The organism is Flavobacterium artemisiae (assembly GCF_042678225.1).
GTDB classification, from domain to species: Bacteria; Bacteroidota; Bacteroidia; order Flavobacteriales; family Flavobacteriaceae; genus Flavobacterium; species Flavobacterium artemisiae.
Window position 1 is genome coordinate 1 of record NZ_JBHUDZ010000005.1, and the last position, 57,671, is coordinate 57,671.

Genomic DNA, 57,671 nt, shown 5'->3' on the forward strand with positions numbered 1-57,671 from the left:
ACGACCTTAAGGTGGTTATTGCGGCGGGGCTCACCTCTTCCCATTCCGAACAGAGAAGTTAAGCCCGCCTGCGCAGATGGTACTGCAGTTTTGTGGGAGAGTATGTCGTCGCCTTTCTTTTGAAAACCCTGTTTCTAACGAAACGGGGTTTTTTGTTTTGTACCTTTTTGGGAATATATTTTTTTTTGAAAATGAAAACCTCATGAGTAAAGGAAATTAACAGACATTTTAATGCATGTTACATAACCAATATACTTTTTATTAAATTTTCTATAACATAAAAATTGTCGCTACAAAGTGATAAGTTGTTCATAATGAAATCTTTTGGCTAATCGCCATAATTAGGATTCTATTTTTTTCTATTCATCGAATTACATCCCTTTTTTTAATGTTTCGAAATACATCTTACAGATGTTAATGTAATTGATTTCAATGTTAGTTATTTATGGTCTGTAAAATTATTTTTAAAGTAGTAATCATTTCATCTTTTTTATTAAATAAATAATTAGAAGTTTTATTTTATGCTATAGTAAAATCATTATTTATAGTGATGTGTAAGTTTTTCATCGAACATATTTTTGCCATTTATTACGAGCTTAAATATATATTTAATGAAAGATTTTATAAAAGCATTTGAAAGAGCAACTAAAGTTATTTTTATTTTTTTTCTTTTTACCAGAGTATTTATCTCTCATGGTCAAAACAAGACCATTGTAGTTTCTAAAACTAATTTGCAGGAATCAAGAGAAAAAGGAATAATTACTACAGAAAAAGAAAAATCTATATCTAAATTCCTAGTTAATTTCAATGAAAAAACCTCGAAAACGCTTAAAAAGCTTGTTGATGTTGTACCTCCTTCTTTAACTTGCCCTTCTAATAAACAACTGCCTTGCGGAAGTTTAGTACCTAATTATTTAGACGAATTAATTGTTACTGATGATTCTGGTGGGGATATATTTCTAACACAATCAACTGGTGGTACTAAGTTTTATGACGGTATGACTATCGTATTTACGGCTAAAGATGAAACTGGAAATGAAAGTACTTGTTCAATAGTTATTACGGCATTGTCTCCCGACATTACGCCGCCAACATTTAACTGCCCAACAAATCTTACTTTAAATTGTGGGGATGTATTACCAAACTATGCCACTAATCCCATGATGAATTTACAAGACGACTGTAGTAATTCTGTTTCTTGGGAAATGACGCCTGCTCCAGGAACCCCTTTCTATAATGGTATTCCAGTTCAGATTAAATATACAGATCCATCTGGAAATTTTTCTTTTTGTAATTTTAATGTAACACAAGCAATCCCTGATAATATTCCACCCACTTTAACTTGTCCAGGTAATCAAATTCAAAACTGCGGGTCTCTTTTAGCAGATTATAGAACTTTAGTTACGGGATATGATAACTGTTTGGGCAATTTAACCGTTTCTCAAAGCCCTGTTCCTGGGACTGTTTTTATTGCTGGTATGACGGTAGTTTTGACGGTGAAAGATGTTTCTAATAATACTTCAACTTGTACATTTATAGTAAATGCTTCAGCAGATACAACTAAACCTTTTTTAAATTGCCTTGGTAACCAGATACTTTCCTGTGGTGCTGTTTTGCCGAATTATGCTGCAATGGCTACCACAACTGATAATTGCGACAGCTCTCCTGTAATTACGCAGAGTCCGTCTGCAGGCTCAGCTTTTACCTCTGGAATGACCGTAACGCTTACCGCAAAAGATGCTTCTAACAATACATCAACTTGTAGCTTTATTGTAAACGTTTCGTCTGATACGACAAAACCTATAATAACTAACTGTCCGGGTAGTCAGGCTTTAGCAATTGGGGGTGCTATTCCTGATTATTCGGGCTTAATAACGGTAACAGATAATTGTGATACAAGTCCAACTGTAACTCAAACTCCTACGGCGGGAACTCCTTTTACAGCTGGAGTTAATGTAGTATTGACGGCAAAAGATATTTCGGGAAACACAGCATCTTGCAGCTTTTTCCTCAATGCTTTGGGAGGGGATCTTCCTCCCGCATTAACTTGTCCATCCAATATGGAATTATATGCAAATTCAACATTGCCTAATTATGTTTCTTACTTAACTGCTTTGAGTGATGATATTACAGATGGTTTTGATCTAATTTTTACACAAACACCACCGCAAGGAACACTTTTTACAGCAGATACTAATGTTACTATTACTGCTAAGGATGCTTCTGGAAATTCAAATTCCTGTACATTTTTAGTAAAGTTAAAAACGTATACGGAAGATATAGACTGTAAAACAACTTCTATTAATATTAATAATTTATATGGAGCTAACGGATTTTCTATTTATGGAGAAGTCTTAAGTAGAGAAGCAGGTTTTAGTGTTAATACTGCAGGAGATATCAATGGAGATGGTATCAACGATTTAATTATAGGTGCCCCAGGTGCTTATGACTCTTGGTATGGGAAAGCTAAAGTTTACAAAGCAATTTCTGGAGCGGCTTATGTAGTTTTTGGAAAAAAATCGGGTTTCTCTCCCAATATCGACTTGGGACTGCTGAATGGTACTAATGGTTTTGTGATTAGAAATGATATCCCTTCATCAAATTTTCCGGTGACAGGTTACGATGTAAGCGGTGCGGGCGACATTAATGGAGATGGAATTGGAGATTTTATGTTGAGTGATCCCTACAGACATTCTTCTTATGGAACAGAAGTCGGACATACTTATATTATTTTTGGTAAAAATGGAGGTTATCCAGCGGAATTAAAAATATCAGATCTTAACGGTTCTAGTGGTTTTACTTTTATAGGAAATGAAAATTTTGGCAATCCGGGAATTAGCATAGATGGCATTGGAGATGTTAATTCTGATGGTTTTCAAGATATTGCCATTATTAGCGGAGGATCTGGTGCTGTAGATGGTAAATGTTATGTAATATATGGAAAAGCAAATGGATTTCCGGCTATTCTACGACCTTTTGAGCTAAATGGTGCAAATGGTTTTACAATACAAGGAAACGCTGCAATTGGAAAAATAGGAACTACTGTAGCGGGATTGGGTGATGTGAATGGTGACGGAATTTCCGATATTGGCATGGGCAGTTATAATAATTCAGGTCAGGTGAGAAAATTTATAGTTTTTGGTCGATCGAGTAATTTTCCAACTAACTTTAATATTTCGAACCTAAATGGAACTAACGGTTTTATAATAGAAAACACAGCGGATCCTTTAATCCCATTTGATGGTGTTGCAAAGGCAGGCGATTTGAATAATGATGGAATAAATGATATCGCAATAACAGGAAACCATATTATATTTGGAGCAGCTTCATTCCCAGCAGTTTTCGATTTGAAAAACCTAAATGGAACAAATGGTTTTAAAATTAACAATATTGGCAGTCAGTCTTATTTTGGATATGCTGGAGATTTTAACGGAGATCATATAGATGATTATTTTGTACAAACAATCGGTGCAACTTATTTATTTTTTGGAAAGAAAAGCTGGACAGCTACAATTAATGGAACTACAGCACATAATTTTAGGATTAACTCTGAAATGTTTTATCACTATAGTGCTAGTTACGCTGGAGATATAAATAATGACGGCATCGGCGATCTGATTATCGGAAATCCATATGATGCCAGTCATAGCAACTTTAAAGTAAATTATAATCCAGGAAAAGCATATGTTGTTTTTGGTAAAAAGACTGCAGATACAGAAAAACCAGTTATAAACAATTGTCCTACAGATCAGAAATTAAATATTGGGGATTTAATTCCTAACTATACCTCTATGATTACGGTCACAGATAATTGTGATACTAAACCTGTAATTTCCCAGTCACCAGTAGCGGGTTCTGTATTTGACGGCACTACGCAAGAAATAATTTTAAAAGCAGTTGATGCCAGCGGGAATACTTCGGAATGTAAATTCAAAATAGAATTGATGATTACTGCAAATCCCGTAATTATTTGCCCTATAGATCAAGAATTATATGCCAATTCATTTTTACCCAATTATGTGCCTTTTTTAGAAGATGTCGACGATGATGTCACACCAAGTTATCAATTGACCTTTACACAGACACCGCCTGCAGGAACATTATTTACAACTGATACAAATGTTACAATTACCGTTAAAGATAAATCTGGAAACGAGAGCTCCTGTACTTTTTTAGTTAAATTAAAAACTAAAACTTTTGATTTAGATTGTAATACAACTGAAATTGATGCAGCAGAATTAAATGGAAGCAACGGTGTAATCCTTTACGGAGAAAAGGGAGGCAAAAGAGCTGGTTTTGCTACAAGTAACGCAGGAGATATTAATGGAGATGGAATTCTAGACTTTCTCGTAGGTGCAAAAGATGAAGGATGTTATGTTGTTTTTGGAACCACAGCAGGATTTCCGCCTAATATTAACTTAGGAAAACTAAATGGAAACGACGGCTTCAAAATTTTTGATGATGCAGTTACAGCGCCTTCAGAATTTGCTTACGATGTCAGCGCTACAGGAGATATAAACGGAGATGGTATTGACGATTTAATGTTGAGTGACCGTCAGAAACAAAATGCTGGCAAATATTATGCAGGATCAATCTATATCATTTACGGGAAAAAAAGCGCTTTTTCTCGCAATTTCCAATTTCGGCTTTAGATGGAAATAACGGATTTAAAATTCTCGGAGACACTAAAGATGAAGCTATTGGAACAGCTTTAATTAATATTGGCGATTTCAATAATGATTCACACAGCGATATTGCAATTTTATCGGCTAATGAGGGAGCAGGAGGAATCAAAAAAGGTTATGTGATTTTTGGACGTAGTTCTAATTTTCCGGCTTCCATTACAATTGACCAGCTTATCACTTCTTCTTCATTTATAATTGAAGGTGATGTTGGACAAACAATAGATGCACCTGGCGATATCAACGGTGACGGAATAGCAGATTTAATTTTTTCAGGCGATTTTACGAAATACCGTTATGTGGTTTTTGGATCGTCAGGATTTCCATTAAAATTGAATACAACCGATTTAAACGGATCCAATGGTTTTAGAATTGAAAACTCTGTAACGACGCTCAATACAAGCCAATACTATCAGGTTAAGGCAATAGGAGATATAAACGGAGACTCTTTTAAAGATTTGGCTGTTGATGGTTATGTATTATTTGGAAGATCTTCATTTTCAGCCACAATTGATCTAAAAGATTTAAACGGAACAAATGGTTTTAAAATAGACGATTTCACGTTGGATTATTTGCATTCTTACAGTAAATATGGTGATTTTAATGCAGATGGTTTGGATGATATAGCTATGGTACATCTAAATGATATTTATATTATTTATGGTAAAAAACTTGGAATTCTAGTATAAAAATTAAAGACTTAACTAGTGCAGAAGCATTAAAAATTAAAATCCGTTATGCCTCAAAATACAGTATCAGTTATTTAAATGATGTAAATAATGATGGTATTGATGATGTTTTAATTGGAAGTAGTACGACTGTTTATACATCTGATCCCAATGAAGATGCTGGAATCTCGTATTTAATTTTCGGAAGTAAATATACCGATCTAACCCCGCCGGTAATTGCGAATTGTCCTCCAAATCAGGTTTTAAATTTAGGAGATTTAATTCCAGATTACACTACGACTGTTACAGTTACAGATAATTGTGATCTGGCGCCAAAAATTACGCAAACGCTAGTGACTGGCTCAGTTTATGACGGAAAAGATGTTGAAGTTATAATAACAGCAGCAGATGCATCAGGAAATACTTCTGATTGCAAGTTCATTATTAGTGCTTCAAAAGATACAACGCCGCCAGTAATTGCCTGTTTAACAGATCAGATAACATCTTGTAATACAAAAGTAATTCCAGATTTTACAACTCTTTTAACTGTCACGGACACACAAGATGCTAATCCTTCAATAACACAAAATCCAGTTGCAGGAAGTGTATTTGTTGACGGAATGACAATTACAATCACAGCAAAAGATATTTCGAACAACGAATCGTATTGCACATTTAAAGTCAGCGCTACCGCGGATGGAATTGCGCCTGTAATTACGTGTATCGGAGATCAGAGTTTATCATGTGGAGCAACAATTCCTGATTATACGCCCTTGATAACGGTGACCGATAATTGTGATGCTAATCCTTCAATAACACAAAATCCAGTTGCGGGAAGTCCTTTCACAGATGGAATGACTATAACTATAACAGCAAAAGATGTTTCCAATAATAGTTCAATTTGTAGTTTTAAAGTAAACACTTCCGCAGATTTGACTGCGCCTGTAATTACTTGTATCGGAGATCAAATGTTATCATGTGGCAGTATAATACCAGATTATACGCCTTTAGTTACAGCAAATGATAATTGCGACACTTTACCATTAATTACTCAAAGTCCATCTGCTGGGAGTGCTTTTACAAACGGAATGATGATTACCATTACAGCAAAAGATGCATCAAATAATGAATCGTATTGCACATTTAAAGTTAACGCTTCCGCGGATGTTACGCCACCTCAAATCATTTGTATTGGAGATCAAAATATAGCTTTTGGAACAGTTCTGCCAGATTATCGTTCGCTGATTGTCACCACAGACAATTGTGATTCCAATTTAACGATAAATCAAACACCAATCGCAGGAACTAATGTTACTGACGGAATGAGTGTCACGATGAATGTCTCGGACAAAAGCGGAAATCCAGCTTCTTGTTCGTTTAAAATTCACATAGCACAAGACACAGAAGCGCCAGTTTTTGCCTATATTTTAGATCAGATGATTGATTGCAGTACTAGTAAAGTGCCAGATTACACCAAAATGATTTTTGCAACAGACAATACTGATCCAAACCCGGTAATTACACAGATGCCTTCTCCGGGAAGCACATTTTCTGACGGCATGTCAATTACGATAAAAGTTTCAGATAAAAGTAATAACAGTTCAAGCTGTTCTTTCTTACTGGTTACATATCCGGTTTTAGTAGATCTCGGAGACGATTTGCAAATTAACAAAGGCGAATCGACACAGCTGTATGCCTTGGCATTAGAAAACGGAACTTTCTCTTGGTCGCCAGCAACGGGATTGAACAATACCAAAATCGGAAATCCAATTGCAAAACCAACAGAAACAACCACATATAAAGTAATTTTTACCAATGAAGACGGCTGTCAGGCAGAAGATTTTATTACCATAACAGTTATTCCTGCAGAAAAAGACGAAACAAAATATGGTTTTTCTCCAAATGGAGACGGGATCAATGATTTTTGGGAAATTGATGGAATAACCGATTATCCTGAAAATGAAGTATTGATTTACAGCCGTTGGGGAGACTTAGTTTTTCAAACAAAAGGCTATAACAATTCAACAAATGTGTTCAGCGGTATCGCCAATAAAAGCCGAAGTCTAGGTGCGAACCAGCTTCCAGAAGGAACTTATTTCTTTGAAATCCGCACAGAACAACCTAGTCATTTTAAGAAAACCAAGGGATATCTTGTTTTAAAACGTTAATTCATGAAAAGTAAAATCAATATAATCTTAGCTTTATTTATATTAATCATTTTTTTAGAAAGAGCTTACGGACAGCAGACCCCAGTTTTCTCTAGTTATAATTACAATGCCGTTCTTATAAATCCTGCCCACGCCGGATATTATAATGATATTGATATGGTAATGACCACAAATGGTTATTTTAATTCTGTTGACGGAAGTCCGAAAAACTTCGATCTTTCGGTAAATAAATTAACTTGGAGTGAAAAAATAGGTTTAGCTGCAGGAATTTCTCACGATCAGGTAGGTGTGACCAACACGACAACTTTTTTTACATCTTATTCGTATAAAATCTATTACGATTCAGAATATAAAAACGGAAAATGGTGGGCATACGACCCCAATATAATTTCGTTTGGAGTTACAGCAGGAGGAATGCTGTACAACGAAAACCTGACACGGCTTGGAATAGAAAACGATCCTGAATTTCAGGAAAATGTAAACAGTTTTACACCCACTTTTGGAATTGGATTTTTATACAACCGCGATCATATTTATTTCGGATTATCATCGCCAAACTTGTTAAATTCGGCATTTAATTCCAACCACAATACCAATTTAAAAAATGTGTATTACAGCTATTTCGGATATAAATTCTTTACAAATCGTTTTGAAGAAATACTGGTCAATCCGAGTGTTTTGTTCAAATATGTGGAAGGAGCGCCATTTCAGGCCGATTTGAATCTTTTAATCAATTACAAAAATAAAGTTGAATTTGGCGGTGGTTACAGAACTTCAAAAACGCTGAACTTTCTCGCCGGATTTCATCTTTCAGACAATTTTAGAGTCATCTGCACTTACAACAAATCAATTGATAATGTGGTGATTCCGGACACCTTTGGATTAGTGTTAAATTACAGATTGGGAAAAGGTTTTGAGTAATTAATCGACCAAACCATTTTCGACTGCGTATTTTACAAGACCCGCCGTATTTTTAGCATTCAGTTTGGATAATAAATTACGGCGGTGCGTATTTACGGTATTCAGACTAATGAATGTTTTTTCGGCAATTTCAGCCGTATTATATTCGTGAGCAATCAAAACCAAAATCTCCTTTTCGCGCGAACTCAGTTCAGTTAAATTAGAAACCTGTTTTTCAATTCTTGAACTATTGGTTAAATGCTTTTCTTCCAATTCTTCAGCAAAATAACTTTCGCCAGAAGCAATCGTATTTATCGCTTTAAGAAGTTCCTCTTTCTCTGCATTTTTCAACAAATAACCATTAACCCCAATTCTGATCAATCGCGAAACAATCATTACATTGCTATGCGTGCTTACAATCAGGATTTTTACGTTTGGGTGCTGTTTTTTCAGAATCTTACTCAGCTCAATTCCGTCCATTTCCGGCATACTCACATCGAGAATAATAAAATCAACAACGCCTTTTTTTATTATTTCCAATGCTTCATTGCCATTTACAGCCTTACCAACAATCGTAATATTAGGTTCTTGTTCCAACAGCGAAATAATACCCTGAAGAAACATCGTGTGATCGTCGACAATAAGAAGATTAATAGTATTCATTCAACAAATATATTAGTTGCTTTTTAATTCGTCAAGCTGATTTTTCAAATCAATGCCCTTGATTTTTTTCTTTGTTTTTGATGGTTCAGCCGGAATCTCAATATTAGCAATTGTACCCCGTTTTAGTTTAGAATCAATTATAAACGAACCGTTTAGCTTTTTAATACGCGATTCTAAATTAATAAAACCAATTCCTTTAGACTGTTTTTCAGTGTCAAAACCAATTCCGTTATCCTCAAATAAAAGATTGATTATATTCTCAATAAAATTCAGCTGAATTTCAACCTCCGAAGCCTTGGCATGTTTAATCGTATTCGTTAAAAGCTCCTGAATAATTTTGAAAATTTCAATCTGAATATCCTCATTCAATTCATTAATTTCCTTTTTCGGATACGGAATAAAAGCGATTTTAATCTTGCTGGCTTCACTGATATTTTTAAAATACGATTCTAAAACCTCCAAAAATTTATTCTGGCTGAATTTCTTCGGAAGAAGTGTATGCGAAATACTGCGAACCTGCTGATACGTTTCGTCAAGTTGTAAACTGATTTTCTGAATAGTAGAAAAATTAGAAGGATTTAGATGATTTACCTGCAATTTTATAGCAGCCAAATTACCGCCAATGCTGTCATGAAGTTCCTGCGAAATACGCTGTCTTTCCTTATCCTGTCCGCTAATCGAAGCTTTTATCAGTTCTAATTCCTGCTCCTTCAAAATGGTATTAATTTTTTGAGAACTCACTTCCGCCTGTTTAATGTTCAGTAATCGCTGCGCTTTCAAACGTTTATAATATTGAAACAAAAGTCCCATAATCGGAATCAGAAAAACAAGAAAACCTGCAATGATAAAAAATCGCATATTCTTTTGCTGGTCAATTTCTAAAGCTTTTAACTGCTGATCTTTCTTTAAAAGCGAAATCTCATTTCGTTTTTTATTGGATGAATTCTGAAAAGCCAGAATTGTATTTTCATTTTTTTTCTTCGAAATTTCCTCTTCAAGAAGCATGTTTTTCAAAGCCTCTTCCTGATTTGCCAAAGCTAATTTTTTAGCTTCATTCTCAAATTTTAAAACCTCGATTTCTTTTTGTTTCTGCGCTGTTTTGTATTTGACTTCGAGTTCGTTGATCTCTTTTATTTTTTGCAGATTACTGATAGAATCTTTTAGATGTGCTGATTTTTCAAAAAACGAATAAGCACTTTTATAATCATTCTGCTGAATCGCAATTTTTCGCAATTCGTCATAAATATGCATCTGATTTTGGAGCAGTCCAAAATGAACCGATTTTTGAAGCGCTTCAGAAAAAATCAATTTAGCATCCTCATATTTTTTTAACGAAATATAACTATCACCAATACTGCTTCTTGAAATTATCGATAATTGATTCAACTCAAGTTTATCAGAAATCGTAAGTGCCTCTTGAAATATTTTTAAAGCCTCAGTATGTTTTCCCTGCATTTGGTAATTTTCGCCAAGTCCCAGTAAAATAATCGCTTTTCCCTGATCGTTCTTCGTTTTTTCACACAGCGTTTTTCCTTTTTTATAAAAAACAGAAGCATTGTCGTAATCCTTCTTTCGCGAATAAATATCACCAAGATTAATATAACTTCCTAGAATTATTTCATCGTCGTCTTTATATTCCAGACATTGTTTAAACAATTTAATCGCATTAGAATAATCTCCAAGCTCCGTATAAGCCTGCGCTAAACCATGCGTGTGCGTATAAAACAGGTTTTTTTCTTTGTATTTTTGAGAAGCTTCAATGCCTTTAATATGCCATTTTTTGCTTTCATTAAACAAGCCTCTTTTTTTATAATTGATTGCTAGTAAATTATAACCAAGCGAAAAAAGACGATTCTTTAAAGAATCATTGACAACCGTGTTGTATTTTAAAGCTTGATTGGTGTAAAAAATAGAAGAGTCAATTACCGCCCTTTTATTAAAATAATAAGCAAGAAGAAGATTCGTTCTGGCAAGCGCCCTGTTATCCACTTTAGATTTTAAAATCAAATGCGCTTTTTTATAAGCTTTTTTTTCTTCGCCTTTATTGTAGAGATCATAAAGCGCAAGAGTATTTTTATCTTCTTTAACCAGGATGGATTTTTTAGAAACAAGAGCCTGCTTTTTACCTTCAATCTGAGCCTGTAGACCAAACGATAAAAAGACGAAGAACAGTATAAAAAGCCTTCTCAGCCAGATTTCCATATCATTAGTTTTTTACTCAAAAGAGAATAATGAGTAATTTTTAAAGCTTTGTAAATTTGGGATTTATAAGATTAAATCAGTTTTTGAATAAGCGATAAAAGTACTACAAAAGAATTGAAAAAACTTTTCTAAAAATAAAATTTTTGAATGAAGTTGTGATATAATGAACGATTTTGGACGTTTTTTAATATGTTGTAAATTAAATGGTTATGCTGACTAAAAACACTAAAAATTTCTTAAATAGATTTGAATGTATTTTTTCCTGTCGTAAATTAGTGAGACTATACTTAAAAAATTGAATTATGAAAAACAGAATATTTTTAGTCCTTGCATTGTTAACGATAACAATCTCGGCCAGCGCACAGAAGAAAATCGAAGTCACAGAACTGCCAAAACCAGCACAGGAATTTTTAAAAAAGCACTTTGGAGATGTTGCTGTTGAAAGTGCCAAAAAAGATGCAGAGCACGGTGAAAAAGGTTACGAAGTAAAACTAAAAGACGGAACAGAAGTAGAATTCTGGAAAGACGGTTCGTATCGAGAAGTTGATGGCGATGACAAACCAATTCCGACCGCATTTATTCCGAAAGAAGTAAAAGATTATGTGGCGAAAAATTATCCCAACGAAAAAATCACGCATATTGATTACGGTCACAAAGATCTCGATGTAGATTTAACCAACAAAATAGATTTAGAGTTTACCAAAGAGGGAAAAATCTTGAAAGACAAGAAAAACAATATCGGGAAAAAATAGTATAAGAATAAATGTTACTAAATTATTTTTAACACATAGATACATAGTTTTTTGGAGTTTAAAAAAGGTGTTTCACTTTTATTAATTCACATAGCTATGTGTGAGAAATGAGCTTCTTTTAATTACCTTTTTAGTTAAAAAAATCTATGTCTCTATGTGTTAAAATTTATGCACTTTGAATTATGCTCAACATGTTTAAAAATCAACAATGTCTTCAATTATACGTTTGAAGACATTTTGTTTTAGCCAATTTCTAAAAAGAGCATCTTGAAAGAAAATAGTTTATATTTACATCTTCTATTTATTTGATTTATGGAAGAAAATAAACACGTTACGATTTACGACATAGCCGAAAGATTAAATTTGGCCACATCAACTATTTCAAGAGCTTTAAAAGACCATCACACCATAAGTGATAAAACCATAAAAAAAGTCAAGAAAACTGCCGAAGAAATGGGCTTTGTTCCCAATACTTTAGCAGCTGGGTTACGCGGCAATAAAACCAGAACGATTGGAGTTTTAATTCCAACCGTTACACAGCCTTTCCTGTCATCGCTCATCAGCGGGATCGAAATTGCGGCTCAAAAATCAGATTACACCGTAATCATCATGCAGTCGCACGACTCGTATGACGAAGAAGTGAATATGGCGAAATCTTTATACAGCAACCGTGTAAGCGGTGTAATTTGTTCGCTGGCTATGGAAACGCGCGATACAGCACATTTTCATCAATTCTCCAACAATAATATTCCGTTAGTTTTTGTCGATCGTGTGCCTAAAGATTATAATACTTTTAGAGTCGTAATTGACAATTATACAGCAGGTTACAAAGCTACAAAACATCTTATTGAGCAAGGCTGTATTCGAATTGCGCACATAACGGCAGGATCAGAATTGGGAAATTTATATAATGAAAGAAAAAGAGGCTATATAGAAGCCTTAAAAGATCATAATGTCGATATTGACGAAAAGCTGATTATCAATTTAAATTCAGTTACTTACGAAGACGGAGTAAAAGCCAGCAACGCTTTATTCGACTTAGATCCAATTCCTGACGGACTTTTTGCGCCTGGAGATATCTTGGCTGTGAGCGCCGTACAAACTGCGAAAAAACGTGGTATAAAAGTGCCTGAAGAATTTAAAGTAATAGGTTTTAATAATGACCCGATTTCGCAGATTATCGATCCAAATTTATCAACGATTACGCATCCCGCAGAAAAAATGGGAAAAGCTGCAGCAGAAATTATCATCAAAAATCTAAAATCATCTAAAAACGATGATGCCAAAGAAATTACTTTTTTAAACACAGAAGTATTGGCAAGAGAATCTACGCAGAAATAAAATACATGAGTTGTGAAAACAATTACCCTTCCTGATGAACTGAATTTAGAAAAATCGCAGTTAGTACATATTGTTGACTATAGCAGTTTTAAAGACGTTTCTAAACAACAGATTATTCTCAATCAAAACATTATAAGTTTTCTGGTTTCAGGAACAAAAGAAGTGATTTTTGATAATACCGCTTTATCAATAAACGCTTCACAATTTATCGTTATGCGCTCGGGAAACTGCCTGATGACGGAGAAAAAACTCGCAGATGACAGCAAGTATAGAAGCGTGCTTTTCTTTTTTTCAAATGAAATGATTCATACTTTTATTAGAAAAATAGAATCGGCAAAACCAGAATCGACAGAACCAAAATCTGTTCACGCATTTGATTATGACGAATTTTTAAAACGTTTTGTAGAAAGTCTAGTAGATATTTCAAAGCTTACTTCTGCCGTTCAGCAAAAAATGTTAGAAGTTAAATTTGAAGAACTTATGTTGTATCTCATAGCGCAATATGGAACAGAATTTCTTCATTCGCTGACAATAACCACAGATGATACGGCACAGAAATTCATTCGTACCATAGAAAATAGCTATTTAAGCAAACTCACCTTAAAAGAGCTGGCCTTTTTATGCAATATGAGTGTTTCGACTTTTAAAAGAGAATTCGAAAAGCACTATTCAGAATCGCCTATAAAATGGTTCCAAAATAAAAGACTCGAATATGCACATTACTTGCTGAGTCAAGAAAAAAGTCCGTCTGAAGTGTATTTTGAAGCAGGTTATGAAAACCTTTCCAGTTTCAGTCAGGCGTATAAAATTAAATACGGTGTAACGCCGAGACATCACAAAACAATTTTGAACTTTTAGCAACAATTTTTGGTTTTTTAGCTAAAATTATTCTGCAGGTCCAAATCTAACTTTGCTTAAAATTTTAAATCAGATAAAATGAAAAAGCTAAGTTTAATTTTGGCGATGTCAGCAATTTTTTCGACATCTATTTTTGCACAAAAAACATTCACTTTAACCAGTAAAGATTTAGGCGGAGAAACCACTAAAATTCAGGAGTTCAACGGATTTGGCTGTTCGGGGGAAAATCAATCTCCACAGTTGTCTTGGAAAAATGCTCCAGAAGGAACCAAAAGTTTTGCGGTAACAATGTATGATCCAGACGCACCAACAGGAAGCGGATTCTGGCACTGGGTTGTAGTTGATATTCCAGCAAATGTAAACGAATTGATAACCAACGCCGGAACTAAAAATCTTGTTCCAAAAGGCGCTATTCAAAGCGTAACCGATTATGGAATAAAAGGATTTGGCGGACCTTGCCCTCCGGTTGGACACGGATTTCATCAATACATTATTACCGTGTATGCTTTAAAAACCGATAAATTAGGAACAGACGAAAATACAAATCCTGCCGTTGTAGGATTTAATCTTTGGAACCAAACTTTGGCAAAAGCCAGTATTGTAGCGTATTACAAAAGGTAGTTGCGTAGAGAAGATCTAAAATCTAAACTCAAAAAATCTAAAATTTACAGACACTGTAGGCAGGATAGTTTTTATAATTATCCTGCCTTTATTTGTTATATGAAATTATTTTTTGAAAAAAAACAGAGCTAAAATTTTTTTCTTCGAATACAATCTTATATTTTTACGCAACCGATTGCATTTGTTGTTTTATTTCGAATAATGTATTTTTTAAATTAAAATTTTATCAAATATTTTTAAAGGAAAACAAAATGCTGTCTATATAAAAATTAAAACTGAGAAAAAATAAAACCAAAATGACTTCATTACGATTTGTTTTTCTGTTTCTTCTGATTTCCTTTTCGGCTTCGGCACAAAAGGATTATAAATTGTGGCTTCAGTATAATTCGATTACGAATACCTCAATTGCAAAAGAATATATAGACAATTTGCAAGGAATTGTGATTTTGGGAAATTCAGAAACCATAAAAATCGCCGAGAAAGAACTCCAAACGGCATTCGTGCAAATGCTTGGAACTACACCTGAAATTAAATCCGAGATAAAAGGAGAAAATAATCTGATTGCAGGTTCTCAATTCAGTTTAAATGCAGAAATCAAAAGCCAGTTGCAATCTGATTTTGACAAAATAAATAATGAAGGATTTATCATCAAATCCATTTCCTTTCAAAATAAAAAACAAACTATCATAACAGGAAAAAATGATGTAGCTGTTTTATATGGCGTTTTCCATTTTCTAAGAATGCTGCAGACTAATAAATCGGTTAAAAATCTCAATATTGCCGATTCGCCTAAAACAAACATCAGAATCCTAAATCATTGGGATAATCTGGATAGAACGGTCGAAAGAGGTTATGCTGGATTTTCACTTTGGAACTGGCAGAAACTTCCCGATTTTATTGATCAGCGTTATATTGATTATGCCAGAGCGAATGCCTCAATCGGAATCAACGGAACGGTTTTAACCAATGTAAACGCCAATGCTTTGATTCTGACGTCGCAATATTTAGAAAAAGTCGAAGCCTTAGCGAATGTTTTCAGGCCATACGGAATAAAAGTTTATTTGACCGCGAGATTTTCGGCACCTATTGAAATTGGAAAACTAAAAACTGCCGATCCAAAAGATCCAGAAGTTATCAATTGGTGGAAAAACAAATCGCAGGAAATCTACAAACGGATTCCAGATTTTGGAGGTTTTTTAGTAAAAGCCAATTCAGAGGGGCAGCCGGGACCACAAAATTACGGAAGAGATCATGTTGATGGCGCGAATATGCTCGCCGATGCCGTTGCACCTTTTAACGGAATTGTGATGTGGAGAGCTTTCGTATATTCGGAGCATGATGCAAATGACCGCGCCAAACAAGCTTACGCTGAATTTCAACCGTATGACGGAAAATTTAAAGAAAATGTAATTGTTCAGGTAAAAAATGGAGCAATCGATTTTCAGCCCAGAGAACCGTTTCATCCCTTATTTGGTGCGATGCCAAAAACGCCTTTAATGATGGAATTTCAAATCACACAAGAATATTTGGGTTTCAGCACACATCTGGTTTTTCTGCCAAAATTATTTCAGGAAGTTTTAGAATCCGATACCTATCAGAAAGGAAAAGGTTCAACTGTTGCTAAAGTCGTTGATGGAACTTTATTTAAAAATAAAATCACCGGAATTGCAGGCGTTGCGAATATCGGAAACGATTTGAACTGGACGGGACATCCTTTCGCGCAGGCAAACTGGTACGGGTTCGGGAGACTGGCTTGGAATCCCTATTTAGATTCAGAAATAATTGCTGATGAATGGTTGCGAAGTACTTTTTCAAACGATGAAAATTTCATTAAGCCTGTAAAAAATATCATGATCGAATCGCGTGAAGCCGTTGTCAATTATATGACGCCGTTTGGTTTACATCATATTATGGACACAGGTCATCATTACGGACCTGGGCCTTGGGTTTCGAATTTATCAAGACCAGAATGGAATCCGACGTATTATCATAAAGCAGATAAAAATGGAATTGGTTTCGACCGTTCTAAATCAGGAACAAATGCTGTTTCGCAATATGCGCCAGAAGTTGCAAAACTTTTTGACAATCTAGCAACTTGCTCAGAAAAAGATCTTTTATGGTTTCATCACGTTTCATGGGATTATAAACTAAAAAACGGTCAGACGCTTTGGAATGGTTTGGCACTGAAATATCAGGAAGGCGTTAATCAGGTTGAAAACATGCAGAATGTGTGGAAGAAAACTGAAAAATATATTGACGCTGAGCGTTTTCACGAAGTCGAAATGTTATTGGAAATTCAGTACAAAGAAGCAAAATGGTGGCGAGATGCTTGTCTGTTGTATTTTCAGCAGTTTTCTGGAAAAGAGCTTCCAGCGGGAGTAGAAAAACCAACACAGACTTTAGAGTATTTTAAATCATTAAAATTCCCATTTGCACCGGGAAATGGATAATAAAATTAAGCAAATGTAACGCGGATGAAACGGATTCGCTATCGCGAAGCCACGGAAAAGAACGGATTTACTTTAATAGAAAAAACAGAAAAAAATCCGTATAAATCAGCGTTTTCGCGATAGCGAATCAGTAAAATCAGCGTACTAAACAAAATATATTTTTAAAAATTATGAGCAATAAAACGGCAATTGTAACCGGAGGGAATTCGGGATTAGGTTTTGCAACCGCAAAAAAATTGTGTGACAACGGAATTACAACCTACATCATCGGAAGATCAAAAGAAAAAACAGAAGATGCCTGTGCAGCAATTGGAGAAAATGCCATTCCGGTAATTTTCGATTTAAATAATCTGGCAGGAATTCCAGCCATGATCGAAAGCATAACACAAAAAGGGCCAATCGATATTTTGGTCAACAACGCTGGAATCAACATGAAAAAAGAAATTCCAGACGTAACTGATGAAGATTTCCTTTCGATCATTCATACTAATTTATTGAGCGTTTTTGCCGTAAGCCGTGAAGTAATTAAAAATATGAAAGCCAATGGAAGCGGCAGTATCATCAACATCAGTTCAATGGCATCACAATACGGAATCCCAAAAGTTATAGCCTATTCGGCTAGCAAAGGCGCCATCGAATCGATGACACGTGCTATGGCAACAGAACTCGCTCCAGCGGGAATTCGTGTAAATTGTATCGCTCCAGGATTTATTAAAACCAAAATGTCTGCAGCAGCATTAGATAACGATCCCGAAAGAAAAAATAAAGTATTGGGAAGAACGCCAATGGGCTTTTTAGGAGAGCCGTCGGACATTGCAGACGCGGTTTATTATTTCGCTTTAAGCGAATCAAAATATACAACCGGAACCGTTTTGCCAGTTGACGGAGGAAATAGTATTGGGTTTTAATTTTTAAATATTTTAAACACATAGAAACATAGTCTCTCTTTGTCTATAGAGGCGTTTCACTTGCATTAACACACATAGACTATGTGTGAGAAACTAGTTTCTTTTTTTAATCTTTTCAGGTTATATAAAATCTATGTTTCTATGTGTTTAATAAATTTTTACAGAAGGGAAGTATGATAAAAATGCAGCAAACCATGCGTTGGTTTGGACCTCAAGACAACGTAAAACTAATCGATATTAAACAAGCCGGAGCAACGGCAATTGTAACTGCTTTGCATCAAATTCCAGTTGGTGAAATCTGGTCTGTTCAGGATATTCAGGAACGACAACAGATAATTCGAAATGCCGGTTTGGAATGGACAGTTGTGGAAAGTCTTCCCGTTCATGAAGAAATCAAACGTGCTTCTGGAAACTATTTGCAATACATTGAAAATTATAAAATCAGTCTGCAGAATCTGGCCGATTGCGGCATCAAAATCATAACCTACAACTTCATGCCTATTCTAGATTGGGTTCGTACGAATCATAATTTTATAAATGAGGACGGAAGCAAAGCTTTGCTGTACAATCAAGATGCGTTTACGTTTTTTGATGTATTTCTTTTAAAAAGACCCAATTCTGAAAATGATTATTCAGAAGCTGCAAAAGAAAAAGCATTGCAGTTTGGAAATCAATTGACTGAAGATGAAAAAGCATTGTTGTTTAAAAATGTTTTACTTGGATTACCGGGAAGTAAAATCAATTTTACAGCCGAGCAGATTTTGTCACTTTTGGATAATTATTCTCAAATCGACAATCAGAAACTAAGAGAAAATCTAATTTATTTTTTATCTGAAGTAACGCCGACAGCCGAGAAAAACGATCAAAAATTAGCAATTCATCCAGACGATCCGCCGTTTTCGGTTTTGGGATTGCCAAGAATTGTTTCAACAGAAGCCGATTTGAAAGCTATTTTCAGCGCCGTTCCTTCCAAAGCAAATGGATTATGTTATTGTACAGGTTCTTTAAGCGCCGATCCAAAAAATAATCTGGAAAAAATAATTGATGATAATGAAGATAGAATCCATTTTTTGCACCTGCGAAATACCATCCGCGAAAGCGAAACCATTTTTAGGGAATCCGAACATTTAAACGGTGATGTGAAAATGGAAAAGATTGTAGAAAAGCTTTTGCTTGTAATGAATAAAACAAAAGTCAGTTTACCGATGCGTCCCGACCACGGTTTTCTGCACGAAGTTAATAAAACGACAGAAACCTATCCGGGCTATTCTTTAACAGGAAGATTGAAAGGTCTGGCGGAATTGAGAGGTCTGGAAATGGGAATTGGATATAAACTGAATTTGTAATTACGCATCCTATTTCAAAATACTAATACTAACTAAAAACCACAATAAAATGAAATTAGTAAAACCTTATTTATTAGCCGTCACGGCGCTATTAACGTTAAGCTGCACGTCACAGAAAGAATCTCTTACCCTAAAAGAGGCTTATAAAAACGATTTTTTAATTGGAACTGCTTTAAGTGCTGATCAAATTGGGGAAAAAAACAGAAAAGAAGATTCTTTAATCAAGAAAGAATTCAATGCGATTACGGCTGAGAATATTATGAAATCGATGTTTATGCATCCGCAAAAAGACAAATACGATTTTACATTATCGGACAAATTTGTGGCATACGGAAAAAAGAACAATATGTTTGTTCACGGACATACTTTGATATGGCACAGTCAATTAGCGCCTTGGATGGAAAAAATTGCTGATAGCACAGAAATGAAAGCTTTTATGCAGGATCATATCAATACAATCGTTTCTAAATACAAAGGCAAAATTAATTCTTGGGATGTGGTAAACGAAGCTTTGAATGAAGATGGAACGCTGCGAAAATCAGTTTTTCTAAACACATTAGGCGAAAAATATCTTGTAGATGCATTCAAATTAGCGGCAAAAGCAGATCCAAATGTTGATCTGTATTACAACGATTATAATATCGAAGAGCCTGCAAAAAGAGCCGGAGCGATTGCGTTGATCAAAAAAATAAAAGCCCAAGGAGGAAAGGTTGATGGAGTAGGTATTCAAGGACATTGGCGATTAGGAAGTCCGTCTTTAGAAGAAATTGAAAAAAGTATTTTGGAGTATTCGGCTTTAGGAATCAAAGTGGCGTTTACAGAATTGGATATTACCGTTTTACCAAATCCGTGGGATCTAAAAGGTGCCGATGTTAATCAGAAATTTGAAGGAAATCCAAAAATGAATCCGTATCCTGAGAAACTGCCAGATTCGGTGCAGAAAAAGCTTGCAGATCGTTACGCTTCGATTTTTAAATTATTTTTAAAACATAAAGACAAAATCAGCCGTGTTACTTTCTGGGGTGTTCATGACAAACAATCGTGGCTGAACGACTGGCCTATAAAAGGAAGAACCAATTATCCTCTATTGTTTGATACTGAATTGAAACACAAAGAAGCCTACAACAGTGTTTTAGAATTAAAGTCATCAAAAGAATAAAATTTTCGACTTTAAAGTATTCTTAACTGAATAATATTTAGCAATCGATTGTTTTTTGTTTATTTCTTGAAATAAAGTAAAGTAAATTTGCATGATATGTTTTTTTATATAATTTTACACAACCGATTGTTTTAATTTAAATTGCGTTTCTGCAAGGTTTTGGAAACCTTGCAGGAGAAAAACTAACTAACCACAAAACCACAATGAATAACATTTCACAAAAATTATCCATCAAAGAAAAAATAGGATACAGCCTGGGCGACTTGGCTGCTAATCTTGTTTTTCAGACTTTGATGACCTATCTGGCTTATTTCTATACCGATATTTACGGATTATCGCCAACAGATTCTTCTATTATTATGTTGATTGTTGGTTTAATTGCTGCCTTTATTTTTAATCCGATCATTGGGGTTTTGGCAGACAGAACGAGTACCAAATGGGGGAAATTCAGACCGTGGATTTTAGCAACGGCGATTCCGCTTGGAGTTGTGGCTTTACTGGCTTTTTCGACACCTGATTTTTCGTATAAAGGAAAAGTAATTTATGCCGTGGTAACTTATACTTTGTTATTGCTTTTCTATGCTGGAAACAATCTGCCGTATTCTGCTTTAAGCGGTGTAATTACTGGGGATATGGGCGAAAGAAACAGTATGTCGTCGTACCGTTTTGTGGCGGTTATGTTTGCGCAGTTTTTTGTGCAGGTTTTTATGCTTGGGATTATCAAAAGTGCCGGAAACGGTGATAAAGCCGTCGGAATCGAAAAAGTAATGACCGCTTTGGCGATTATCGGAACAATAATGCTTTTGATTACATTTTTGACTACTAAAGAAAGAATCATTCCGAAACCAGAACAAAAGTCAAGTATAAAAGAAGATTTAGGCGATTTAATCAAAAACAGACCTTGGATAATCATGCTCTCGTTGACAACTTTGGTTTTTGTGACTTTGGCGATGAAGGGCGGTTCGTATGTTTATTATTTTGAGAATTATGTAAACAAAGAACAATTAGTCGTTTTTATTCAGCCAATTTTGGATTTTTTAACGAATATTGGATTGAATCATTTTGGCAGCGATCCTGTTTCTGCGGGATTCGGACTCTTTAATGCAGGCGGTATTATCTTTATGATTGTCGGCATTACATTGTCTAAAAATCTGGCAGACAAATACGGAAAAAGAAACGTATTCGGAATCTTTCTGTTCATTTCAACCCTTTTCATTATTGCCTTTTATTTTTTCCCTTCAACATCCATTAGATTGATGTTTTTCTCCCAAATCTTACACGGATTTTTCTACGGAATCACGATTCCGATTCTTTGGGCGATGATTGCCGATGTAGCCGATTATTCAGAATGGCTGAATAACCGTCGTGCAACTGCGATTATTTTTTCTGCAATGATGGTGGGTTTAAAAACCGGATTAAGCATAGGAGGTGCTTTGACAACTTTATTCCTTGGCTATTTTAATTATGTTCCAAACGCGTCTGAGCAATCAGAAACAGCGGTAAATGGAATCAAATTATTGGTTAGTATTTTTCCAGCGATTCCATTTTTGATAGGAGCGGGATTATTGTTTTTCTATAAAATCAATAAAGAAATGGAAGTTCAGATTGAGCAGGATTTAAAAGAAAGAAGAAATTAAAATTAATTAAAAACATACAGAAGAATATGCCTGAAGACAGCATTGAACACATTAATTTTGAGGAAATTAATGATTTGGCGATTTCAAAGCCTTTAGTATCCCATATTTATACAGCCGATCCTTCGGCGCATGTATTCAATGGTAAAATTTATATTTATCCGTCTCATGATATCGATGCGGGAATTCCGTTTAACGATAATGGGGATCATTTTGGAATGGAAGATTATCACGTTTTTTCGATGGAAGATATTTCATCTAAAGCTGTTGATAACGGCATTGCTTTGCATGTAAATGATGTTCCTTGGGCCGAAAAACAAATGTGGGCACCAGACGCGGCATGCAAAAATGGAAAATATTATTTGTATTTCCCTGCCAAAAATACCAATGGAATTTTTCAGTTAGGTGTTGCCATAAGCGATTCGCCAGTCGGGCCTTTTGTTCCAGAAAAAGAAGCCATAAAAGGAAGTTACAGCATTGATCCAGCCGTTTTTGAAGACGAAGACGGCAGGCATTATATTTATTTTGGAGGAATCTGGGGCGGTCAGCTTCAGAAATACCGAAACAATATTTATGATGAAAATAACCAAGAGCCAAAAGCAAATGAAAAAGCTTTAGGACCAATTGTGGCAAGACTTCGGGAAGATATGCTGGAGTTTGACGAAGAGGTGAAAGAGATTAAAATCCTCGATGAAAATGGAAATGAAATTCTTGCGGGTGATAACGACAGAAGGTTTTTTGAAGCTTCTTGGGTTCATAAATACAACGGAAAATATTATTTCTCGTATTCAACAGGCGACACACATTTTATTTGTTACGGAATTGGAGACAATCCGTATGGGCCGTTTACGTATCAAGGAAGAATTCTGAATCCGGTTGTGGGCTGGACATCACATCATTCGATTTGTGAAGTGGAAGGCGAATGGTATTTATTTTATCATGATTCCAGTTTGTCAAAAGGCATTACGCATTTAAGAAGCATGAAAGTAACCAAAATTGATTATCTGGAAGATGGTTCGATTATTACGATTGATCCTTATGGTATTAGAAGATTAATTGATTAAGTGTTTTTTTGCGAAAAAAAAATTTAAAGAAAATTACAATCGGTTGTGTTGTTTGAAGTTTAGTTTCTTTACGTTTCGACCTTGGGCACGGAGCAAATGGAGCACATTGTGTACCTAAGGTTGAAACCTTGGGCTATATTTTTAATATTGTTAAGAATCTTCGTGGAGTTACTTACAGAGATTTCTCCTTACGTTGAAATGACAAAACTGTGGGGAAACTCTTTACGTTCTTAGCGTTCCCGATAGCTATCGGGATTGCGAACTTTGCGGTTAAATTATGTTTCTGAAGAAAATGGTGTTCCATTATTTCTTATGAAACCGTTCGCGTGAGGGATAGCAGTGGAAAGCCCGGAGCCTGACGAAGGAAGTGCGAGGACTTGTAACGGATAGCCCGACCCGGAGGGACACGCCCAAATTATTAGACTTAAAAAACTTAACATAATTAATACAAAAAAGAATTTTTTATAAAAGTTTTTTAGCTACTTTAGCATAACAGAACGGAACAGAACGGTATGCCAAAAGAAGAAGAAAAATTTGAATTTATAATTAATCATGAAAGTGATATTCCGAAGTACCAGCAATTGGTTGACGGAATTACAAATGCCATTGCGGAGAATATTCTACAAAAGGGAGATTTACTGCCTTCAGTTAATGTGATTTGCAAAACGTATCAGCTTTCGAGAGATACCGTTTTTAAGGCGTATTCGATTTTGAAAGATCAGAATGTGATTGATTCTGTACCCAATAAAGGGTATTATGTGGCAGGCGAAACCAGAAAAGTGCTTTTGGTTTTAGACACCTTTAAGGCTTATAAAGAGGTTTTGTATCATTCCTTTGTCAACAATCTGCCAGATAATGTAATTACAGATGTGCAGTTTCATCATTATAATATTGATGTTTTTAAAACAATCATCAATAACGGAATTGGAAAATATTACAAATATGTGGTCATGAATTTTGATCACGCGGCTATTCCGCCGGCTTTGTCTGCAATTTCAAAAGATAAACTGCTTTTGATTGATTGGAATATCAGGGCGGAAAAAGCGAATAATTATATTTTTCAGGATTTTGGAAGCGCCTTTTATGACGCTTTAATAGACGCTGAAGATTTGTTTAAAAAGTATAAAAAAATAGTTTTTCTATATCCAGATTTTACGAATCATCCGTGGGAAACGGTAGAATATTTTAAGAAATTCTGTGCTGATTTTGGTTTTGAAAATGAAATTACTACCAATTCTAAAAAGTTTCAAATAGAAAAAGGAATCGCTTATATCAGTGTAAGTGACAGAATCTTGGGAGAGTTTTTAGAACAATGCAAAGAAAAGGATTTTGAACCCGGAAAAGACGTTGGTTTCTTATCGTACAACGAAACGCCGATGAAGAAATTTATTTATAAAGGAATTTCGGTTGTATCGACTGATTTTAAAGAAATGGGAACCAAAGCTGCAGCATTTATCACACACGACGAAGAAACGAAGTGTTATGTGCCGACGAAATTAATTTTAAGAGAATCATTATAAGTTATGTATTATATAGGATATGACATTGGAAGTTCTTCTGTAAAAACGGCAATCGTTGAGGCAGAAACGGGCAAGAAAGTAATTGTTTTGAATGAGCCTCAAAACGAAATGGAAATTGTTTCCCTGCACTCTGACTGGGCAGAACAAGATCCAGAAATGTGGTGGCAGTACATTTGTACGGCAACCAAAAGAGCGATTCGCGAATCAAATATTGATGCGTCTAAAATTCAGGGCGTTGGTATTTCGTACCAAATGCACGGGTTGGTGATTGTGGACAAAGAAGGTGCTCCGTTACGAAATTCCATTATCTGGTGCGACAGTCGTGCGGTTGAAATTGGTAACAAGGCTTTCGCCGAAATTGGAGAAGAAAAATGCATGTCGCACTTACTGAATTCGCCAGGAAATTTCACGGCTTCAAAACTGAAATGGGTTAAAGAAAATGAACCTCAGCTTTATAGTAAAATTGCTAAATACATGCTTCCGGGAGATTACATCGCTTTGAAATTAACAGGCGAAGTAACGACAACTAAAAATGGTTTGTCTGAAGGAATGCTTTGGGATTATAAAGAAAATAAAGTAGCCGACTGGCTTTTAGAATATTACGGAATTGATACTTCTTTAACTCCGAAAATTGTAGAAAATTTTACAAATCAAGGCGTTATTAACGAAAAAGGAGCACAGGAATCTGGTCTTCCAGCAGGAATTCCGATTGTATACAGAGCGGGAGATCAGCCGAATAATGCTTTGGCTTTGAATGTGCTTCGTCCGGGAGAAGTTGCTGCGACAGGCGGTACGTCAGGCGTTTTCTATGCCGTTACAGAAACAAATTCAGGAAAAAGTACTCGTGTAAACAATTTTGTTCATGTAAATTATACCGAATCAAATCCGAGAGTCGGAAAATTACTGAATATAAACGGAGCGGGAATTCAATACCGATGGATGCGAAACAATATCGGAAATGAGTCGTATGAAGAGATGAATGAAAAAGCATCTCAGATCAATGTAGGTTCGCAAGGATTAGTTGTAATTCCGTTTGGAAATGGCGCCGAAAGAATGTTCAATAATAAAAACATTGGATCTCATATTTTGAACCTGAATTTTAATATTCATACCAACGCGCATTTATTCAGAGCATCTTTGGAAGCCATTGCTTTTTCTTTTGTGTACGGAATGGAATGCTTGAAAGATGATAATGCAACAATTAATGTCATTAGAGCTGGAAATGATAATCTTTTCCGTTCTGAGATTTTCTCGAATACCGTTGCAACATTAATTGGTCACGAAATCGAAATTTACAATACAACCGGAGCAGTAGGAGCGGCGAGAGCAGTTGGCTTGACAGACGGTGATTTTGAAAAGTTTGGTTCAGGAATTACAACAAATGATCATGTAATGACCTTTTTACCTCTAAAAAACAAAGAGGAATATGAAACGGCATATAACAAATGGAAACAAGAATTAGAATTAATATTAACAAACAAATAAAAAAATAAATAAAATGATAGTTTTAGGAGATAAAGAATACTACAAAGGTATTGGCCAAATTAAATTTGAAGGAAAAGAATCTGACAATCCGTTAGCGTTTAAATATTACAATCCAGACCAAGTTGTAGCTGGAAAAACAATGCGTGAGCACTTTAAATTTGCAATCGCTTACTGGCATACATTCTGCGGACAAGGAAGCGATCCATTTGGGCCTGGAACACAACAATTTGCTTGGGATGCATCAACAGATCCTTATCAAGCTGCAAAAGATAAGGCAGATGCTGCTTTCGAATTTATCAGCAAAATGGGATTCGATTATTTCTGTTTCCACGATTACGATTTAATTGCTGAAGGAGCAACTTTCGCAGAATCAGAAAAACGTTTGGCATTCATTACAGATTACTTAAAACAGAAAAAAGCCGATTCTGGAATTAAATTACTTTGGGGAACTTCAAACTGTTTCTCAAATCCAAGATTCATGAACGGAGCGGCTACAAATCCAGATTTTAATGTTGTGGCAAGAGCTGGTGGACAAGTAAAATTGGCTTTGGATGCAACTATCGCTTTAGGTGGAGAAAATTACGTATTCTGGGGAGGTAGAGAAGGTTATATGTCTTTACTAAATACAGATATGGGAAGAGAATTAGACCACATGGCGCAATTCTTGGCAATGTCTAGAGACTATGCAAGAGCACAAGGTTTCAAAGGAACTTTCTTTATCGAGCCAAAACCAATGGAACCATCAAAACACCAATATGATTTTGACTCTGCAACTGCAATCGGATTATTAAAAGAATATGGTTTAGATAAAGATTTCAAAATCAACATCGAGGTAAACCACGCTACATTAGCACAACACACTTTCCAACACGAATTAGAAGTGGCTGCAAAAGCGGGAATGTTAGGAAGCATCGATGCGAACAGAGGAGATTACCAAAACGGATGGGATACAGATCAATTCCCAAATAACATTCAGGAAACTACTGAAGCGATGTTGGTTTTCTTAAAAGCTGGCGGATTACAAGGTGGTGGAGTTAACTTCGACGCTAAAATCAGAAGAAACTCTACAGATTTAGAAGATGTTTTCTTAGCGCATATTGGCGGAGCGGATACTTTTGCAAGAGCGTTATTGACAGCAGATAAAATCATTTCTTCTTCTCCTTACGAGAAATTAAGAACAGAAAGATACAGCTCATTCGATTCTGGAAAAGGTAAAGATTTTGCTGAAGGAAAATTAAGCTTGAAAGATCTTTATTCTATCGCTCATGAAAATGGAGAATTAAATCTTCAAAGCGGTAAACAAGAATTGTTTGAAAATATCATCAACCAATATATTTAATTGGTAAGATTTTTAGATACCAATTAAACCTGATGGGTTTTTAAAACCCGTCAGGTTTTCAACAAAATATTTAGTGAGACATAATTTCTAAAAAAACATTTGAATTTTAATGTGATAGTCTTTGAGCGTTAAAATAATTTTTAGATAAAAATTGAAAAATGTGTATTAAGATTATGGCTTGTTTTTGGAAGTTTTAATTTGACGAAATGGATTGAAGGTTTAGTTACTATTTTAGATAATTTAAAACTAAAAAAAACATAGCCAGTTTGATAAAAATTCATAGTGAGTTAAATTTTTATTGAAGGTTTTTTGAAGAGCAGAATCGATCGAAATGCACATTTTTTCTCGCTAGAATACACAAGGAACTTTGTCAAAGTTTAAAACTTTGACAAAGTTTTTTTTACGCAAAATAGTATTAACCAAAACCAAAAAACATATGAAATTTTTTATTGACACTGCCAATCTTCAAGACATTGAAGAAGCGCAGGCTTTAGGCGTTTTAGACGGTGTAACCACCAATCCGTCATTAATGGCAAAAGAAGGAATTACTGGAAAAGAGAATATTTTAAAACACTATCTGGATATCTGTAATATTGTGGACGGAGATGTTTCGGCTGAGGTAATCGCAACTGATTTTGACGGGATGGTCAGAGAAGGAGAGGAACTTGCCGCTTTGCATCCGCAGATTGTGGTAAAGTTACCTATGATTGGCGACGGTGTAAAAGCCTGTAAATATTTTTCTTCAAAAGGAATTAAAACCAATGTTACTTTAGTATTCTCAGCTGGTCAGGCATTATTAGCTGCAAAGGCTGGAGCAACTTATGTTTCGCCATTTTTAGGAAGATTAGATGATGTTTCGACAGACGGAATGCATTTAATTCAGGAAATAAGAGAAATCTACGACAACTACAATTATCAAACTCAAATACTTTCGGCTTCCGTTAGACATACTATGCATATTGTAAACTGTGCAAAAGTAGGATCTGATGTTATGACAGGTCCGCTTTCGGCAATAAAAGGGTTGCTGAAACATCCTTTAACGGATATTGGTTTAAAGCAATTTGTTGAAGATGCTAAAAAGATGAATTTATAGTTTTTCGACTCCATTTTTTTAAAATTTGAACTCCCTTCAGAAGCTTTTGAAGGGAGTTTTTTTATAAAATAAAAACAACCGATTGTTTCTAAAAATATTTTTTTGTAAGAATTGTATTGTTTCAAAATCTTTGTATTAGCTTTTCTGTAAAATCTCCTGTTTTGCATGGTATGCGAAAAGATACCTTTTGCAGCTTTTTACTTCTTTTTATTATAAGGTTTTAGCAGTCTCCCAAAATTTAGTTTTTTGTATTTTTTTTAATATTTCAAGCAAAACTATTTATTTTCTACAACGATTTCGTTGATGTGAAGTGTTGTTTTGAAGAAAGTTTAATATTTTGTAATTATGAATAAAAAATGTGTTTTTTTATTCTACATTTTTTTTGAATTTGATAAAAAAAATTAACGCAACCGATTGTGTGTTGTTGTTTTTTACATATATTTGTTTTGACTATATGCAGCTGTAGATCTGATTTTTATAGATTAAAAGTGGAAAAATAGTTCGAAAAGTAAAAACTAACTAAACTATACTTATTAACTAATTAAACCAATTATTTATGACTAACTTTTTTATTGCTAAAGGCAGATCAAAATACTTTAAGAATTGGGGCAGCCTTGTCCTGATGCTGGTATTTTCTGTTACGGTAAATGCTCAAAATGCTGTTTCAGGAATAGTTTCCGATAACAGCGGACCTATACCAGGAGTAAACATTGTTGTAAAAGGAACGAACATTACCACAGTTTCTAATTTTGACGGAACCTATACTATAAAATCAGTACCGGCTAACGGCACACTGGTTTTTAGTTTTATTGGTTACAAAGCAAAAGAAGTAGCTGTAGGAGGTAAAACTAAAATTGATGCCATATTAGAAGAAGACATCAGCAGTTTAAAAGAAGTAGTTGTCATCGGTTACGGTACAGCAAAAAGAGGTGATTTGACAGGAGCTGTTTCAACCATTAGCAGTGCTGCCGTAACACAATCTGTTGCTACAACAATCGATCAGGTTTTGCAAGGACGTGCGGCAGGTGTGCAGCTGCAGCAAAATAGTGGTACGCCGGGAGGAAGTTCTTCGGTACGTATTCGCGGTATTAGTTCAATCACAGGTTCAAATGAACCGATTTATGTGGTAGACGGTGTTATTATCGACGGAAATTCGGGTTCGTTAAATGCAAATCCGCTAGCGGGAATAAATCCAGCAGATGTTGCTTCTATTGATGTTTTGAAAGATGCGTCGGCAACAGCCATCTACGGTTCAAGAGCAGCAAACGGGGTAATTATGATTACTACAAAAACAGGAAAAAAAGGTGATTTGACATTAAATTTTGACAGTTATGTAGGCTGGCAGACGATTCCTAAAGAATTGCAAATGCTTAATTTAAGAGAATACGGAACCTTAAAAAATACTCGCGCAGATTTAGGAATCGTACAGCGCGACAACACTTTTATCCGTCCTGATTTATTGGGAGAAGGAACTAACTGGCAGGACGAATTATTTCAAACTGCTATGATGCAAAGTTACAATTTATCAGCTTCTGGCGGTTCAGATAATACGACTTACGCTTTAGGAATGGGATATTTTGACCAGGACGGTATTGCGATTGGCTCTTCTTTTGATCGTTTAAACCTTAGAGGAGTGATTGATTCTCAAGTTAAAAAATTCTTGAAAGTGGGAGTAAATTTAGCTTTAAACAAAACAAATCAAGTTACGACTATTACAGATGATGCTTTAATTTTAACAGCATTAAAACAAACTCCAAACGTAGCGGCGCGTAATGCTGATGGAACTTTTGACGGACCAGATACAGCAGAATTTGTACAGAATAATCCGCTTGGATTGGCTTTAATGAAAGATAATAACAATACAAATTACGGAATTAGAGCAAATGCATACGCAGAAATCAGTTTTACAAAAGATTTAAAACTAAAAACACAATATTCCATCGATTACGGATTTGGAAATAATTATACTTTTAATCCGTCTTATACTTTTGGAGCTATCGTAAATGATGTACGAGAAGGAACAAGAACTAAATCGACCAGTGATAACTGGATTTGGAATAATTTATTGACGTATAACAAAACATTCGGAAAACATTCTGTTAATGCGATGCTGGGTCAGGAATTTCAAGAACAAAATTGGGAAAACCTTTATGGCTATCGTTCGGGATATTTGACAAATGGCGCTACCGATTTAAATGCTGGAGATCCAACAACAGCAAGAAATTCAAATGCGAGTTCTACAAGAGCTTTGAGTTCTTATTTTGGAAGAGTTCAATATTCATTTGATGATCGATATTTATTGACAGGAACATTAAGAAGAGACGGTTCTTCTCAGTTTGCAGAAGGCAATAAATGGGATTGGTTTCCGTCTGCGGCTTTAGGATGGAAAATTTCAAACGAAAGTTTCTTAAAAAATAATCCAACGATTAATAATTTGAAACTGCGTTTAGGATGGGGAATTGTGGGTAATGCTTCTGTTCCTAATAATGCTTTTACTTCTGTTTACGGAACATCAGCGACCAATTGGGGAAGCGGACAAATTGCAACCAATACGGCAAATCCAGATTTAAAATGGGAAAAAACAAACTCTAGCAATATCGGATTAGATCTTGGTCTTTTTGATAACAGAATTGAACTTACAGCTGATGCTTATTACAAAAAAACAGACGATTTACTATTAAGATTATCTCTTCCAGCGTACGTTGGAACAACTGGACAAGGTTCTACATCACCTCCTTATGCTAATATTGGCTCGCTTGAAAACAAAGGGATTGAGTTTAGTTTGAATACCTTAAACATGCAGCGTGATAATTTTTCATGGAAAACCAATATTACTTTTTCTATCAATAGAACCAAAGTATTAAAATTGAATACAGAATCAGGAGTTTACGATCAAACATTACAGCAGGGATCAGATGTAACGGTGGTGACACGTACGGCAGTTGGACAGCCGATCGGACAATTTTATGGATATAAAGTAATTGGACGTTTTGAAAAAGCAACCGATTTTTATTATAAAGATGCAAGCGGAATAGTAAAACCAACTGCACTGCCGGAAGGAATGCAGATTGGTGAAAATGGTGTTTGGATCGGAGATTATATGTTTGAAGACGTTAATAAAGATGGTGTAATTAATGAGAAAGATGCGGGTTATATCGGAAATCCAAATCCAGATTTTACGTTTGGAGTTAACAATTCATTCTCATTTCTTGGTTTTGATGTGAGTGTCTTGGTAACGGGATCTTATGGAAATGATGTTTTAAATTACCAAAGACGCTGGTTAGAAAATCCACGTGAGAATACCAATTTATTTAAATCAGCTTTAGGATATGCGCAATTAGAATTAATTGATCCAAATGGACCAAACGATTATCGAAATGTACAAATCGTTGGCGGTGATCCCTATATGCCAAGAATCGGAGCTTCATCAGCATCTTCAGCTTCCAATTATCGTTTAAGTAACAGATTTGTAGAAGACGGATCTTATGTACGAATCAAAAATATTTCGATTGGTTACAATCTTCCTAAAAACTTGTATTCGAAGTATGGAATTTCAAATATCAAAGTGTATTCAAATATGCAGAATGTTTTGACTTTTACTAAATACAAAGGTTATGATCCAGAAGTAGGATCGATCAATCAAAACCTGCTTCTATCGGGAATTGATAACGGACGTTATCCATCACCGATTACAACTACACTTGGATTAACTGTTAATTTCTAAAAACTGCACCATGAAAACAAAGAAAATATTTTATACGGCTTTAATGATTGCATTGCCATTTGTCTGGACGAGCTGCAGCGACATTTTAGACGTTGAACCAAATGATGTTATTACAAAAGAGAATTTCTATAAAACCGAATCTGATTTTCAAGCCGCAACAGGCCCATTATACAATAAAGTATGGTTCGATTTTAATGATAAATTTTATTACGGATTAGGAGACGGGCGTGCTGCCAACATGTATGCACCATTCTCAGATTACGTTTATCCGTTTACCGATTTAACCGAAACAGGATTAACAGGACCATTGGTTTCAGCTTGGGGATCTTTTTATAATGTTATTCAACAATCAAATAACGTGATTATCGGAATCTCAGGAAGTACAACTGTGGGCGATAATATTAAAAATAAATATATTGCCGAAGCGCGTTTTATGAGAGGAACTGCTTATTGGTATCTGGCTTCTTTATGGGGTGATGCCATTATATCGACAGACCCAAGAGAATTGGTAAAAAATCCAATTGTAAACAAAAATCCATTAAAAGATGTTTACGAATTTGCCATGCGCGATTTAGAATTTGCAGCAAAATATCTTCCAGAAACTGCTGGTCAAGCTGGACGTTTGACAAAATACAGCGCATTCGGAATGCTGTCTCGTGTTTATCTGTCCTACTCAGGAATCAGCGATAATCCAAACAGCGGTTCAAGAAACCAAGAATACTTGGATTTAGCCAAAAAAGCAGCCGAAAAAGTAATTAATTCGGGACCATACAGTTTAATGGCCAATTATGCTGATTTGTTTATGGTCGAAAATAATAACAATTCAGAATCAATGTTTGCCTTACAATGGGTTCCAAACGGAGATTATGGCGTAAATAATACCCAGCAGGCTTATTTTGCGTTAAACTCAGAAATTACGGGCGATGATGCGGCGTGGGGATATTGGACAAGAGCTTCTTATAATGTGCTTCAAGAATACGAATCGAAAGATCTTCGCAGAAAAGCAACTTGGATGGCAGATGATGATCATTATCCAGAGATTAACAAAGCCAACGGCGGTTACACAGTTGATCACAGCAAAGATTTCTTAACAGTAAAAAAAGGAGTTGTCGGTTCTACAAAAGACAATTCTAAAATTACTCGTATGAACTCTGCTTTAAATACTTATATGCTGCGTTTGGGTGAAGTTTATTTAAATTATGCCGAAGCAGCTTTAGGAAACAATGCTTCTACAGCAGATGCAACAGCAATTGCCGGCGTAAACAAACTTCGTGTTCGTGCGGGTTTAGACCCAAAAACGACACTTACTTATGCAGATATTATTCATGAAAGAAGAGTAGAACTTTGTATGGAAGGACAATATTGGTATGATTTGGTAAGAAGAGCGTATTACAAACAACAAGAAGTAATCAATTATGTTACTGGACAAAATCGCGGAACGATAACACCGATTTTATACGATACTGCAACCAATACAGTAAGTGTTGATGCCACAAAAAGTACCAGTTCTCGCGCTGTTGGCGTAATAGATGCGACCATTTTTGTACTGCCTTATCCAGAGTCAGAATTAATTCAGAATCCGTTGCTGCGAGAGAATCCAGTTCCGTATCAGTTTACAGAAGAGAGAATTAAAGATTTATTCTAGCATTACCAAAAAAATAAATTTAAAAGAAAGATTACTATGAAATATATTTTAAATAAAAAGTATTGGGCGCCGATAGCATTGCTTGGAATGCTGTTTTTCGGATTGCTTTTGACTTCTTGCGAAAGCAATGATACAGAAGGCAAAGCAATTACGATCACGAAAGTATTTTTAGAAGACGTCAATTCTACCGTACCAGATAGAGAAGTTTCGTTTGCCCGTTTAGGGCAGGCTTTGCGTATTGAAGGTTCTGGTTTTACAGGATTAAAAAGAGTGTATATTAACGGATACTCAACGTATTTTAATGTTGTTTTTGTTTCTGATAATTCGATGTTAGTAAACGTTTCTGCAGATACACCGATTTTAGATGCCGATCCATCAGTTCGTAATACCATTCGTTTTGCAAATGATACTAACGAATTTACCTTTCCTTTCGAAATCCGTGCAGGGAAACCGGCGATTACCAGTATATCCAATACACTTCCAAATGCAGGAGAAAAGATTACAGTTTACGGAACTGGTTTAACAGAAGTCAGCAAAGTAATTTTTCCAGGAAATGTAGAAACAACGACTGGAATTACTTCCGACCCAGATGGGGAATTTTTTACAGTAACAGTTCCGAGCGGTATTTCAGATAATGGAGGATCCATATTTGCACAAAGTTCAAACGGAGGAGTTTATTCTCCAGCTTATTTTAACTGCAAAAGAGGAATTATTTTGGATTTTGACGGAAGAGGAACTCAAGGATCTTGGGATCGAGCAAGTATGATTTTACCAGCCGATTTAGAAACAGCAGTTTTAGGAACAGGAAATACTTCTCAGGGAAAATATGTTCCTCATCATCCTTCTCGTATGCCGGCTTTTGAAGCTAATAAAGCACGTCAATCAGAAGTTTGGACAGCAGGAACTGGCGTTGATAATTGGAGAACACAATTTACACCTTTTATTCCAGCCTCTACAGCACTTGATAAAGTAGCGCTGCAGTTTGATATTTATGTTCCCGATGCTTGGAAAGATTCTGGATTCTTGAAAATATGTATGGTAAACAATTTTAATGGAGGAGAATGGGCAGGAGCTGTTTACAACTATGTTCCGTGGATTGTTGATGGAAAATCGGTGGCTTTTCAAACCACAGGCTGGACTACAGTAACAATTCCATTAAACAAATTCTATGCTTGGTCAAAAGAAGCTTTTACGTTCGAAACTGTTTTAACATATCGTGAATCTCAGACCTACCAGAATTTCGGAATCTATTTTGAAAACAATGATATTAAATTGTCAAATGTTACAGGAACAGCAAGCGAAGTAGAATTCCTGGCAAAAGCTACTTCTGTAAAAGTGTACACAGACAATTGGAGAATCGTATCACTGGATACACCAGTTTACAATGATTTTGCTAACTAAAAACCAAAACCAAAAATGAAATATATCAAGATATTACCAGTAATCGCTTCATCCATGCTGTTGTTTACAGCATGCGATGATAATTTGATGGAATGGGAAAAAGACCCAGAACATGGAGCTGTAACCGGCGCCGAATTACCGCTCGCATTAGTAGAAAAAATAAGCCGTTACGAACCTTTAAAAAATTACAGCGATTTTATTTTAGGAAACGGAATCGGTGCCGATTTATACATGAGCGACGCAGCATATAGAAAAATTGTAAATGAAAATTTCGATGAGGTAACGCCAGGTTACGCTATGAAACACGGTGCGATGGTAAACGCAAAAGGAGAAATCAATTTTGCAACTATGGATGCTTTTATAGCCGAAACCAAAAAAGCAGGTTTAACAGTTTTTGGACACACTTTGGTTTGGCATTCCAACCAAAATGCAAGTTATTTAAATGGAATTATTGCACCAACTGTAATTCCGGGTTCAAGCGGCACCAATATTTTAGATGTTGCTGGCTTAAAAAGTGGTGCATTTACAAATTGGTCAAGAAATAATCAAGGTCAGGGAATTACAGTTGTTGATAATGCAGGGTTAGTCGCAAATTCTAAGGCCGTTCAATTAATTTCATCCGCATCTTCAACTAATTATTGGGATTTACAATTAGCATCTCCTACAGTAACTGTTGTAAGTGGTCATAGTTATGAGGTTTCTTTCTACATTAAATCAGATAAGGCTGGTAAAGGGCGTATTTCTTTTTCTGGATTGACAAATGGTTATCCTTGGATTAATTGGGATGGTACAGGTGCCGCAGAAGCATTTGTTACCTCTTCACAATGGAAACAAGTTAAATTTAAATTAAATGCCAGTGATTTTGCTGTTGGAAGTAATAGTTTAAAATTGAATTTTGATTTAGGGCCTCTTCCAAATGTAACCTATCTTATTGATGTCAATACACTTGCAGTTGTTGATCTTGATGCTGCAACAGGACCAGTAAATTTAATTTCTAATGGAACATTCAATTCAGGAATAACAGGATGGTCCAAAGCTAATGGAGCTGCTGATGCTTTAAGCGCTGCACCTGCTGCAAATGCCTATGAAGGAAGTGGCGCTATGAAAGTTGTAAATGCTACAAGTACTCCAACAGAGCAATGGAGAACTCAGATTCAGACTACTTTTACTTCAGCATTAACAGCAGGAAAAAGTTACACGATTTCATATATGATTCGTTCTGAAGCTAACGGTTCTGTAAGATGTTCATCGACACCATCATCATTAGCAAGTTATCAGGGAGATCAGACGACTACGACGACTTGGAAACAAATAGAATGGAAGATTACCGCTAAGGGCGGAGAGACTGGTTTTGGTTTTGATTTAGGAGGAGCAGCTGGAACTTACTACATTGATAATGTTTTAGTAACAGACGGATCGTCATCTGGAAGCGGACCGACAGCACCAATCACAATCGAAAAAACAGATGCAGAGAAATCCAAAATTATCGGTGACGCCATGACCGATTGGATTTCTAAAATGATGACACATTATAAAACAAGCGTTTTTGCTTGGGATGTTGTCAATGAACCAATGAAAGAAGATGGAACATTAAGAACTGGAAACGAAGGAGAAACAGCTGCAGATCATTTTTCTTGGGCAAAATATCTTGGTAAAGATTTTGCTGTAACGGCTTTCAAATTAGCACGTCAGTACGGAAATCCATCGGACAAACTTTTCATCAACGATTATAACTTAGAATCAAGATTAGATAAATGCGATGGTTTGATCGAATATGTAAAATATATCGAAAGCAAAGGCGCACAAATTGACGGAATCGGAACACAGATGCACATTGGCTTGACCACTAATAAAGACCAAATTGTACAAATGTTCCAAAAACTAGCCGCATCTGGAAAACTGATTAAAATTTCGGAGCTTGACGTAAGATTAGGAACAAATGCACCAACAGTTGCACAACAGGCTTCTCAGGCAGAAATGTATCAATTTGTTATCGATTCATACAAAAAATACATTCCGAAAGCACAGCAGTATGGAGTAACAATTTGGGGTGTTTCTGATAATGCCAAAGAACACGAATTCTGGCTTCCAGACGAATCTCCAAACCTTTGGGATGCGAATTATGTACGCAAACATGCTTACAAAGGAACAGCCGACGGACTTGCAGGAAAAGATGTAAGTTTAGGATTCTCTGGAGAGTTAGTAAAACCTTAAGTAATTACTAAACGTTGAGGATACGGGTAATTTGTTCTTTCGAGAAACGAGAAATCTTCGCAAGAAACTCCTCAATCAAAATCAAAAAAGCTTTGTCAAAGTTCCAAACTTTGACAAAGCTGCTTTGTTTATTTTTAATATTAAAATAAAAAATATGGTTTCTATTCTAAAAAAGATATTTCTTCTAAGTGCATTATTTGGAACACATTTAGGCATTTGTCAAAACATACCGCATCTTCAGAAAAAAGGAAACAAAACACAATTAATAGTAAACCAAAACCCATTTTTAATCCGTGGCGGCGAATTAGGAAATTCATCAGCGACCAGTATGGAAAGCATGGAACCGATTTGGTCTAGGTTAACCGATATGAATCTCAACACGGTTTTAACTCCAGTTTATTGGGAATTAATTGAACCCGAAGAAGGAAAATTTGATTTTAATTTAGTCGACGATTTGATTCTTCGTGCGAGAAAAGAAAACCTAAAATTGGTTTTTCTTTGGTTTGGTTCCTGGAAAAACAGCATGTCAAGTCACACGCCGGCTTGGGTTAAACGCAATCAGAAAAAATATCCAAGAGTAAAAGACGATAAAAATAAAAGTCATGAAATTTTAACGCCTTTCAGCGAAAACAATCTGCAAGCCGATTTGAATGCTTTCAAAAAATTGATGGCACATATAAAAGATTTCGATCAAAAGGAGCAGACCGTCATTATGATTCAGGTTGAAAATGAAATCGGAATGCTGCCAACCGCCCGCGATTATCATTCGCTGGCAAATGAAGCTTTTCAAAAACCAGTTCCAAATGAATTGATAAAATATTTAGAAAAAAACAAAGAAAAATTAGTTCCAGAATTTCTGGAAATTTGGAAGAAAAACGGATTCAAAACCAAAGGAAACTGGGAAGAAATTTTTGGAAAAGGATTGCATACAGACGAGATATTTATGGCGTGGTATTTTTCTAAATTTACAAACCAAGTTGCCAAAGCAGGAAAAGACGTTTATCCAATTCCGATGTTTGTAAACGCAGCTTTGAATGCGCCCGAAAAAAAGCCGGGACAATATCCAAGCGCCGGACCACTGCCACATCTTATGGATGTTTGGAAAGCAGCCGGAAATGCAATTGATTTTCTTTCACCCGATTTTTACAATCCATCTTTCAAACAATGGAACGATTTATTTACGCGTCAAGGCAATCCATTATTTATTCCCGAACATAAGTTTGATGAAACCGCACCGTTTAAAGGATTATACGCGATCGGACATTACGAAGCGATTGGCTTTTCGCCATTTTCTATTGAATCTGTTGCAGATGCCAAAAAAGAACCGCTCGGAAAAATTTATAATTTAATTGAACAATTAACGCCCACGATTGAGAATTATAAAGGACAAGGAAAAATGGATGGTGTTTTGTTGGACAAAGAAAATAATACGCAGATTATTAAAATCGGCGATTACGAATTCACTTTCAAACATGACTATACTTTAAATTGGTCTGACGGAGCAAAAGCTGAGATTTGGCCAATGTCTAGCGCTATAATTATAGAAATTGCAAAAGACGAATTTTATGTTTCCGGTTCCGGAATTGTCGTAACTTTTAAACCATTAAAAGAAAATTTAAATGCAGGAATTTTAAAAACCGATCAGGGAATCTTCGAAAATGAAAAATGGAAAACAATTCGTCATTTTAACGGAGATCAAACCCATCAAGGAAGACATTTGAGAATCGCTGTCGGTGACTACGAAATCCAGAAAATAAAATTATATACTTATGAATAGTTTTTTAGCCGCGAATTCACGAATTATATTAATTCCTGCTTTTTGTAAAAATGTGATAATATAATTCGTGAATTTGTGGAAAAACTCAAACTTCAAAAACAACTTTATAAATCCAGAAATTCTTAAGAACTTTGTTGTATTGCAAAAATTAGACAATTCCACAAATGAAAATAATCGCTTTACAAGAAGGAAATTATATCGCAGATGCTAAAAAAGAATTCAAACTTATTACCGAGAGAACTTCAGATCCCGGATTAAAAATGGCGATTCAGCCTTTTTTAGTCGTTACAGAAAACGATGTGATTTTATTAGATTTAGGTTTGGGATTTATCAATAACGGCGTTCCGTTTATTCATGAAGTTTTAAGAAAGAACAATATTGAGCCAGAACAAATTACGAAAATTTTGGTTTCGCATCTTCACAAAGATCATATTGAAGGAATTGGTTATTTTGAAAACGGAAATTTCATTCCAAATTTCCCAAATGCAACAATTTATATTCAAAAACGAGAAATAGATTTTGCTTTAAAACAAAGTAATAGTCCGTCTTACAATTTTGAAATAGTGAATGAATTGGAGAAACTTCCAAATGTTGAATTAATGAATTCTGACAGCGGCAACATAACCGATGAAATTTTCTATGAAGTTTCTGCCGGACATACCCAATTTCACCAAGTTTTCTGGATTAAAGCTGATGATGAAATTGCTTTTTTTGGAGCAGACGATTTGCCGCAAAGAGCTTATTTATCGATGCATGTTGCCTATAAAACAGATTTCGATGGAAAACAAGCAATGGAATCCCGCAAAAAATGGGAACAGCAAGCCAAAGAAGAAAATTGGAAAGTGCTTTTGTATCACGATATGAAAACGCCGATTTTGGAGTTTTAAAGCCTAAATTAGTAAAGAAATACAATATTCAAGAAAGAGAATTCAGATTAAATTGCTTAGTCTGAATTTTTTTTTAGCCGAAAATAAAAGAAACAAAACACTTTTTATTTTTTCGTCAAGCGAAGAACGTAATAGTGAGAACGCTTTGGTAATCTGCGCTTCGACGGTTTTGATAGAAACATCAAGATGTTCCGCAATTTCGATATTCGTTAGGCCTTCTTTTTTACTCAAAATAAAAACCTCTTTGCATTTTGGAGGCAGGTTCTGAATTTCTTTGTTCACAGCATTCATAACCCTTTGAAAAGATTCTGAATCTTCTTCCTGAACAATGCCGTTTAACGCTTCATGATAGGATTTTTCTAAAGAAAATAAAGATTGGTTTTTTCGGTACAAATCGATGAATTCGTTGTAAGCCAATTTATAAAGAAAACTTTTTAAAGAATGATCTGATTTTAATCTCGTACGTTGTTCCCAAACTTTAATAAAAACGTTTTGAACGATATCTTCGGCACTGTAAACATTCTTAACCAGACTGTTAGCGTAAACACAAAGTTTATGATGATACGTGTCGATAAGATACGTGTAAGCGCTCTCATCTCCATTTCGAAGTGCTTCAATTAATAAATCATTATTCTGGTAATCATCAATCTTCATAAAAACAAATATATAAATTATCCTCTTTGAGGGACAAATAGTGCGTGTATTTCAATATAATTTTGGCGTTTTTTTCATTTCTATTTGAAAATTAGTACAAATAAAATCGATAAAAAAGGCAAAGGTAAATCTTTTACTTTATAATTTCTATCTAATTAGTAGTGTTTTATTAAGAGGAAAAGATTTGTGGAAAATAAAAAAATCATCAAAATGAAAAAAACTTTATCAAATTGTTAGGGTTTTGATTTTTTGCTTCGTAATAATATTAAAAACGACTAAAATGACAATAAAAAAGTCAGAGCAAGTAATTGTTAAATTTATCACTAATCAGGCCAATCAGGAAGAAATTGAGTGGCTGACAGAGTGGTTAAAAGACGACGAAAACCAAATTGTATTTAAAGAATTTGTAAAAACAAATTATGCAGTAGACTCGTCTTTATATTCTTTTGATGCGGCTGAGGTTAAAAAACAGTTATCAATAAGAATCCAGAAAGAAAATAATGTTTTTGTGAAGCGCAGGTTTTCTTCTTATTACAAATATGCAGCAGTTTTGGTTGCTGCGGTGGGATGTTTCTTTTTGTATAAAAATTTTACTGCTGTAGAAAGTAATCAAAAAGTAATTATTCCCAGAGAAGACAGCATTGTGTTGCAAGATGCTGAAAACAACGAGGAATCTATTGATACAGTAGCGATAAAAAATATTGTTGATCAAAACGGAAACATTATAGGAAAACAAGAAAAAAACAGATTGGTTTACAATAAATCATATACCGATGGAAAACTGACTTACAATTCGATTAAAATTCCGTACGGGAAAAAATTTGAAGTAGAATTATCAGACGGAACGATTGTGCATTTAAACGCTGGAACTCAAATGACCTATCCGGTTCAGTTTGCAAAAAATCAAGGAAGATCAGTGCATCTGGAAGGCGAAGCGTATTTTGAAGTGACCAAAGACAAAGCGCATCCGTTTACGGTAAACACAAACGAATTGGGCGTTGAGGTACTGGGAACGAAGTTTAATGTAGATACGTATAATGAAAGTATAAGCACGGATATTGTTTTGGTCGAAGGAAAAGTTTTGTTGTATAAAGGGCCAAAAGAAAATAAAAACAAAGTGTATTTGATGCCGGGTACAAAAGGTTCTCTCGTAAAACAACGAAATGCATTTGCGACAGAAGAAGTTAATACAGATTATTATACGGCTTGGATGAAAGGAAGTCTGGTATTTAAAAACGCTTCATTTGAAGAAATTATCAGAAAACTGGAACGAGAATACAATGTCACTTTCATCAATAAAAATAAAACACTGGGTAAAGAAATTTTTAACGCCCGTTTTGACAACGAACCGATTGAAGTGGTTTTAAAATATTTCAGTGACAGTTACAAAATTGATTATCAAATTGACAGAGACAAGATCACTATTCATTAAAGAATTAGTAAATCTAAAATCTAATATCATAAAATCTAAAAATAAAAAGCCTATGTAACACAAATCCAGAAGAAAGAGGATCGTTATTTAAAAAAGAAACCGGAAAATGCGCCAACATTTCCCGGTAGAGTAAATGCGGTCAGTAAACTAACCAACCAACATTAAAAAACATTTTAAAAGTATGAAAAAACTCTTGAACACCATCAGGTTCAGCACGCCTTTTTTGAAATTTGATTTGAAGATGAAATTGACCACATTATTTTTATTGACCACATTGACTGTTATGCAAGCCGGGGTTTCTTATTCCCAAAAAGCGAAAGTCTCTTTCAGCGCCAATAATATGTCTGTAGCAAAAGCGATAGAAAAACTAGAATTTACTACAGAATACCGATTTGTTTACAATGTAAGATCTGTTGATTTGGATCGAAAAATTGATATTAATTTAAATAATGCTTCTATAGAAACTATTTTAAGCAGCATTTTTAATAACTCCAGCACTGATTACAAAGTTTCGGGAAACCATATTATTTTAACGCCTAAAAAATTGGAAGCAGAAAAAACTGCTCCAGTAAAAAAAGCCGTTGCCGATTTTATCGTAAAAGGACGTGTTACCGATGAAAAAGGTATGCCTTTGGTAGGAGCAGCAGTTTCTGATAATGGCTCAGGAAGAGGTGTACAGACTGATTTTAACGGTGAATATCAGATCATTGCAGTAAGCAGTGAAACTACTTTGGCTTTTGCCTATTTAGGATATGTAAGACAAGAAATTAAAGTTGATGGCAAAAGCGTTATTAACGTTGTTTTAAAAGAAGATGTACAGCAATTAGAAGGAATAACGCTGACTACAGGATATCAAAATATTAATTCAGAACAAGCTACAGGTTCATTCTCAAGTTTAAAAGCTTCAGATTATAAAGAACAACGTTTAAGCAGTTTAAATAAAATATTAGAAGGACGTATTGTTGGATATCAGGACGGAAAAATTCGAGGAACAACTTCTATGAATGGTTTAACAACGCCATTGTATGTTATTGATGGTTTTCCGATTGAAAATACGAAATTCAATCCATATTTTAGTTTAGAAGAAAATCTTCCTAATCTGAATTTGGAAGATATTGAAACGATTACAGTTTTAAAAGATGCAGCAGCTTCATCTATTTACGGAGCGCGCGCAGCAAATGGTGTAGTTGTTATTACCACTAAAAAAGCAAAAGCAGGACCGGCAACTATTTCGTTTTCCAGTAATATGACCATAACTCCTTATAGAAATTATAATGGAAACCGTACCGATTCGGCAGATATTATTGGCTTAGAAAGAGGTTGGGCAGCAGGAAATCCGGATCTTCAGGGAACGGGAGCAAATGCTTATGCGACTTCGTTATTACAGAGTGCGGCATTTACAAGCTTAGGTATGAATACGCTTTTAAACGGTTATGCCGGTAATATTTCGCAGACAGAAATGAACAATCGTCTAAACACATTAGGCGCGCAAGGGTACAAATATTATGATGATATAGCACGATACGCAAAACGTGATCAATATTTTACACAACACAATATTAGTTTAGGAAAAGCATCTGAATCCAATAGTTTTAATGCTTCTGTAACTTACAAAGGAAATAAATTTGAAGATAAATATTCTGAAAACGAATCGGTTGGAATCAACTTAAAAAATTCAACTCAAATTAATAGCTGGTTGACTTTAGATGTAGGAACGTATATCAATTATAGTAAAAGTGATACGCAGACTTACGATCCGTTTAGTCCGCAGTTCAAATATCAGCCTTACAATCAGTTAGTAAATGCTGATGGTTCTTATTTTACTTCTACGGCAGCATCTCGTTATCCTGATTATACACTACAGTCTCTTCAGGATTATGGTCTTTACAGTATGGACATTACGCCAATGGACGAATTGGGAAGAAATGTGGCAGCAACTAAAAATTTTCTGAACAGAACCTTTGCTAAATTCAATGTAAAATTCAGCCATGCATTTAGTTACAATGCAATGTTTCAATACGAATACAGTTCAGATCGTACAAAAGAGTTAAGAAACAAAGAATCATATTCTGTAAGATCTCAGGTAAACGAAATGGTTACCATTGCCAATAATGCAGCGGTATACAATTTACCTTACGGTGATATTTTAAAAGAAACCAATCAGTTTTCTAATGCTTATAATTTCCGTCAGCAGTTAAATTTTGATCAGACTTTTAATGAAAAACATGATGTTACTGCTATTGCCGGTATGGAAATTCGTCACAATAAATTAGAATATACAGACAATACACGTTACGGCTGGGATGATCAAACTTTAACTTTCTCACCAATAAATCAAGCAGATTTACTTAAAGTGTACGGAAGTGTATTTGGAGGTTCAATGGAATTGAACGATTTCTCTGCCACTCGTGAATTGATCAATCGTTACGTATCACTTTACGGAACAGGAAGTTATACCTATGATAGAAGATATTCTGTAACAGGAAGTTTACGTTGGGATCGTTCTAACCTTTGGGGAACAGACAGTAAATATCAAAACAAACCAACTTGGTCTACTGGAGCGGCTTGGAATATTGATAAAGAAGCCTTTTTTGCTGTACCTTTTTTAAATACGCTTAAACTTAGAGCTTCGTATGGTATCGGAGGAAACATTGCTAAAGATTCTGCTCCATATTTAACAGCCTATTATTCTTCTAATCCAAATATTGGCGGAATCGAGGGTTCTGTTAATTCACGCCCAAATCCAGAATTGTCTTGGGAGAAAACTACAACAACAGATTTAGGTTTAGATTTCGCAATGTTCAAAAACAGATTAAGCGGAACTTTTGATGTTTACAATAAAAAAGGAGAAGATTTATTAGCCAGTAGTGTCGGAATTCCAACAGAAGGCTGGGGGTATTCTACTTATAATTTGAATAATGGCGAAATGACCAACAAAGGTTTTGAAATTAGTTTAAGAGGAACAATAATCAAAACACCTTCTTTTTCTTGGGATACAGCAGTTTTATATGCTAACAACAAAAATAAAGTTACGTATGTAAACGTAGAAGCTCCGGCTTACTTTTTACAATTAGATTATCCGATGGCTTATCCTCGAGTGGGTAAAAGTTATAATTCACTTTACGGATATAAATGGGCAGGCTTAAGCAGTACAGGATTGCCGCAGGTTTATGATGCTACGGGAACAGCAGTAACCTATAATCCGGGAGATTTAGAAGCAATTAAAGATTACGGATCCACAGTTCCTAATCAGAGTGGTTCTTTTCATACATCTGTAAATTATAAAAACTTCTCACTTTCGGCATTGTTTATTTACGAGTTAGGGCATAAAATCAGAAATACATTTTTACCAATGTTAAACAATAATTATTCGAATGCGTTGGGTGGCTATGTTACAGACATAAGCGTGGTGAATAAAGATATTGTAAACCGTTGGCAAAATCCTGGTGACGAAGCCTTTACAAATATACCTCGTGCCGTTTACGAATATGAAGCTGATTTTACTTCAGATTCGAGAGATATTTATCGTTATGCAGACATCAATATTCTAGATGCCTCAAATGTGAGATTAAGCAATATTTCGCTGGGATATCAAATGCCAAGGGACCTTCTGAAAAAAGTAAACATACAAGATGTCAGATTTAATCTTAATGCAGAAAATGTTTATACCTGGGCAAAAAGCAGAGATGCAAAATACCTTTTAAACGGCTATCAATCTCCAAGTTTTGTTTTTGGTGTAAATGTTAATTTCTAATTTAAAAAGACTTCACGATGAAAAATTTATATAAAAATATATTGTGCGTATTAGCATTAGGATTAACGGTTGCCTCTTGTGAAAACTATCTGGACGATGCGCCAAAAGGATCTAAAATACCAACTACATTAGCCGATTTTGAAGCTTTTATCCGTAACGAATATACCAATCAGATGGTAAACGTGGAGCAGGCAATAAATTTATTGAATGACAGATACCAGATTCCTTCAGATCTTTCGTATAACCGCTTAACAAATGCCAATTATTTTTGGGATGAAACGGCAGATCGTATCGATTTGAATCGCGCTGACGAAACTACTTATTACGGGCAATATGCCGGAATTTCATCTTTTAATTTACTTATTGCAAATGTTTTGACCACGACTGAAGCTACAGAAGATCAAAAGAGAATAGTTTGGGCAGAAGCAAAGATACTGCGAGCGATGTCTTATTTTAATTTGGTTAATTTTTATGCTGATACATATGTAGCATCGACAGCATCAACCAAATTAGCAGTGCCATTGATTACAAGTGCCGATATTAATGCGCCAAGCAAACAAGTAACCATTCAGGAAATGTATGATTTTATATTGAAAGATGTAAACGAAGCAATTCCGTATTTGCCAAAAGTTTCTCAGACTGCGTTACATCCTAATTTAGGAGCTGGATACGCTTTTAGTGCACGCGTTTATTTGCAAATGAACAATTATACAGAAGCGTTAAAATATGCTGATTTAGCATTAGCAGAAAATAATAAATTGTACGATTGGACTGCTTTTTATAACGAAAATAAAACATTCCTTGAAACACCAAATAATTATACATTGCTGGCAACTCCAATGGGATATGATTATGTTGAAAATTACACCTATCGTCACGGTGCATACAATTATTTAAGAGCAGAATATGATATTACTGTAGATCGTTCGCAGCGTTTTGAAACTGGAGATGCCCGTTTCTTATCCCGCTGGAAAATCAGAACTGTAGGTACAGAAACCTATTACAGAAGACTTCTATCGGGTATGTTTAATTTTGGAGGAATCACAACTGTAGAGGTTTATTTGATCAAAGCAGAATGTCTGGTTCGTGCGGGACAAACGAGCGAAGGATTAGCAGTTTTAAATACAGTTCGTAAAACCCGTATTCTTCCAGAATCGTATCAAGATATTGCAACGGCTGATAAAACAACCGCAATGAATGCTATTTTGAAAACCAAAAACAACGAACTTATTTTTGGGCTGATTCCTTTTGCAGATGCTCGTCGTTTAAATGCCGAAGGAGTTTACAAAGTAAGTTTTTCAAAAGTTAAAGACGGACAAACTTATTCTTTATCTTCCGATTCTCATATGTGGACAATGCCTTTCCCGCAAGGCGCAACAAAAAATCCAGGAAACGGAACAATCACACAAAACGTAGCAAAATAATAACTTAAAAGCTTCCTGATTAGGATTCTCTAAAGGGAAGTTTTTTTAAAATATCAATCAAATGAATATAATTAAATATAAAATACTGGGATTGTGCATCTGTTTGTTCATGATTTCAAACAATGGTCAAGCACAAAAGAAGAAGCCAGCAGCAAAACCAGCTTCTTATACAATTAAAGGAAATATCACTGGACTTCCAGACGGAACAACCGTAAAATTAATTCCAGGAGGAACACATACTTCTGAGCTTCCAGTTGCAGAAACAACATTAAAAGAAGGGAAATTTTCATTTTCAGGAAAATTAAATGAGCCTCGTTTTTTCTATATTATTTTTGACAAAAGCAAAGGAAGTATAAGTGTTATGGCAGAAAATGCTAAAATAAAAATTACTGCAGCAGGAAGTGTTTCGGCAGAAGAAGGAGAATGGATTACTTTTAAAGATGTAGTTATTACAGGTTCAAAATCACATGATTATTATGTTAAAGAAACAGCTTTTAAAGAAGAATTGAATAAAGATTATGAGGAGTATCATAAAGGTTCTGAGCAGGTAACAGAGGCTTATGGTAAAGCAAGAGTTTCAGGAGATAAAAAAGCATTCGATTCTATTGCAAATACTCCAGAATGGAAAGCATTCGAATTAAAAGAAAAAGCTTTTTTTGATAAAGTAGAAAAAACAACTTTAGCCCTTATTACAAAACATAAAGATACCTGGTGGGGACCCTTTTTTATGCTAACTAATTACAGCTATTTTACGCCAGAACAAAAACCGATTTTTGAACAATTTTCGGCAGCAGCCAAGAAAAGTTACTACGGACAAGAGGCAGATAAAGATTTAAATCCAAAATCATTGATTGGAACAAGTGTTGCAAATTTCGGATTAAAAGATAAAGACGGAAAAGCTTTTACAGCAAAAGAAATTGTTGCCGGAAAAAAATACATTTTAATTGATTTCTGGGCTTCGTGGTGCGCGCCTTGCCGAAAAGAAATTCCAAACCTAAAAACAGCTTATTCTGAATATTCAGGTAAAGGATTTGAAATTTTAAGCATTTCAATTGACAAAGATGAAAAAGCATGGCAGAAAGCCTTAGCTCAGGAAAATATGCAATGGCACAATTTATTAGATGATGATAAGGTAAGTAAGTCATTCAACGTAAAAGCAATTCCAGCCACTTATTTAGTAGATAGTAAAGGTGTAATTATCGGCGATAATTTAAGAGGTGCAGAATTGGAAGCTAAACTAAAAGAACTTCTAAAATCGTAGCCGACGAGAGACAGCTTTAACAATATTAACAGCAAAGAAATAATTTAACACATAGAGACATAGTTTTTTAAAAGAAAAACTTAAAAAAGAATAAAAAAAGCAATTCATTGCTCTCACATAGCCTTCACTATGTTTGTTCAAATAAGTGAAACGACTTTTTTAAGACAAACAAAAGCTATGATTCTATGTGTTTAAAAAAAACATCGCAATAAAAAAAATAGCATATGAAAAGTACCATATTAAAATCAGGTTTAGTGACATTGGCACTAACCGCAGCAATAACTTCTTGTTCTAAAAAAGCAGAAGGTTATACCATTAACGGAAATATCGAAGGATTAAAAGACGGTTTAGTTTATCTGGAAACTTATGGAGACAGTACCAAAGTTGTAGATTCTGCAAAAGTAGTAGAAGGCAAATTTACTTTTGCAGGATCTGTAACAGAGCCATTGCTGCATAGTATAAAATTAAAAGGTACAGAATACGGCAGAACCTTTTTATTAGACAACGAGACTATTGTTTTTAAAGCTTTAAAAGATTCGATTTTTAAAGGTAAAATTGAAGGAGCAACGCAAGATTCTATTTATCAGTCGTTTTATAATAATGAATTTGCTAAAATCCAGAAAATAGCATTTCCGTTATATCAATTATCAGATTCATTGTATAAAGTTGATGCACAAAATAAAGCCATTCCAAAAGGAAAATTATCAGAAGAACACCGCGTTTTTATGGATAAAAAATGGGCAGATCTTCAAGTAATTGCAGATAAAAGCACAACAGATTATATTGAAAAAAATAAATCGAGTATTGGAGCAGCTTTGGTTTTAGACGATCGATTGATCAAATATCCAAATCCAGTGTTGGCTAAAAAAATGTACGATGATTTATCGCCAGAAGTAAAACAGTCTTTTTACGGAAAAAAAGTAAAAGCATCTGTTGATCTTTTCGAAAAAACAGCGGTCGGAGCTGTGGCGCCTGAATTTTCGCAAACAGACGTAAACGGAAAAGCAGTAAAACTGTCAGATTATAAAGGAAAATATGTTTTAATAGATTTCTGGGCAAGCTGGTGCGGACCATGCCGTAAAGAAAATCCAAATGTGGTTGAAGCTTACAAAACGTATCACGAGAAAGGTTTTGAAGTTTTAGGTATTTCGCTTGACGATAAAAAAGAACCTTGGCTGAAAGCAATCGAAAAAGACGGTTTAACTTGGACGCACGTTTCTGACTTAAAAGGCTGGAAAAATGAAGCTGCCAAAATCTACGGCGTTTCTGTAGTGCCAACCAATTACTTAATTGGGCCTGATGGAAAAATTGTAGCTTCAAACCTTCGCGAAGAAGCACTTCAAACAAAATTGAAAGAAATTTTCAGTAAATCTTAAATGGCAGTGTTCAGTGTTCGGTTTTTAAGTGATCAGTCATAGACTTTGTCAAAGTTTTTTGAACACGTTCAAACGGATTACTTAAAAACAGCACACTAAAAAGAAGTACTGTAAACTAAAAAAATCAATCAGACAAAAAATGAAAAAAACAATCTTTCTGGGCTTTTGCTCACTAGCTTTCTGCACCCTTATTTCTGCGCAGGAAAAGAATAATAACTTTAAGAAAATTAAAGAATTAGGCGGAATTGAAGAATATTTATACCAGCCAAATGGTATGAATGTTCTATTACTTCAAGACAATGCATCGCCGGTTGCAACTGTACAAATTGTATATCGAGTGGGTTCTAAAAATGAAGTTTTGGGAAACACGGGATCTACCCACCTTTTAGAACATTTGATGTTTAAAGGCACTCCAACTTTCAACAAAAAAAACGATAACACGATTACAGATGTTTTGCAAAATACAGGAGCACAATTAAATGCGACAACTTGGTACGACAGAACCAATTATTTTGAAACTTTACCAAGCGACAAAATTGGTTTGGCTTTGCAGATCGAAGCCGACAGAATGCGTAATTCTTTATTATTGAAAGAAGATAAAGAAGCCGAAATGACGGTAGTTCGTAACGAATTTGAACGCGGCGAAAACGACCCAAACAGTTTACTGGATAAAGAAATCTGGGCTTCGGCTTATATCGCGCATCCGTATCATCATTCTACAATTGGTTGGAAATCAGATATCGAAAAAGCACCAATCGAGGTATTACGTAATTTCTACAATACCTATTATTGGCCAGATAATGCCACTTTGACGATTATTGGAGATTTTAAAAAAGAAAATGTTTTTCAGTTAATAGAAACGTATTTCGGTAAAATTACAAAAGCGCCAAACCCAATGCCACAGCCTTATACAGAAGAACCTGAGCAATATGGTCCGAGAAAAATTGTAGTGAAAAAACCAGGAGAATTAGGTGTTATCAATAAAGCATATAAAATTCCGGGCGCTTTGCACGAAGATCTTCCAGCTTTGAATATTTTGGGCGAAATTATCGGTTCTGGACCTTCGGCGATTTTAAATAAAACGTTTGTAGATACGCGTTTAGGAATTTACGCTTACGCAAGCGCGACAAACTTTAAAGAAGTCGGACTTTTCACGATCGGCGTTGGATTTCCGTTAACGTCTAAGCACGAAGATATTGACGCAAAAATCAGCGAAGTTGTAGCGATGATTCAGAAAGAAGGAGTAACGCAGGAAGAAATCAATCGCGTTGTAGCACAAATCAGTGCACAGACAATTTTGAGCCGTGACGGTTCTGGCGTAATTGCTTCTGGATTAAATGAAGCGATTGCAGCAGGCGACTGGACAGATTATATTACGGGAGTTGACAAACTTAAAAAAGTAACTCCGGCCGATGTTTTAAGAGTGGCGCAGAAATATTTGGTGGAAGATCAAAGTACAACAGGGTATTTTATTCCGAAACAATCAGGTGATAATAACTCGCAAGATCAGGCAAGTGCCAATCATTTTATGCCAGAAAACGGACCGTTTTATTACAGAGATGCCAATCATAATCCTATAGAAAAAACTTCAGGAAATTTAATTTCATTAAAGGATGAAATTTCAAATGAAAATACTATCGAAGACTTAAAAGATGTTTTAGTCGAAAAAAATGGATCAGCTTTCAAAAGAGAAAAAGCGGCGGGAATTGATGTGGTTTCTGTAAAAACGGCAGCAAAAGATTTCGTTACCGTTTCGGCTAGTATTTCAACAGGAAAGTATGCAAACGAAACTAAAAATGCGATGATTCCAGCTTTAACGGCTTCGATGTTGTCAAAAGGAACGACTTTAAATGACAAATTTAAGTTTTCGCAAAAGCTTCAAAAATTAGGCGTAAGCATAAATGTAAATGCTTCGACAACAAAAATCAATATTGGTTTTAAATGTTTGAAAAAAGACTTAGATGAGGTTGTTTCTTTATTGGCAGAAGAATTGAGAAATCCGTTGTTTGATGCGAAAGAATTTGAAAATCTAAAACAGCAGTTTACAGGAAATACACAGCAAAGTTTGAATGATCCGGGAAGAAGAGGAGATATTGCTTTGACACAGGCGATTTATCCAAAAGGAAATCTTAATTACGATTTAAGCGTTGAAACTGATTTAGAAAATATCAAAAATGCTTCTTTAGAAGAAGTAAAAGCATTTCATAAAAAATATTTCGGTCCCGCTTCTATGCATTTAGTCATTGTTGGTGATACCGAGGGAGCAAACTTAAGCGCATCTTTAAAAAAATATTTCAAAAACTGGACAGGCGGCGTAACCGAAAAGTTAAAATTTGAAGAAGCAGTAAAAGCCAATTCAAAAACAGAAGTAATTACAATTGCAGAAAAACCAAGTGCCGAATTGTACATCGGGCAATATACAGGTTTAAAAAGAGCCGATGCCGATTATATTCCGTTTTACATTGCCAATTATACTTTGGGAGCCGGTTTTGCAGGACGTTTGATGCAGACGGTTCGTGATAATGACGGTTTAACGTATAGCATTTCATCTGGAATAGGCGGTAATATCTTGACGGGCGGCTATTGGTACGTAAATGCTTCATTCAACCCAAATTTGTTTCAAAAAGGGTTGGACGCTACAATGGTTCAGGTTGATAAATGGGTAAAAGACGGCATCACAGCGCACGAATTAGAAAACAAAAAAAGCAACTTAATCGGAAGTTTTAAAGTCGGAATGTCTACAACAGCCGGAATGAGCAGAACGATTTTGAGTTTTATAGAAAGAGGTTTAGAGCCGGATTATATACAGCAATATCCAAAAGACATCGAAAAAGTGACTTTAAAAGAAGTAAACGATGCGATCAAAAAATACATTCAATTGGATAAAATGATTATCATCAAATCGGGTTCTCTTGATAAAGATGGAAATCCTTTGAAGTAAAATTTTTAACACATAGAGACATAGTTTTTTTGTTTGAAATGAAATAAAAAGGAGTAAAAAAGAAATTTATTTCTCACACATAGCTATGTGAATTGATGCTAGTGAAACGCCTTTTTACAGATAAAGTAAAACTATGTTTCTATGTGTTTAAAAATTCTGCATTATTCAATTTTGTCAAAGCAGCCACTAAGCTTGTCATCCTGAGGAAAGAGGGGGCTCAGCAAAGTTTTAAAATCCAAACTTAATTTTAATAGACGTCTTTCATCATTTTTAAGTAAATCTGAATTAGTAAGCAATTTTCTTGTGAAAGACACAGAAGAGCTGTTTTTGCCGACAGCTCTTTTTTTTTAAACCATCAAAAAATGAAAAAAATAATCATCGCAATATTTCTTTTGTGCAGCGGTCTTATGTCTGCACAAATGTATAATCCAGTAAAATGGAAAACCTCAGTTGAGAAAATTTCCGATCAGGAATATCTTTTAAAAGTTCAGGCCGAAATACAATCGGGCTGGCATTTGTACGGGCAATATATTGAAGAAGGCGGACCGTCAAAAACCGCTTTTACATTCAATAATCCAAATAAAAATTTCGATTTAATCGGAAAAACAACCGAAGAAAAAGGACACGAAGTAGTGGATAAAATCTTCGATATGAAAATTAAATATTTTGAAGGAAAAGCACTTTTTACCCAAAAAATAAAATTCAATGCAGCACCAATTTCCAAAGTCATTGCTTCTGTTGATTTTATGGTTTGTGATGACAGTAATTGTTTACCGCCAACGACTGAAGAATTAACGTTTAAAATTCCGAGTGAAAAGAAAGCAGCTTCCGCCGAAGAAACTCCAATTGTAAAAGAAGATTCTGTAGTTTCAGAAGAAAAAACAATTGTTCAAACTGAAGAAAAAGTACAAGGAGCAGTTCCAGATTCACCAAAGAAAACAGAATCCAGAGGATTACTGACCATTTTTATTTTAGCTTTTTTATCAGGATTTGCGGCTTTATTAACGCCTTGTGTTTTTCCGATGATTCCTATGACGGTGAGTTTTTTTACCAAACAAAGTAAAAGTAAAGCGGCCGGAATTCGTAACGCCTTGATTTATGGTTTTTCAATCATTATTATTTACGTTTTATTAGGTTCGATCGTGACGGCTGTTTTTGGTGCCGATTCGCTGAACGCGCTTTCTACAAATGTCTGGTTCAATGTCGTTTTCTTTATTTTATTGGTTGTTTTTGCAGTTTCATTTTTGGGTGCATTCGAAATTATGCTTCCCAATTCTTTAGCCAATAAAGTAGATTCGCAGGCAGACAGAGGCGGATTAATTGGAATTTTCTTCATGGCTTTGGCATTAGCAATCGTCTCATTTTCTTGCACAGGACCTATTGTGGGAACTCTATTAGTCGAAGCAGCTTCAAAAGGAGGCATTGCGCCAATTGTCGGAATGCTTGGGTTTTCTTTCGCAATAGCGCTTCCATTTTCATTATTTGCTGCTTTTCCGGGTTGGTTAAATGCACTTCCAAAATCGGGCGGATGGCTGAATACCGTAAAAGTTGTTTTAGGATTTTTGGAACTGGCTCTGGCGTTTAAATTTTTATCTAATGCCGATTTGGTTCTGCAATTGCATTGGCTGGAAAGAGAAGTTTTCTTAGCAATTTGGATTGCCGTTTTTGGGGCGCTGGCTTTCTATTTATTCGGAAAATTGACATTGCCGCACGATTCGCCTTTAAATCATATTTCAGTCGGAAGATTAAGTTTTGGATTGATCGTTATGAGTTTTGTAATTTACTTGATTCCCGGACTTTGGGGCGCACCTTTAAAACTAATCAGCGGTTTTCCGCCTCCCATGCATTACAGCGAATCGCCAAATGGATTGGGCGTTTCGAGTAATTCGGAAGTAAAAAAAGAAGGTTCACTTCCTGAAGGAGCAGCATACGGACCGCATAATATTATCACTTTTCATGATTATGACAGCGGAATGGAATTCGCCAAAAAAGCTGGAAAACCAGTTTTATTAGACTTCACAGGATTTGCCTGCGTAAACTGCCGAAAAATGGAAGAATTGGTTTGGTCAGATCCTAAAGTTTTGGGCGTTTTAAATAATGATGTTGTTTTGATTTCGCTCTACGTAGACGATAAAAAAGAACTTCCAGAAAACGAGCAATACGTTTCTGAAACTACCGGAAAGAAAATTAAAACAATCGGCAATAAATGGAGCGATCTTCAAATTAAAACGTACAAAGCCAATGCACAGCCGTTTTATGTTATTGTAGATCATAAAAGTGAGAATTTAACAGAACCTTCAGCATACAATCCAGATATTGAGGAATATTACAATTGGCTGCAATCTGGAATCAAAAACTTCAAAAAATAATCGTTTTTAAAGAATAAAAAATGGAAACAAATTTGAAGAAAGTCTCGGTCACAGATTTAGAAAACTATTTTTCAAAATTTAGAGAAAATACAATTGGGAACAATCATACTTTTGAGACGATGTACGGAACTCAAAAAGTATTGTACGCCGATTGGATTGCGAGTGGTCGTTTGTATTTTCCGATTGAAGATATAATGATGCGAAAAATTGGCCCCATGATTGCCAACACGCATTCTTTTTCGAGCGAGACAGGAAAAGCTTCTACTTATGCCTATCAATATGCCCGACAAATAATAAAGGATCATGTAAATGCTTCTGAATCTGATTGTCTTGTGGCGACAGGAACGGGAATGACAGCGGCCTTGTCTAAGTTGCAGCGCATTATCGGACTGCGTTCTAAAGATAATATTTATAATGTGGAGCTTCTTCACGAAAGTGAAAAACCAGTTGTTTTTATTACACATATGGAGCATCATTCTAATCAAGTTCCGTGGTACGAAACGCTTGCTGATGTGGTGGTTTTACCAGCAGGAAAAGACAATTTGATTGATCCGCAGATTTTGGCTTTAGAAATAAAAAAATACGAAAACAGAAGTTTAAAAATTGGTTCGTTTACTGCCTGTTCCAACGTTACAGGAATCATTACGCCTTATCGCGAATTAGCCAAAATCATGCACCAAAATGGCGGTTTTTGTTTTGTAGATTTCGCTGCTTCTGCGCCGTATGTCAAAATTGATATGTATCCAGAAGATACAGAAGAAAGATTGGATGCCATTTTCTTTTCGCCTCATAAATTTTTGGGCGGACCTGGAACTTGCGGTATTTTAGTTTTTAATGAAAAATTATACAAAGCCAGTTTTCCAGATAATCCTGGCGGTGGAAATGTAAAATGTACCAATCCGTGGGGCGGTTTTTATTACAGCGACGCAATCGAAGTCAAAGAAGATGGCGGAACCCCGGGATTTTTGCAGGTAATGCGAACGGCTTTGTGTTTGGAATTGAAAGAACAAATGGGCGTTGCAAACATGAAAAAAAGAGAAAAAGAACTGCTGGATATTTGTTTTTCTGAACTAAAGAAAATTTCAGGATTAAAGATTTTAGGAGATTTAGAAACCGAAAGAATCGGTTGTGTTTCTTTTACTGTAGAAAACATTCATTACAACTTAATCGTAAGACTTTTAAACGATCGCTTCGGAATTCAGGTTCGAGGCGGCTGGTCGTGCGCGAGTACATACGCACATTATTTGTTTGATATCGATGAAGAAAAATCAAATGCAATTACAAAAGGAATTCTCGAAAAAGATTTGACTGAAAAACCAGGATGGGTAAGGGTTTCACTTCATCCAACAATGACAAACGAGGAGCTTTTGTTTATTTGCAATGCTATTCAAAATATTGTTTCAAATATTGAAGAATGGAAAAAGGTGTATCAATACAATCCTTGCACAAACGAGTTTGATAATTTAATGGTTGAAGAAACTATTAAAGAAGAGGTCAAAGAATGGTTTTCTTTGGATTAATTTTTTTAGTGAATTTGCCTCCAGCTTTAGCTGAGGATAAAAATAATTAATTATGAATTAAAAGGCTTTAGCCGAACTTTTAAGTTTTGGCTAAAGCCTTTGTTGCAAATTGTATCGATCAATCTCCAGCTAAAGTTTCAAATCATATCGCTCTTCATAAAACGTTTTTCCCCATTCCTGTACTTCCTCAGACATTGTAAGTTCAAATCCTGCCATTTTATACATTTGGAGCGCTTTATTCTGAAGGCTTGTAGTAAGAAGAAATACATTTTTGAATTTTTTCTCTTTGCAAAAATCGACAGCATCGGTTAAGAGTCTTTTACCAATTCCGAGACCTCTAAAGGCAGGATCAAGAAGAAACCATCTCAATTGCGCTTCTTCATTGGGCTGATGTATAATTGCAACACAGCCAACAATTTTGTTATTGTATTCTGCCATC

General features: G+C 35.2%; 36 protein-coding genes and 1 rRNA gene (1 of these 37 running past the window's edge). 33 read left to right on the plus strand and 4 right to left on the minus strand.

What is annotated here, in order from left to right:
- The first annotated feature begins 7 nt into the window (after window positions 1-7).
- The 5 genes from rrf (at window position 8) to ACFSC2_RS04955 (ending at window position 8,439) form a co-directional block, all read left to right on the plus strand.
- A 5S ribosomal RNA gene (gene rrf, locus ACFSC2_RS04935) occupies window positions 8-117 on the plus strand.
- 494 nt (window positions 118-611) lie between these two features.
- Complete coding sequence (locus ACFSC2_RS04940) at window positions 612-4,652, plus strand: HYR domain-containing protein (protein ID WP_379816675.1); 4,041 nt, start codon at window positions 612-614, stop codon at window positions 4,650-4,652.
- Between the two features lie 152 nt (window positions 4,653-4,804).
- Window positions 4,805-5,371 carry a hypothetical protein gene (locus tag ACFSC2_RS04945; RefSeq protein WP_379816674.1) on the plus strand — a complete coding sequence of 189 codons (567 nt, stop codon included), beginning with the start codon at window positions 4,805-4,807 and terminating at the stop codon, window positions 5,369-5,371.
- Between the two features lie 215 nt (window positions 5,372-5,586).
- Window positions 5,587-7,518, plus strand: coding sequence for an HYR domain-containing protein (locus ACFSC2_RS04950; protein ID WP_379818576.1), 1,932 nt, complete (start codon window positions 5,587-5,589; stop codon window positions 7,516-7,518).
- 3 nt (window positions 7,519-7,521) lie between these two features.
- Window positions 7,522-8,439, plus strand: coding sequence for a PorP/SprF family type IX secretion system membrane protein (locus tag ACFSC2_RS04955; protein ID WP_379816673.1), 918 nt, complete (start codon window positions 7,522-7,524; stop codon window positions 8,437-8,439).
- Here ACFSC2_RS04955 and ACFSC2_RS04960 read toward each other — a convergent pair whose 3' ends face one another.
- Window positions 8,440-9,081: a response regulator gene (locus ACFSC2_RS04960; RefSeq protein WP_379816672.1), complete on the minus strand. Its 642-nt coding sequence runs from the start codon at window positions 9,079-9,081 to the stop codon at window positions 8,440-8,442.
- Between the two features lie 12 nt (window positions 9,082-9,093).
- The gene (locus ACFSC2_RS04965; protein WP_379816671.1) at window positions 9,094-11,283 is read right to left on the minus strand and encodes a tetratricopeptide repeat-containing sensor histidine kinase; all 2,190 of its coding nucleotides are present in this window, start codon (window positions 11,281-11,283) and stop codon (window positions 9,094-9,096) included.
- A gap of 302 nt (window positions 11,284-11,585) precedes the next feature.
- On the opposite strand from ACFSC2_RS04965, the gene ACFSC2_RS04970 reads away from it, so the two are divergent.
- The 20 genes from ACFSC2_RS04970 (at window position 11,586) to ACFSC2_RS05065 (ending at window position 40,501) form a co-directional block, all read left to right on the plus strand.
- A complete protein-coding gene (locus tag ACFSC2_RS04970) occupies window positions 11,586-12,035 on the plus strand; it encodes a PepSY-like domain-containing protein (RefSeq protein ID WP_379816670.1) in 450 nt (149 codons plus the stop codon).
- A gap of 312 nt (window positions 12,036-12,347) precedes the next feature.
- Window positions 12,348-13,376, plus strand: a complete 1,029-nt coding sequence (locus tag ACFSC2_RS04975) for a LacI family DNA-binding transcriptional regulator (protein ID WP_379816669.1) — start codon at window positions 12,348-12,350, stop codon at window positions 13,374-13,376.
- A gap of 12 nt (window positions 13,377-13,388) precedes the next feature.
- Window positions 13,389-14,234: a helix-turn-helix domain-containing protein gene (locus ACFSC2_RS04980; RefSeq protein ID WP_379816668.1), complete on the plus strand. Its 846-nt coding sequence runs from the start codon at window positions 13,389-13,391 to the stop codon at window positions 14,232-14,234.
- A gap of 78 nt (window positions 14,235-14,312) precedes the next feature.
- Window positions 14,313-14,855, plus strand: coding sequence for a YbhB/YbcL family Raf kinase inhibitor-like protein (locus ACFSC2_RS04985; protein ID WP_379816667.1), 543 nt, complete (start codon window positions 14,313-14,315; stop codon window positions 14,853-14,855).
- A 296-nt stretch (window positions 14,856-15,151) separates the two neighbouring features.
- A complete protein-coding gene (locus tag ACFSC2_RS04990; protein WP_379816666.1) occupies window positions 15,152-17,305 on the plus strand; it encodes an alpha-glucuronidase family glycosyl hydrolase in 2,154 nt (717 codons plus the stop codon).
- A 170-nt stretch (window positions 17,306-17,475) separates the two neighbouring features.
- Window positions 17,476-18,213 carry an SDR family NAD(P)-dependent oxidoreductase gene (locus ACFSC2_RS04995; RefSeq protein WP_379816665.1) on the plus strand — a complete coding sequence of 246 codons (738 nt, stop codon included), beginning with the start codon at window positions 17,476-17,478 and terminating at the stop codon, window positions 18,211-18,213.
- Between the two features lie 182 nt (window positions 18,214-18,395).
- Window positions 18,396-19,559: a mannonate dehydratase gene (gene uxuA / locus ACFSC2_RS05000; RefSeq protein ID WP_379816664.1), complete on the plus strand. Its 1,164-nt coding sequence runs from the start codon at window positions 18,396-18,398 to the stop codon at window positions 19,557-19,559.
- 49 nt (window positions 19,560-19,608) lie between these two features.
- The gene (locus ACFSC2_RS05005) at window positions 19,609-20,718 is read left to right on the plus strand and encodes an endo-1,4-beta-xylanase (protein WP_379816663.1); all 1,110 of its coding nucleotides are present in this window, start codon (window positions 19,609-19,611) and stop codon (window positions 20,716-20,718) included.
- A gap of 203 nt (window positions 20,719-20,921) precedes the next feature.
- The gene (locus ACFSC2_RS05010; protein ID WP_379816662.1) at window positions 20,922-22,355 is read left to right on the plus strand and encodes an MFS transporter; all 1,434 of its coding nucleotides are present in this window, start codon (window positions 20,922-20,924) and stop codon (window positions 22,353-22,355) included.
- A 26-nt stretch (window positions 22,356-22,381) separates the two neighbouring features.
- The gene (locus ACFSC2_RS05015) at window positions 22,382-23,416 is read left to right on the plus strand and encodes a glycoside hydrolase family 43 protein (protein ID WP_379816661.1); all 1,035 of its coding nucleotides are present in this window, start codon (window positions 22,382-22,384) and stop codon (window positions 23,414-23,416) included.
- 512 nt (window positions 23,417-23,928) lie between these two features.
- On the plus strand, window positions 23,929-24,936 hold the full coding sequence (locus tag ACFSC2_RS05020; RefSeq protein WP_379816660.1) for a GntR family transcriptional regulator: 1,008 nt from the start codon (window positions 23,929-23,931) through the stop codon (window positions 24,934-24,936).
- A 3-nt stretch (window positions 24,937-24,939) separates the two neighbouring features.
- Window positions 24,940-26,421 carry a xylulokinase gene (locus ACFSC2_RS05025; protein ID WP_379816659.1) on the plus strand — a complete coding sequence of 494 codons (1,482 nt, stop codon included), beginning with the start codon at window positions 24,940-24,942 and terminating at the stop codon, window positions 26,419-26,421.
- Between the two features lie 13 nt (window positions 26,422-26,434).
- Window positions 26,435-27,760, plus strand: a complete 1,326-nt coding sequence (gene xylA / locus ACFSC2_RS05030; protein ID WP_379816658.1) for a xylose isomerase — start codon at window positions 26,435-26,437, stop codon at window positions 27,758-27,760.
- Window positions 27,761-28,196: 436 nt separating this feature from the next.
- The gene (gene fsa / locus ACFSC2_RS05035; protein ID WP_379816657.1) at window positions 28,197-28,853 is read left to right on the plus strand and encodes a fructose-6-phosphate aldolase; all 657 of its coding nucleotides are present in this window, start codon (window positions 28,197-28,199) and stop codon (window positions 28,851-28,853) included.
- A gap of 556 nt (window positions 28,854-29,409) precedes the next feature.
- Window positions 29,410-32,577 carry a SusC/RagA family TonB-linked outer membrane protein gene (locus tag ACFSC2_RS05040; protein WP_379816656.1) on the plus strand — a complete coding sequence of 1,056 codons (3,168 nt, stop codon included), beginning with the start codon at window positions 29,410-29,412 and terminating at the stop codon, window positions 32,575-32,577.
- A gap of 10 nt (window positions 32,578-32,587) precedes the next feature.
- Window positions 32,588-34,222, plus strand: a complete 1,635-nt coding sequence (locus ACFSC2_RS05045) for a RagB/SusD family nutrient uptake outer membrane protein (RefSeq protein ID WP_379816655.1) — start codon at window positions 32,588-32,590, stop codon at window positions 34,220-34,222.
- 36 nt (window positions 34,223-34,258) lie between these two features.
- Window positions 34,259-35,623 (plus strand): glycan-binding surface protein, encoded by a 1,365-nt coding sequence (locus ACFSC2_RS05050; RefSeq protein WP_379816654.1) that lies wholly within the window; start codon window positions 34,259-34,261, stop codon window positions 35,621-35,623.
- A 15-nt stretch (window positions 35,624-35,638) separates the two neighbouring features.
- Window positions 35,639-37,837, plus strand: coding sequence for an endo-1,4-beta-xylanase (locus ACFSC2_RS05055; protein WP_379816653.1), 2,199 nt, complete (start codon window positions 35,639-35,641; stop codon window positions 37,835-37,837).
- Window positions 37,838-37,991: 154 nt separating this feature from the next.
- On the plus strand, window positions 37,992-39,614 hold the full coding sequence (locus ACFSC2_RS05060) for a GH35 family beta-galactosidase (RefSeq protein ID WP_379816652.1): 1,623 nt from the start codon (window positions 37,992-37,994) through the stop codon (window positions 39,612-39,614).
- Window positions 39,615-39,778: 164 nt separating this feature from the next.
- A complete protein-coding gene (locus ACFSC2_RS05065; RefSeq protein WP_379816651.1) occupies window positions 39,779-40,501 on the plus strand; it encodes an MBL fold metallo-hydrolase in 723 nt (240 codons plus the stop codon).
- A 42-nt stretch (window positions 40,502-40,543) separates the two neighbouring features.
- Here ACFSC2_RS05065 and ACFSC2_RS05070 read toward each other — a convergent pair whose 3' ends face one another.
- Window positions 40,544-41,155: an RNA polymerase sigma factor gene (locus tag ACFSC2_RS05070; protein WP_379816650.1), complete on the minus strand. Its 612-nt coding sequence runs from the start codon at window positions 41,153-41,155 to the stop codon at window positions 40,544-40,546.
- A 280-nt stretch (window positions 41,156-41,435) separates the two neighbouring features.
- On the opposite strand from ACFSC2_RS05070, the gene ACFSC2_RS05075 reads away from it, so the two are divergent.
- The 8 genes from ACFSC2_RS05075 to ACFSC2_RS05110 all read left to right on the plus strand — a co-directional run bounded on the left by ACFSC2_RS05075 (window position 41,436) and on the right by ACFSC2_RS05110 (window position 57,232).
- Entirely contained in the window at window positions 41,436-42,587 is a 1,152-nt protein-coding gene (locus ACFSC2_RS05075) for a FecR family protein (RefSeq protein WP_379816649.1), read from the plus strand.
- A 181-nt stretch (window positions 42,588-42,768) separates the two neighbouring features.
- The gene (locus ACFSC2_RS05080; RefSeq protein WP_379816648.1) at window positions 42,769-46,341 is read left to right on the plus strand and encodes a SusC/RagA family TonB-linked outer membrane protein; all 3,573 of its coding nucleotides are present in this window, start codon (window positions 42,769-42,771) and stop codon (window positions 46,339-46,341) included.
- Between the two features lie 17 nt (window positions 46,342-46,358).
- The gene (locus ACFSC2_RS05085) at window positions 46,359-47,765 is read left to right on the plus strand and encodes a RagB/SusD family nutrient uptake outer membrane protein (RefSeq protein WP_379816647.1); all 1,407 of its coding nucleotides are present in this window, start codon (window positions 46,359-46,361) and stop codon (window positions 47,763-47,765) included.
- 61 nt (window positions 47,766-47,826) lie between these two features.
- Window positions 47,827-49,026 (plus strand): redoxin domain-containing protein, encoded by a 1,200-nt coding sequence (locus tag ACFSC2_RS05090; protein ID WP_379816645.1) that lies wholly within the window; start codon window positions 47,827-47,829, stop codon window positions 49,024-49,026.
- A 224-nt stretch (window positions 49,027-49,250) separates the two neighbouring features.
- Window positions 49,251-50,402 (plus strand): redoxin domain-containing protein, encoded by a 1,152-nt coding sequence (locus ACFSC2_RS05095; RefSeq protein WP_379816644.1) that lies wholly within the window; start codon window positions 49,251-49,253, stop codon window positions 50,400-50,402.
- 139 nt (window positions 50,403-50,541) lie between these two features.
- On the plus strand, window positions 50,542-53,343 hold the full coding sequence (locus tag ACFSC2_RS05100) for a M16 family metallopeptidase (RefSeq protein WP_379816643.1): 2,802 nt from the start codon (window positions 50,542-50,544) through the stop codon (window positions 53,341-53,343).
- A 362-nt stretch (window positions 53,344-53,705) separates the two neighbouring features.
- Complete coding sequence (locus ACFSC2_RS05105) at window positions 53,706-55,712, plus strand: protein-disulfide reductase DsbD family protein (RefSeq protein ID WP_379816642.1); 2,007 nt, start codon at window positions 53,706-53,708, stop codon at window positions 55,710-55,712.
- A 20-nt stretch (window positions 55,713-55,732) separates the two neighbouring features.
- Window positions 55,733-57,232 carry an aminotransferase class V-fold PLP-dependent enzyme gene (locus tag ACFSC2_RS05110; RefSeq protein ID WP_379816641.1) on the plus strand — a complete coding sequence of 500 codons (1,500 nt, stop codon included), beginning with the start codon at window positions 55,733-55,735 and terminating at the stop codon, window positions 57,230-57,232.
- Window positions 57,233-57,361: 129 nt separating this feature from the next.
- Here the strand turns inward: ACFSC2_RS05110 and ACFSC2_RS05115 are convergent, their stop codons facing one another.
- Window positions 57,362-57,671 carry the 3' end of a bifunctional helix-turn-helix transcriptional regulator/GNAT family N-acetyltransferase gene (locus ACFSC2_RS05115; protein ID WP_379816640.1) on the minus strand. The gene runs 608 nt beyond the window's last position, so the window shows 310 of its 918 coding nt (coding positions 609-918); its start codon lies off the right edge, out of view; the stop codon is at window positions 57,362-57,364.

What these genes read in the sequence shown, in the direction of transcription:
- ACFSC2_RS04990 (WP_379816666.1), top strand. Translation starts at nt 15,152, where the DNA reads ATGACTTCATTACGATTTGTTTTTCTGTTTCTTCTGATTTCCTTTTCG.
- ACFSC2_RS05040 (WP_379816656.1), top strand. Translation starts at nt 29,410, where the DNA reads ATGACTAACTTTTTTATTGCTAAAGGCAGATCAAAATACTTTAAGAAT.
- ACFSC2_RS05075 (WP_379816649.1), top strand. Translation starts at nt 41,436, where the DNA reads ATGACAATAAAAAAGTCAGAGCAAGTAATTGTTAAATTTATCACTAAT.
- ACFSC2_RS05070 (WP_379816650.1), bottom strand. Translation starts at nt 41,155, where the DNA reads ATGAAGATTGATGATTACCAGAATAATGATTTATTAATTGAAGCACTT.
- ACFSC2_RS05065 (WP_379816651.1), top strand. Translation starts at nt 39,779, where the DNA reads ATGAAAATAATCGCTTTACAAGAAGGAAATTATATCGCAGATGCTAAA.
- ACFSC2_RS05080 (WP_379816648.1), top strand. Translation starts at nt 42,769, where the DNA reads ATGAAAAAACTCTTGAACACCATCAGGTTCAGCACGCCTTTTTTGAAA.
- ACFSC2_RS04975 (WP_379816669.1), top strand. Translation starts at nt 12,348, where the DNA reads ATGGAAGAAAATAAACACGTTACGATTTACGACATAGCCGAAAGATTA.
- ACFSC2_RS04960 (WP_379816672.1), bottom strand. Translation starts at nt 9,081, where the DNA reads ATGAATACTATTAATCTTCTTATTGTCGACGATCACACGATGTTTCTT.
- ACFSC2_RS05010 (WP_379816662.1), top strand. Translation starts at nt 20,922, where the DNA reads ATGAATAACATTTCACAAAAATTATCCATCAAAGAAAAAATAGGATAC.
- ACFSC2_RS05095 (WP_379816644.1), top strand. Translation starts at nt 49,251, where the DNA reads ATGAAAAGTACCATATTAAAATCAGGTTTAGTGACATTGGCACTAACC.
- ACFSC2_RS05110 (WP_379816641.1), top strand. Translation starts at nt 55,733, where the DNA reads ATGGAAACAAATTTGAAGAAAGTCTCGGTCACAGATTTAGAAAACTAT.
- ACFSC2_RS05105 (WP_379816642.1), top strand. Translation starts at nt 53,706, where the DNA reads ATGAAAAAAATAATCATCGCAATATTTCTTTTGTGCAGCGGTCTTATG.
- ACFSC2_RS05100 (WP_379816643.1), top strand. Translation starts at nt 50,542, where the DNA reads ATGAAAAAAACAATCTTTCTGGGCTTTTGCTCACTAGCTTTCTGCACC.
- ACFSC2_RS04985 (WP_379816667.1), top strand. Translation starts at nt 14,313, where the DNA reads ATGAAAAAGCTAAGTTTAATTTTGGCGATGTCAGCAATTTTTTCGACA.
- ACFSC2_RS04970 (WP_379816670.1), top strand. Translation starts at nt 11,586, where the DNA reads ATGAAAAACAGAATATTTTTAGTCCTTGCATTGTTAACGATAACAATC.
- xylA (WP_379816658.1), top strand. Translation starts at nt 26,435, where the DNA reads ATGATAGTTTTAGGAGATAAAGAATACTACAAAGGTATTGGCCAAATT.
- ACFSC2_RS04955 (WP_379816673.1), top strand. Translation starts at nt 7,522, where the DNA reads ATGAAAAGTAAAATCAATATAATCTTAGCTTTATTTATATTAATCATT.
- ACFSC2_RS04965 (WP_379816671.1), bottom strand. Translation starts at nt 11,283, where the DNA reads ATGGAAATCTGGCTGAGAAGGCTTTTTATACTGTTCTTCGTCTTTTTA.
- ACFSC2_RS05005 (WP_379816663.1), top strand. Translation starts at nt 19,609, where the DNA reads ATGAAATTAGTAAAACCTTATTTATTAGCCGTCACGGCGCTATTAACG.
- fsa (WP_379816657.1), top strand. Translation starts at nt 28,197, where the DNA reads ATGAAATTTTTTATTGACACTGCCAATCTTCAAGACATTGAAGAAGCG.
- ACFSC2_RS05085 (WP_379816647.1), top strand. Translation starts at nt 46,359, where the DNA reads ATGAAAAATTTATATAAAAATATATTGTGCGTATTAGCATTAGGATTA.
- ACFSC2_RS04940 (WP_379816675.1), top strand. Translation starts at nt 612, where the DNA reads ATGAAAGATTTTATAAAAGCATTTGAAAGAGCAACTAAAGTTATTTTT.
- ACFSC2_RS05045 (WP_379816655.1), top strand. Translation starts at nt 32,588, where the DNA reads ATGAAAACAAAGAAAATATTTTATACGGCTTTAATGATTGCATTGCCA.
- uxuA (WP_379816664.1), top strand. Translation starts at nt 18,396, where the DNA reads ATGCAGCAAACCATGCGTTGGTTTGGACCTCAAGACAACGTAAAACTA.
- ACFSC2_RS05055 (WP_379816653.1), top strand. Translation starts at nt 35,639, where the DNA reads ATGAAATATATCAAGATATTACCAGTAATCGCTTCATCCATGCTGTTG.
- ACFSC2_RS05020 (WP_379816660.1), top strand. Translation starts at nt 23,929, where the DNA reads ATGCCAAAAGAAGAAGAAAAATTTGAATTTATAATTAATCATGAAAGT.
- ACFSC2_RS05050 (WP_379816654.1), top strand. Translation starts at nt 34,259, where the DNA reads ATGAAATATATTTTAAATAAAAAGTATTGGGCGCCGATAGCATTGCTT.
- ACFSC2_RS05025 (WP_379816659.1), top strand. Translation starts at nt 24,940, where the DNA reads ATGTATTATATAGGATATGACATTGGAAGTTCTTCTGTAAAAACGGCA.
- ACFSC2_RS04995 (WP_379816665.1), top strand. Translation starts at nt 17,476, where the DNA reads ATGAGCAATAAAACGGCAATTGTAACCGGAGGGAATTCGGGATTAGGT.
- ACFSC2_RS05090 (WP_379816645.1), top strand. Translation starts at nt 47,827, where the DNA reads ATGAATATAATTAAATATAAAATACTGGGATTGTGCATCTGTTTGTTC.
- ACFSC2_RS05060 (WP_379816652.1), top strand. Translation starts at nt 37,992, where the DNA reads ATGGTTTCTATTCTAAAAAAGATATTTCTTCTAAGTGCATTATTTGGA.
- ACFSC2_RS05015 (WP_379816661.1), top strand. Translation starts at nt 22,382, where the DNA reads ATGCCTGAAGACAGCATTGAACACATTAATTTTGAGGAAATTAATGAT.